Annotated in this window: 50 protein-coding genes and 1 pseudogene (2 of these 51 running past the window's edge); 11 read left to right on the top strand and 40 right to left on the bottom strand. The window is 47.4% G+C overall.

Annotation, left to right across the window (positions count from 1 at the left end):
• From ASL14_RS07005 to ASL14_RS07055, 11 genes and pseudogenes are all read right to left on the bottom strand, one after another.
• Positions 1 to 861 carry the 5' portion of an ATP-grasp domain-containing protein gene (locus ASL14_RS07005; RefSeq protein WP_134911019.1) on the bottom strand. It extends 171 nt beyond the left edge of the window, so only the first 861 of its 1,032 coding nucleotides appear in the window; its start codon is at positions 859 to 861; its stop codon lies beyond the left edge, outside the window.
• Between the two features lie 17 nt (positions 862 to 878).
• The gene (locus ASL14_RS07010) at positions 879 to 1,715 is read right to left on the bottom strand and encodes an HAD family hydrolase (RefSeq protein WP_134911020.1); all 837 of its coding nucleotides are present in this window, start codon (positions 1,713 to 1,715) and stop codon (positions 879 to 881) included.
• The gene (locus tag ASL14_RS07015; RefSeq protein ID WP_134911021.1) at positions 1,699 to 2,862 is read right to left on the bottom strand and encodes a cysteine protease StiP family protein; all 1,164 of its coding nucleotides are present in this window, start codon (positions 2,860 to 2,862) and stop codon (positions 1,699 to 1,701) included. The genes ASL14_RS07010 and ASL14_RS07015 overlap by 17 nt, the downstream gene beginning before the upstream one ends.
• Positions 2,859 to 4,199: a phosphoribosyltransferase family protein gene (locus ASL14_RS07020; RefSeq protein ID WP_134914435.1), complete on the bottom strand. Its 1,341-nt coding sequence runs from the start codon at positions 4,197 to 4,199 to the stop codon at positions 2,859 to 2,861. Before ASL14_RS07020 ends, ASL14_RS07015 begins: the two co-directional genes overlap by 4 nt.
• A 52-nt stretch (positions 4,200 to 4,251) precedes the next feature.
• The gene (locus tag ASL14_RS07025; RefSeq protein WP_134914433.1) at positions 4,252 to 5,439 is read right to left on the bottom strand and encodes an HpcH/HpaI aldolase/citrate lyase family protein; all 1,188 of its coding nucleotides are present in this window, start codon (positions 5,437 to 5,439) and stop codon (positions 4,252 to 4,254) included.
• 165 nt (positions 5,440 to 5,604) lie between these two features.
• Positions 5,605 to 6,339 (bottom strand): TerC family protein, encoded by a 735-nt coding sequence (locus ASL14_RS07030; protein ID WP_134911022.1) that lies wholly within the window; start codon positions 6,337 to 6,339, stop codon positions 5,605 to 5,607.
• Between the two features lie 26 nt (positions 6,340 to 6,365).
• Complete coding sequence (locus ASL14_RS07035) at positions 6,366 to 7,619, bottom strand: TerD family protein (RefSeq protein WP_134911023.1); 1,254 nt, start codon at positions 7,617 to 7,619, stop codon at positions 6,366 to 6,368.
• A 102-nt stretch (positions 7,620 to 7,721) separates the two neighbouring features.
• A complete protein-coding gene (locus tag ASL14_RS07040; RefSeq protein WP_134911024.1) occupies positions 7,722 to 8,303 on the bottom strand; it encodes a TerD family protein in 582 nt (193 codons plus the stop codon).
• A 33-nt stretch (positions 8,304 to 8,336) separates the two neighbouring features.
• Positions 8,337 to 8,912, bottom strand: coding sequence for a TerD family protein (locus ASL14_RS07045; RefSeq protein WP_134911025.1), 576 nt, complete (start codon positions 8,910 to 8,912; stop codon positions 8,337 to 8,339).
• 47 nt (positions 8,913 to 8,959) lie between these two features.
• Positions 8,960 to 9,552 (bottom strand): annotated as a pseudogene (locus tag ASL14_RS07050) (TerD family protein).
• A 28-nt stretch (positions 9,553 to 9,580) separates the two neighbouring features.
• On the bottom strand, positions 9,581 to 10,027 hold the full coding sequence (locus ASL14_RS07055) for a tellurite resistance TerB family protein (protein ID WP_134911026.1): 447 nt from the start codon (positions 10,025 to 10,027) through the stop codon (positions 9,581 to 9,583).
• Between the two features lie 367 nt (positions 10,028 to 10,394).
• Between ASL14_RS07055 and ASL14_RS07060 the strand changes: the two genes are divergently transcribed.
• Positions 10,395 to 11,828, top strand: coding sequence for a hypothetical protein (locus ASL14_RS07060; RefSeq protein ID WP_134911027.1), 1,434 nt, complete (start codon positions 10,395 to 10,397; stop codon positions 11,826 to 11,828).
• 125 nt (positions 11,829 to 11,953) lie between these two features.
• Here the strand turns inward: ASL14_RS07060 and ASL14_RS07065 are convergent, their stop codons facing one another.
• Together ASL14_RS07065 and ASL14_RS07070 are read right to left on the bottom strand one after the other, a co-directional pair.
• Positions 11,954 to 12,697: a hypothetical protein gene (locus tag ASL14_RS07065; RefSeq protein WP_134911028.1), complete on the bottom strand. Its 744-nt coding sequence runs from the start codon at positions 12,695 to 12,697 to the stop codon at positions 11,954 to 11,956.
• 302 nt (positions 12,698 to 12,999) lie between these two features.
• A complete protein-coding gene (locus ASL14_RS07070) occupies positions 13,000 to 14,016 on the bottom strand; it encodes a WXG100 family type VII secretion target (protein WP_134911029.1) in 1,017 nt (338 codons plus the stop codon).
• A 198-nt stretch (positions 14,017 to 14,214) separates the two neighbouring features.
• Here ASL14_RS07070 and ASL14_RS07075 point away from each other — a divergent pair, with 198 nt between their 5' ends.
• On the top strand, positions 14,215 to 14,997 hold the full coding sequence (locus tag ASL14_RS07075; RefSeq protein WP_134911030.1) for a Cof-type HAD-IIB family hydrolase: 783 nt from the start codon (positions 14,215 to 14,217) through the stop codon (positions 14,995 to 14,997).
• 90 nt (positions 14,998 to 15,087) lie between these two features.
• Positions 15,088 to 15,876, top strand: a complete 789-nt coding sequence (locus tag ASL14_RS07080) for a formate/nitrite transporter family protein (RefSeq protein ID WP_013308962.1) — start codon at positions 15,088 to 15,090, stop codon at positions 15,874 to 15,876.
• 105 nt (positions 15,877 to 15,981) lie between these two features.
• Here the strand turns inward: ASL14_RS07080 and ASL14_RS07085 are convergent, their stop codons facing one another.
• The 19 genes from ASL14_RS07085 to ASL14_RS07180 form a co-directional block, all read right to left on the bottom strand.
• Positions 15,982 to 16,227: an HPr family phosphocarrier protein gene (locus ASL14_RS07085; protein WP_014279995.1), complete on the bottom strand. Its 246-nt coding sequence runs from the start codon at positions 16,225 to 16,227 to the stop codon at positions 15,982 to 15,984.
• Positions 16,228 to 16,317: 90 nt separating this feature from the next.
• Positions 16,318 to 17,190, bottom strand: coding sequence for a DL-endopeptidase inhibitor IseA family protein (locus ASL14_RS07090; protein ID WP_134914437.1), 873 nt, complete (start codon positions 17,188 to 17,190; stop codon positions 16,318 to 16,320).
• Positions 17,191 to 17,313: 123 nt separating this feature from the next.
• Positions 17,314 to 17,547 carry a hypothetical protein gene (locus tag ASL14_RS07095; protein ID WP_134911031.1) on the bottom strand — a complete coding sequence of 78 codons (234 nt, stop codon included), beginning with the start codon at positions 17,545 to 17,547 and terminating at the stop codon, positions 17,314 to 17,316.
• 177 nt (positions 17,548 to 17,724) lie between these two features.
• Positions 17,725 to 19,590 carry a rhamnogalacturonan lyase gene (locus ASL14_RS07100; protein WP_189338239.1) on the bottom strand — a complete coding sequence of 622 codons (1,866 nt, stop codon included), beginning with the start codon at positions 19,588 to 19,590 and terminating at the stop codon, positions 17,725 to 17,727.
• 157 nt (positions 19,591 to 19,747) lie between these two features.
• Positions 19,748 to 20,305, bottom strand: coding sequence for an SLOG family protein (locus ASL14_RS07105; RefSeq protein ID WP_134914441.1), 558 nt, complete (start codon positions 20,303 to 20,305; stop codon positions 19,748 to 19,750).
• Positions 20,306 to 20,667: 362 nt separating this feature from the next.
• Positions 20,668 to 21,006, bottom strand: coding sequence for an iron-sulfur cluster biosynthesis family protein (locus tag ASL14_RS07115; protein ID WP_134911032.1), 339 nt, complete (start codon positions 21,004 to 21,006; stop codon positions 20,668 to 20,670).
• 282 nt (positions 21,007 to 21,288) lie between these two features.
• Positions 21,289 to 22,806 (bottom strand): glycoside hydrolase family 30 protein, encoded by a 1,518-nt coding sequence (locus ASL14_RS07120; protein WP_134911033.1) that lies wholly within the window; start codon positions 22,804 to 22,806, stop codon positions 21,289 to 21,291.
• Positions 22,807 to 22,932: 126 nt separating this feature from the next.
• The gene (locus ASL14_RS07125) at positions 22,933 to 25,662 is read right to left on the bottom strand and encodes a beta-glucosidase (RefSeq protein ID WP_134911034.1); all 2,730 of its coding nucleotides are present in this window, start codon (positions 25,660 to 25,662) and stop codon (positions 22,933 to 22,935) included.
• Between the two features lie 516 nt (positions 25,663 to 26,178).
• Positions 26,179 to 27,162 carry a Gfo/Idh/MocA family protein gene (locus tag ASL14_RS07130; protein WP_134911035.1) on the bottom strand — a complete coding sequence of 328 codons (984 nt, stop codon included), beginning with the start codon at positions 27,160 to 27,162 and terminating at the stop codon, positions 26,179 to 26,181.
• Positions 27,163 to 27,339: 177 nt separating this feature from the next.
• Entirely contained in the window at positions 27,340 to 32,310 is a 4,971-nt protein-coding gene (locus tag ASL14_RS07135; protein ID WP_134911036.1) for a DUF4132 domain-containing protein, read from the bottom strand.
• A 15-nt stretch (positions 32,311 to 32,325) separates the two neighbouring features.
• Positions 32,326 to 32,745 carry a hypothetical protein gene (locus ASL14_RS07140; protein WP_134911037.1) on the bottom strand — a complete coding sequence of 140 codons (420 nt, stop codon included), beginning with the start codon at positions 32,743 to 32,745 and terminating at the stop codon, positions 32,326 to 32,328.
• A 348-nt stretch (positions 32,746 to 33,093) separates the two neighbouring features.
• The gene (locus ASL14_RS07145; RefSeq protein WP_134911038.1) at positions 33,094 to 33,951 is read right to left on the bottom strand and encodes a MetQ/NlpA family ABC transporter substrate-binding protein; all 858 of its coding nucleotides are present in this window, start codon (positions 33,949 to 33,951) and stop codon (positions 33,094 to 33,096) included.
• Between the two features lie 380 nt (positions 33,952 to 34,331).
• Complete coding sequence (locus tag ASL14_RS07150; RefSeq protein WP_134911039.1) at positions 34,332 to 35,003, bottom strand: methionine ABC transporter permease; 672 nt, start codon at positions 35,001 to 35,003, stop codon at positions 34,332 to 34,334.
• The gene (locus ASL14_RS07155) at positions 34,996 to 35,721 is read right to left on the bottom strand and encodes a methionine ABC transporter ATP-binding protein (protein ID WP_134911040.1); all 726 of its coding nucleotides are present in this window, start codon (positions 35,719 to 35,721) and stop codon (positions 34,996 to 34,998) included. The genes ASL14_RS07150 and ASL14_RS07155 overlap by 8 nt, the downstream gene beginning before the upstream one ends.
• A gap of 140 nt (positions 35,722 to 35,861) precedes the next feature.
• Entirely contained in the window at positions 35,862 to 36,653 is a 792-nt protein-coding gene (locus ASL14_RS07160; RefSeq protein WP_134911041.1) for an energy-coupling factor transporter transmembrane component T family protein, read from the bottom strand.
• Positions 36,628 to 38,112, bottom strand: coding sequence for an ABC transporter ATP-binding protein (locus ASL14_RS07165; RefSeq protein WP_134911042.1), 1,485 nt, complete (start codon positions 38,110 to 38,112; stop codon positions 36,628 to 36,630). Before ASL14_RS07165 ends, ASL14_RS07160 begins: the two co-directional genes overlap by 26 nt.
• The gene (locus tag ASL14_RS07170) at positions 38,112 to 38,708 is read right to left on the bottom strand and encodes an ECF transporter S component (protein ID WP_134911043.1); all 597 of its coding nucleotides are present in this window, start codon (positions 38,706 to 38,708) and stop codon (positions 38,112 to 38,114) included. Before ASL14_RS07170 ends, ASL14_RS07165 begins: the two co-directional genes overlap by 1 nt.
• A gap of 402 nt (positions 38,709 to 39,110) precedes the next feature.
• Positions 39,111 to 39,914 carry a TatD family hydrolase gene (locus ASL14_RS07175; RefSeq protein ID WP_134911044.1) on the bottom strand — a complete coding sequence of 268 codons (804 nt, stop codon included), beginning with the start codon at positions 39,912 to 39,914 and terminating at the stop codon, positions 39,111 to 39,113.
• A gap of 168 nt (positions 39,915 to 40,082) precedes the next feature.
• A complete protein-coding gene (locus ASL14_RS07180) occupies positions 40,083 to 40,901 on the bottom strand; it encodes a nucleotidyltransferase domain-containing protein (RefSeq protein ID WP_134911045.1) in 819 nt (272 codons plus the stop codon).
• 242 nt (positions 40,902 to 41,143) lie between these two features.
• On the opposite strand from ASL14_RS07180, the gene ASL14_RS07185 reads away from it, so the two are divergent.
• Both ASL14_RS07185 and ASL14_RS07190 read left to right on the top strand, forming a co-directional pair.
• Positions 41,144 to 42,469, top strand: a complete 1,326-nt coding sequence (locus ASL14_RS07185; protein ID WP_134911046.1) for a helix-turn-helix transcriptional regulator — start codon at positions 41,144 to 41,146, stop codon at positions 42,467 to 42,469.
• The gene (locus ASL14_RS07190) at positions 42,444 to 43,244 is read left to right on the top strand and encodes a WYL domain-containing protein (protein ID WP_134911047.1); all 801 of its coding nucleotides are present in this window, start codon (positions 42,444 to 42,446) and stop codon (positions 43,242 to 43,244) included. The genes ASL14_RS07185 and ASL14_RS07190 overlap by 26 nt, the downstream gene beginning before the upstream one ends.
• A gap of 152 nt (positions 43,245 to 43,396) precedes the next feature.
• Here ASL14_RS07190 and ASL14_RS07195 read toward each other — a convergent pair whose 3' ends face one another.
• Complete coding sequence (locus ASL14_RS07195) at positions 43,397 to 44,374, bottom strand: aldo/keto reductase (RefSeq protein ID WP_134911048.1); 978 nt, start codon at positions 44,372 to 44,374, stop codon at positions 43,397 to 43,399.
• 21 nt (positions 44,375 to 44,395) lie between these two features.
• Positions 44,396 to 45,319 carry a cysteine synthase A gene (gene cysK / locus ASL14_RS07200; RefSeq protein WP_044646611.1) on the bottom strand — a complete coding sequence of 308 codons (924 nt, stop codon included), beginning with the start codon at positions 45,317 to 45,319 and terminating at the stop codon, positions 44,396 to 44,398.
• A gap of 186 nt (positions 45,320 to 45,505) precedes the next feature.
• On the opposite strand from cysK, the gene ASL14_RS07205 reads away from it, so the two are divergent.
• From ASL14_RS07205 to ASL14_RS07215, 3 genes are all read left to right on the top strand, one after another.
• Complete coding sequence (locus ASL14_RS07205; RefSeq protein WP_134911049.1) at positions 45,506 to 46,714, top strand: MFS transporter; 1,209 nt, start codon at positions 45,506 to 45,508, stop codon at positions 46,712 to 46,714.
• A gap of 291 nt (positions 46,715 to 47,005) precedes the next feature.
• Positions 47,006 to 47,689 carry a hypothetical protein gene (locus ASL14_RS07210; RefSeq protein WP_134911050.1) on the top strand — a complete coding sequence of 228 codons (684 nt, stop codon included), beginning with the start codon at positions 47,006 to 47,008 and terminating at the stop codon, positions 47,687 to 47,689.
• 20 nt (positions 47,690 to 47,709) lie between these two features.
• Positions 47,710 to 48,108 carry a toxin-antitoxin system TumE family protein gene (locus tag ASL14_RS07215; RefSeq protein ID WP_134911051.1) on the top strand — a complete coding sequence of 133 codons (399 nt, stop codon included), beginning with the start codon at positions 47,710 to 47,712 and terminating at the stop codon, positions 48,106 to 48,108.
• 79 nt (positions 48,109 to 48,187) lie between these two features.
• Here the strand turns inward: ASL14_RS07215 and ASL14_RS07220 are convergent, their stop codons facing one another.
• The 3 genes from ASL14_RS07220 to ASL14_RS07230 form a co-directional block, all read right to left on the bottom strand.
• Positions 48,188 to 49,186, bottom strand: coding sequence for a glycosyltransferase (locus ASL14_RS07220; RefSeq protein ID WP_134911052.1), 999 nt, complete (start codon positions 49,184 to 49,186; stop codon positions 48,188 to 48,190).
• A 52-nt stretch (positions 49,187 to 49,238) separates the two neighbouring features.
• A complete protein-coding gene (locus ASL14_RS07225; RefSeq protein ID WP_189338268.1) occupies positions 49,239 to 50,276 on the bottom strand; it encodes a phosphotransferase family protein in 1,038 nt (345 codons plus the stop codon).
• Positions 50,277 to 50,481: 205 nt separating this feature from the next.
• The gene (locus ASL14_RS07230) at positions 50,482 to 51,174 is read right to left on the bottom strand and encodes a pectate lyase (RefSeq protein WP_134911053.1); all 693 of its coding nucleotides are present in this window, start codon (positions 51,172 to 51,174) and stop codon (positions 50,482 to 50,484) included.
• Positions 51,175 to 51,744: 570 nt separating this feature from the next.
• Here ASL14_RS07230 and ASL14_RS07235 point away from each other — a divergent pair.
• Complete coding sequence (locus ASL14_RS07235; RefSeq protein WP_134914445.1) at positions 51,745 to 52,317, top strand: shikimate kinase; 573 nt, start codon at positions 51,745 to 51,747, stop codon at positions 52,315 to 52,317.
• Between the two features lie 99 nt (positions 52,318 to 52,416).
• Here the strand turns inward: ASL14_RS07235 and aroD are convergent, their stop codons facing one another.
• From aroD to ASL14_RS07250, 3 genes are all read right to left on the bottom strand, one after another.
• Positions 52,417 to 53,181 carry a type I 3-dehydroquinate dehydratase gene (gene aroD, locus ASL14_RS07240; protein WP_134911054.1) on the bottom strand — a complete coding sequence of 255 codons (765 nt, stop codon included), beginning with the start codon at positions 53,179 to 53,181 and terminating at the stop codon, positions 52,417 to 52,419.
• Between the two features lie 105 nt (positions 53,182 to 53,286).
• On the bottom strand, positions 53,287 to 54,546 hold the full coding sequence (locus tag ASL14_RS07245; RefSeq protein ID WP_134911055.1) for an MFS transporter: 1,260 nt from the start codon (positions 54,544 to 54,546) through the stop codon (positions 53,287 to 53,289).
• Between the two features lie 133 nt (positions 54,547 to 54,679).
• Positions 54,680 to 55,591, bottom strand: coding sequence for a LysR family transcriptional regulator (locus ASL14_RS07250; protein ID WP_134911056.1), 912 nt, complete (start codon positions 55,589 to 55,591; stop codon positions 54,680 to 54,682).
• A 176-nt stretch (positions 55,592 to 55,767) separates the two neighbouring features.
• Between ASL14_RS07250 and ASL14_RS07255 the strand changes: the two genes are divergently transcribed.
• Together ASL14_RS07255 and ASL14_RS07260 are read left to right on the top strand one after the other, a co-directional pair.
• A complete protein-coding gene (locus ASL14_RS07255; RefSeq protein WP_134911057.1) occupies positions 55,768 to 56,958 on the top strand; it encodes an MFS transporter in 1,191 nt (396 codons plus the stop codon).
• 29 nt (positions 56,959 to 56,987) lie between these two features.
• Positions 56,988 to 57,671, top strand: partial view of a shikimate dehydrogenase gene (locus tag ASL14_RS07260; RefSeq protein ID WP_134911058.1) — the 5' portion only. Its footprint extends 207 nt past the window's final position; only the first 684 of its 891 coding nucleotides appear in the window; it begins with the start codon at positions 56,988 to 56,990; the stop codon falls past the right edge of the window.

The raw sequence follows: 57,671 nt of genomic DNA on the forward strand, positions 1-57,671 counted from the left end.
GATTTCCAGCAGTTTGGGACGCTCGCCGTTATATTTTACCTGAATGTTATAATTGTACGGAATGTGATACGCCTCAGCGACCTTATGCGCCACATCCAGCAGCTCGGTATGGTGCTCCAGCAACCGTAATCGCCCTCCCGCCTTCCTGCGCGGAACTGCTGTCAGCAGCTTTCCGTTTCGGTCAGCCAGGCAATCAATACTGTATTCATAGCCCTCCAGCAGCTCCATCACCATCAGGTTGGGGAACGACTCTGTGGATGACAATACACGATATGCCTCCTCGAACGAAATATGGTTCAGCGCATGACCGAACAGCTCCTCCAGCGGGTTACGTTCATTGTCGATGATGCGAAAGCCCATTCCGCCCTCTGCATTACATGGCTTGAAGCATACCTTATGCCCGCGTGCCGTTAACGTTTCATAAGCGTGTTTAAACTGCTCTGCATTGCTGGCAATGGCATAATCGGGAATCGTGACAATGTCCTTTTGGCGAATGGATTCGTAAAACAGATCCTTTTCCATCAACTGTACCAGCAGTTCGGTATCCCGGCATACGATGACCTTCGTTCCAATTTCGTCGAACAGATGAAGATTCTTGCTAATATCGAGCATATTCCACCGTGGAATAAATACATCAATTCCATGACGCTGGCAAAAATCCGCACAATAACGTGCATACTCCACGCCACTTGTGCGCGGCTCCACCTCAGCCACATCACTGGCCTGTAGTGCCATATGCTGCGGGTCCGAGTGCGTCGCATAGATCTCGAACGGAATACCGTCCTCATTGTTACGAATAGCATTCATATAATGATACGCCACTGAAAACCAGCGGTTAAAATACACCTTAACCTTCTTCACAGAGCCACGTCCCCTATCTATTCTGAAAATGAAGTTTGAGCTGCGAACACACTCCGGTGTATTTCATGAACATACGCCATGATTTCGTCCGCTGCATAAACCCCCGACACTTCTGTAAAACGGTAATTGACCTCCAGCTTATCCCGCAACTGTTCCCGATACAATTCACCATGACGGGGAGCAATCGCATAATCGGCATAGTCCAGCAGACAACGGTCCAGCAAAGAGTCACCGGACGCAACCACAGCCCCTCCATTCGTGAGATTACGGATATGTTCCACGGCTGCCTGTTTATTCACGGCCGCAGGCACCAGATACACCTTACGACCTTGAATGGATACCTCCCAGCCCATTTCACGCATAATCCGCGCCTTCTCCAGCACCTGTTCCAGCGGCATACGATCCCGTTCAATCACGAAAGCATAAAATAACTCGTCGCAAAAGCGCTCGTTTACCACCCAGTCTTCATGCAGCACCTGTCCGAACACCTGACGTGCTTCTTCCGCATGAGCACCATCACGCTGTACTTGTTTGTGAATACGTCGATTCCACTCTCGATCTACCTCGCCCCCGACGATGATGTTTCCGCCATTACTCGTCACGGCATATGCGGGAGCCAACTCCGTCTGAAACACAGTGATTCGTCTATACTGTTCTATCGTCCGAGTCGTCACGGGCATAAACATCACATCTTCTGGCAGTGTCTTAAGCAATTGCAGGGCTTGTTCAGAAATAAAAGCCGACGTCGCCCCGTCTATCTGTTCCGCAGGCAACAGACCAGGGGACTCCAGCGGTACGCCAAGCGAACGCTTGGAGTAAATCAGTGTCTGATCCAGATCACTTGCGTAGATCATTCTTGTCCCCCTTGAGCGGCTTGATAATTCCGCAGCAGGAATAAGTCAATCCTTCAAATACCTCTACAGGCACTCCACGATCCTTTGCCAACAGCATAATATGCTGAAGATTCGGATTATCTTCGCGGTCAATCAGAATTTTCCACGGCACTCTGCGCAGCAGTACACGAGTCGTCTCCCCCACTCCGGGCTTGACCAGATTGATATCCCGAATGCCAAATGCCTGCTGAATCGCCTCAATATCCCGTAAGCCCTGCCATGTCACCGCAGGCGGATTCAATGTCATTTGGTCAGCATATGCAACGGCCGTTTCGGCCACGTCTTGAAAGTACCCGGATACCGTATCCACAAACGTATTGGACTGATCCACTGACCGCCAGGATTCATAAAATTTAGCTCCATGGAAATCGTCAGGGCCTATGAGATCGTCGCGTAATACCGTCCGACTCATCAAACCTGATACAGTCGAATTCAGACAAGCACTTGGGATCAAATAATCTTCTCGTGTACCAAAGGTTTCTGAACATCTGCCCGGATCGGCCAGCACCGCCAGATCATCATTTAGACGCAACCCGTAATCCGCGTTCATCTCACGACAGGCCTCAATCAATACCTGGCGAATCGCCCCTTTCCCCGTCCAGCCATCGACAAACTGAAGTTCAATCTCCAGTCCATGCTGTTGTAAAATGTATAAAATCGCATTCCGGTCAATGCCTTTGCCACGAATAATAGAAATGCTGTAATGCGGCAAGGATACGCCATACTTCCAGTCAATGTAACGCTTGATCAGGATACCAATGGGCGTTCCCGCTCTGGCGAGAGAAACAATCGCCGTGTTTAGGCCTCTTTTTCTCACAATCATCTCAGCCACAGAAGCTGCCGCTAATGCAACCTTTTCGGCAGATTGGGCAAGCGTTTCGTGAAACAATACAATATATTCTGCTGTGGGCTCGTATTCCACTGGCAGCATTTCTGAATAATGGACTCCTGACTGAATCGCCTCTTCACGATCCTCCGTCCCTTTTTCCAGCGTAACCCGGCTCAAATCCTTCAATAAAAAAGTGACATCCGAGGCAGGATAACTGCCCAGCGGCTCGGGCGGATGAATGTTCTTCTGTTGTATTTGCTCCATGAGTGCTTGCTTCATATCCGCGCTCCTTTACTCTCCTGTCTAGTTAAACCGTTAAAATAAACGACATGCACTTTATCGCAGCCCAGACGGGTCAAAGCCTCCAGCATGGGGTTCATCCGCTGCTCATCCGACTCCCTTTCGATCAAAACAAAGATCTCGTCATACTGACCAGGGGCTACATTATAAATAAAATTGCGTATCGTACTGTCCTCAGGCGATGGATATGTCACACCACAAGCGACTCCATACCCTTCTTCGCGGTGGGGATACACCGGGCTGCGTGTCGTCGATTGAAAATACACATTCGGACCTAACTCTGCTGCAATCCGCATTGGAATGTACATGAATTCTCCCGTGCCCATAACCAGCGTGCGTTGCCCAGAACGAAGTTGGTTCAGTCGTTCAGCTGTACGCGTGATTTCTGCATCCAACGCTGAATTGTCAGCGGATTGTAGACCAAAACGGCCTGTATATTTTAGATAAGGAGCTGTATTGGCGTACCCGTCCGTTGACATGGAGCTGTGTACTACCCGCTCAAAACCGGAAGTATCCTTTTCAAAACGGTGGTCAATTATTCCAGAAGCGTATTTATTAACCTCTGCCATGCTAGTGGCTGCATGTTCTGGGTGCCCAGCCTGTCCAGCATATTCTGCGTGATCCAGTATCGGTACTCCCTGTACCTCAATCTTTCCTTTGAGCAAGCTTAAAGGCGTAATCGTAATGCCTAGCTCTGCCTCCAGATCAGTGAAAGCCTGCTCATCGCTGTCTGTCCGCCAATCCAATAACGAAGCAATCACATACTGTTTACGCGGAAAATGCTCCTGAATATCCCGTATGATATTAAGCGTTGTTTTTCCCGTCGTAATTTCATCATCTACCAGCACAATCGGGCCATCTCCCGCAAAAGCATCTTCATCCAGTGCATAGCAACGATGATCAACAGCGTGCGAATGCTCTTCTTCAAACCGAATAATAGGCCGAAGGCCCGGAATATCCTCGCGCGTCGTATGAATATACGAAGCACCGTCCGCAAACACCTGATACATGGCGTGTCCCAGCGCCGTAGCCGTCTCGGCAAAGCCAACAAACTTGATCGGCTCCGCAAAAGCCAAACGTTCGTCCATCAGCTTACGATAGGCTTCTTGGGCATAGTCCGAATCCAGAAGTCCCTTCACAGCCTCTCCAATCAGCTCATCCATCTGTTGTCCCGCCTGTGGGACAAGCTCCTTGTACAGCAGTATAGCCAGCGCCGCACCACTCAGCAGAGAGGTGTAAGGGCTCACCGGAATATGCTTGCCCAGCACCTTACTGACAAATAAAAACGAACGCTTTTTGTTGACCCGTGCCGCCATCGCAAACAGCTTGTCCACAGGAAGGCGGAATGGATTATGTGTCTCCGTAATTTTAACGCTGAACTGCTCCAGGATTGGCAGCAGATGTGTTTTCGTGGTTGGGTAAGAGACTGACAAAATGTTGTTGTTCATGTAACACCCCGTATACTTTTGATCTATTTATAATACGATGAGCCCAATTCAAATGCGGCTTAATTTCATTCATTTTGTTGGCATAGGTACTTTTGAATACACCCAGACTACCGTCGTTACGCTCAACAATTTCAAGTGCATCCATATACTCTTCATGTGTCACCGCATACATAGCCTGTACCGGTTTAATATGGGAGGGATGGATAATCGTTTTGCCGATAATCCCATTCTCTTTGTCCATCATGACTTCTCGAATCAGTCCGTCTACGGCATCTGAGATGAAGTCCATCCGCAAGTGTCGTCCCGGCTTTCCAAGTGCATCTTCGAAAGGAGACACTCTTAATTGAGGTTTAAAGACACGTTCTCGGTGAGAGAAATATTCCCATACAGGACCGGAAATGACATAATTTGAGCCCACGCGTCCAAACAAGTTAATAATATCTGCGATGCAATCCCGAATGACGGCAATTTCATAAATCGTAATATCCGGGCTGCGTCTCAAGCCATATAGACTGGAGAAATCGGTTGCCCCAATTCGTACATTCAGCACATATTCCTGATGCTCGTCTAAAATTTCTTTAATCGACAGCAGCTCTTTCCAGCGGGTTTCCCGATAAATGATTTTGGAGCTTTCAAGAATCGGTAATCCGTACAGCACAGGCATGTTGCTTTCGTTTCCTGCCCCTGTATGCATATTCCGGTTATATTCAGCAATGAGTGCAAAATACGCCCGTCCATTATCAGAAGAGAACTTGGGTAAGACAAAGCCCGTGAGCAGCGACAAAGATTCTCCCAAACCGTTCAGCAGTCGTTCCAACTGCTCCACGGAGCGGACGCGTACAAACAGCAGCGGTAAACTCTGTTCACTCATCATCCCCGTCCGTACATACGAAAATAGTTGAAGCAACTGCTGTGCCAGCGACTGTTCCGCCTGCCCGACCTGCTGATCCCCAATGGCATCCTCCAAATCCAGCATGACCGTCGTCAATCCTTCATGTTTTCCATTCTTGATCTCTTCCGCTACTTCCGAACGGGTCGCAGGCATGTACAAAGCTGCTCCTATCGCATAAGCCAATATACTTTTGGGAGAACGGTTATGAAACTCCAACGGTGGAGTATAAAAGATCGCTTCTACTTCCTCAGAGGTCAAATCATTAAAATATTTCAGGGCCTTCTCCTCCTCTTGCTCTTTCTTGCCTGACTGAAGCCCTGTGCCTCGGGTATAAAAGAAATCCCCCTTAGGTTCAGGAGGGATTTCGCTATACTTTGTACATTAAGCCTCTTCGTCGGCCTTTTTCTTTCTTTTCGCCGAGCTAATCACCATTGTACCTACAAAGACGGCAATCAAAATGCCGAAGAACAAGACCTGCGACATATGAAAGCCAAAAGCAGCAGCCAACATTTTACCCCCGATAATGGCAATCATAATAAAGGCTGTCTGTTCCAGTTCCGGAAATTTATCAATGAGCTTGAGGAACACTTGAGCAACACCGCGCATCATCAGAACGCCGAGAATACCACCCAGGAACAGAACCCATACTTTCTCGCTCACACCGAAAGCGGCAATGACGCTGTCAATACTGAAGGCAATATCCATCAGTTCGACCATTAATACCGTTTTCCAGAAAGAAGTAGGTTTGTTTTTCACTTCTCCATCACCTTCGGACTTGAATAAGCCCTTATAAGCAATATAGAGAAGATAGGCCGCACCCAGGACCTTAATCAGCGTGAACTTAATCAGGAACGTACCCAAGCCGATGGCGAGGAACCTGAATATATACGCACCCAAAATCCCGTAAAATAGGGCTCTCTTCTGTTGCTCCTTCGGTAAATGCTTAACCATAACCGCGAGAACCAAGGCGTTATCCGCCGACAAAAGACCTTCCAGCAAAATGAGAGTTCCAATAATCCCCCAGCTCACCGGGTCAGAAAGCGTAGCTACAACATCACTCCATGAAAAGAAATGGCCGTAGTTCTCGCTGATATTTTTAAATAAATCATTCAACATGAAAAGAGTGCCTCCGATAATTCAGTTTATTTGCTACCCTGCGACCAGCGCATGCCCCAGTTATGTGCACGATCCAACTCACGATGACCGCCATAGAACTGCACGAGTCTTTCAATGCTGAACGTTTCATCGTTCACGTTTTGGAGCATGGCAATCGCACACATCCCCTTGCGGTTGTCATGTTCATTCAGGTGAACGACAATATCCGGTCCGTCCTTCTGGTACAACGTGACCACCCCGTCCGCCTGCGACCAGTTCGTGACCCCTTCATAAATGAAGCTAAACACCAAAATTCGCTTGATTTCAGAAATTTTAGCTCCGTTGATGCGGAGATTTTCCCCTGTTTTCACAGAACCAGTACGGTCGTCGCCGTCCAAAGCAATGTACGGGAAGCGATTCAGCGAGCCGAAAGCTTCACCTAGCGCCTGAACAACACCTTTATCCCCGTCCTTCATCTCATACAAGCAGCCCAGATCCAGATCGACACCCTTGGAGCCACGACTGAAAAAGCCCTTGCTCTGCTGCACCTGATTCCAGTTCAGATTGATCAGGATTTCACCCAATCCACCCGAGCCTTTTTTCAGGTTGATGGTGTCGCCCTTCTTCTTCAGCTCAATTTTGCGCAAATTCAGATTCACCGGTGTTGCAGATGGCTCTGGCTTCGGAGCAGGAGGTGCTGGTGCTGGCTGAGGAGTTGGAGGTGGTGCAGGCACTGGCGCCGGAGGAGCCGGATTATTTTCCACTTCAATCCCAAAATTAACGCACAACGCATCCAATCCACCGGAAAAACCTGCGCCAATCGCGTTGAATTTCCATTCCCCGTTATGACGATACAGTTCACCAATGACAATGGCCGTTTCCACTGTAAATCCGCTGTCCAAATTAAACCGCAAAACCTCTCCGCTAACCGGATGAGCAAAACGAATGAATCCACCTTGAACCTGTCCAAAATTTTGCCGTTTCTGATCCGCATCATAAATCGTCAGCGTAAACGCAATCTTCTCGATGTTTGCCGGAATTCGCGTCAGATCAAGGGCAAATTGCTTTTTGTCACTGGACTGTTGTCCGTCTGAATATGTGATAAAGGGCGTGGTCGGATTGTTATAAAAAATTAAATCCTCATCGCCTGATACTTTTCCTCCAGGACCCAGCAAAAATGCCGAAGTATCCAGTTCCAGAGACGCTGGGGACTCCCAGCCAATCCCTACGTTGACATGGGTCAGACCCGGATTCGTTTTGGTCAAATCCGCCTTCTGTCCCTTTACTACGATAACAGCCATGATTGTGTCACCTTTCTGTCCGTTTGTCATGTGTCAGCGTACGCCCATTCAATGGCTTAAAAAGAAAGGGTAGCGCCCTATGGACACCACCCCAAGTGGATATTATTGAGCGTCCAAGCCATAGTTTTTAGCAAGCGCACCCAATCCACCAGCAAAGCCACTGCCGATCGCCTGGAATTTCCAGTCCGCATTCTGACGGTAAAATTCACAGAATACCACGGCCGTTTCGGTGGAGAAATCCTCTCCCAAATCGTAGCGCAGCACTTCACGATCCGTCGCTGCGTCTACCACACGTACGAAAGCATTGGACACTTGACCAAAGTTTTGCGCGCGTGCCTCGTAATCATAAATGGTAACCGTGATCCCGATACGGTGGATGTTCGCAGGAATCTTCGAAAAATCAACGATGATTTGCTCGTCATCCCCATCGCCCTCACCTGTGCGGTTATCGCCTGTATGGATCACAGATTCTGCTCCGCCTGTTGGATTGTTGTAAAATACAAAATCATCCGCAGCTTTCGCTTTGCCATCTTCATAAAGCAGGAAAGCCGAAGCATCCAGGTCAAAGTCCGCGCCACCGCTGTATTTGTTCGTATCCCATCCAAGACCTACGACAACACGGGTCAAGCCGGGATTGGTTTTGGTCAGATCAATACGTTGTCCTTTGGAAAGACTAATGGTCATACTGCATACCTGCTTTCTTTGTATAGATTTTAGTTACGCCAAACCGTAATCGCGAGTCAACCCTGCAAGACCATCTTGGTAGCCGCTGCCAATGGCATTGAACTTCCACTCACCGCTATGACGATACAGTTCGCCTACAACAACGCCTGTTTCGATCGAGAAATCTTCTCCCAGATCAAAGCGAATCAATTCTTCATTGTTTGCTTCGTTCACGATACGAGCATAAGCACGGGACACTTGTCCAAAGTTTTGGCTGCGTTCTTGTGCTTCATAGATTGTAATCGTAAAAGCGATCTTTTCAACGTTAGCTGGCACGCTGCCCAAATCAATTTTAATTTGCTCGTCATCTCCGTCACCATCACCCGTACGGTTATCACCGGTATGAACAACAGAGCCGTTCTCATTTTGTGGGTTATTGAAAAAGACGAAGTTCTTATCCGATTCTACTTTACCTTCTGCATTAGCCAAAAATATGGATACGTCCAAGTCAAAATCCTTACCGCCGTCGTATTTGTTCGTGTCCCAACCTAAACCAACCGTGATTTTGGACAAGCCTGGATTTGTTTTCGTCAAATCGATCTTTTGACCTTTGGATAAGTTAATTGCCATGATAAGAACCCCTTTTCCATAATTAAGTTTTGTATTCGTAAAATAAATTACATATAGCGCTGAGCCAGCACATCAATATGTACGGCATGAGTGCCCTCACCGATGGCAGCAAACTTCCATTCGTCGTTATGACGATAGAGTTCTCCACAAACCAATGCAGTCAGCCCTTCATAATTATCAGATAAATTAAACGTCACCAGTTCCTTGGAATTAGCACCATCCAGAATGCGGATATACGCTTTCTCGATCATGCCAAAATCCTGTTTCCGGTTTACGCAATCATATATATTCACAACAACAAGCACTTTGTCGACATTGGCAGGAATACGTGCCAGGTCAATCGCAATTTGTTCATCATCACCGTCACCTTGTCCGGTCAGATTATCACCTGAATGAACGACTGAGCCGCATGGGCTTTTTTATTATGGAAGCATACTACATTGTCCGATTGAGTCAGTTTTCCGTTTGCGTCCAGCAAAATGGCAGAAGCGTCACAATCAATATTCGGTTGCTTCTTGATGCCAAAAAATCCTTTGGACTGCACCGGGTCCCATCCCAATCCGGCAATAACTTTGGTTAGACCTGCGTTTCCTTTGGTCAAATCAATTTTCTGGCCCTTAACCAGATTAATTACAGCCACTGATTAACACACCTCCCTTCCGTAAAATTTACAGACTAAATTCAGACGGATTCAAACCCAAAGCACCGCAAATTTCAGCGACAATTCGCTGCTCATTTGCATCAAAGTCACCGTCAGCAGCACCAATGGCACTACATACGCCAACGACGAGTCGGCCCACTTCAGGCTTGCCTTTCAATTTGCCAATCGCTTTGAGTGCTTCCTGTTTGCCGATTTCAGGCGAAAATTCAAAGTTCGCTACATAGTGATTGAAGCGATTGATGACCTCTCCCATATCAAACACTTTCAGTTCCTCACTGAGATTTATGTATCCGGCCATTTTCGCTTTCTCTTCCGGACCAATGGTACCGTCAGCAAAGGCTACCAGCGCACAACCCGCCACAACAGCTTCCATGAAATCTTTATTTTTAAACTTCTTAACCTGGTCTCCAAGACCCTTTTTAGTTGTATTCAGCCAATTTTTAAATGTACTCATGTTGCCCTCCACAAAATCGTATTTGGGTGAAACGCATCCTAGTTAATTTCTTCCTTTACTATAACCTGAATTACGATCTTTTTCTACAATAATATACAAAAATACGGTAAATACGATCTATTTTTATCGGTATCCTCTCTATCTTTAGCCCTATTTTCTGCTAAAAGGCCCTCTTCCATCATCTATCATTTGGTACCCTAATTGCAAGTCCATAGATACCGCGCAGGTACGTTCATATGGATATGTGGCTAAATACATTTAAGATGGATTGACAGTTTGAGAGGAACAAGCTATCATTCTATCAAATTATAAGTATTTCGCTAGGAATAATATAAAATAGTATAGCCTATTTAGGAGGAAATTTCACATGACCGCACCTTTTGCCAGCCTAAGACTATCCTCTTGGAAAATGATTCCCGTATCCGCCGCCCTATTCATCGCTGCCTTTTCCAATCCTATTGATTCCTATGCCGCACCCGCGGCGGCCCCGATCGTCCGGCAAGTAAACAGCTCCGCTTCAAGCACTGTTACCGATTCGGACAACCAGCTCACCTATCTAAAGGACCGTTTTAACATCCAACTATCCTCAACCCCGACAAAAAGGGAATATATCGTCGCACTTGCCACCGTGCTGAACCTGAACAGCTCAAGTACAGCTTCTGCGGACAAAAACACCGCCTTCAGAGGCTTAAACTCAAATGACCCGTTGTATGCCCAAGCGGCAGCACTGTATGCAGAAGGTATACTGGATAACACTGACGTAAAACCGTCCGTTCCCCTGTCACAAAATGACGCGATCCGTATAGCTGTAAAAGCCGCCGGATTGACTGAGTTGGCTGCTACATACTCTGAGGATAAGGCGCAGGCTGTGCTGACTAAATCGGGGATTCGTACATTGACTGGAACTGCTGAGACCCGTCTGGCGGCCTCGCAGGATCTGGCAGTCGCTGTAGAAACAGGACTGCTGCCGCAAAGCGAGCTGTCCTCCTTCCAGCCGGAAGAACAAGCCGATGCGTCATTCACCGCCGAGGTGCTAAGCCGTGTGCTGGCATTCCACGGCGAATACAAAAATACCGTCGGTCAAGTACAGGATGACGATATTTTTGCTAAAATCCATCAGGCCTACGATACACAGATACTCGTCCAATCCCCGGAGCTGCAAGCCCTGTTCGACGCAGGACTTCAGCAAAATCTGTTCACAGGCTACAATATCAAGGACAGCCGCTATGATGCCCATTTTGATCCGAAGCTGTCCCTTACTTATGGACACAGCGATCTCAAGCACGCGATCCAACTGATTGGGCTGCTTCGCAGCGAGGGTATTCAAGCCAAAGTACAGTTGGAACCAAAAACTTCGGCTTTTGTATACTTGAAAGAATGGGGACAGCCTGTCCAGACCGAAAACTATAGAGTCGTACAAATCAACAACGATAACTATATCGCCTACTCCAAGGAGTATGACCTTGCCCTCGAATTTGCGACGATCGGGCAGAAGAACCGTTTTGACACTATCATCAACCAATACGCCAAAAAGAACAGCAAAGACCCAGCCGGCTTGATCGCTCAGTCCTGGTGGCAACCGCTCTATTACTCCCTGTCCTCCCCCGGCTCAGCCTACACGGAGATTGCGAACAACCGGGTCAGCGCAGGACGCTATTACGCCCAGTCCTTTTCGCTGACGGACAAGGCTTCCTCCATTACCGATGGCTTACGTAAGATCAAGCCAGGTGTAGAGGTGGAAAGCTACCACTTCTGGGTGGATACTCCCTTTTATCGTTATTTGAACGGGGAGGCTCAGTAAATTTAATTCAAAAAACAAAAGGCGCAGCCTTCCAATTCAGCGGAAGTCACTGCGCTTTTTTCTATAATCCGCGGTTCACCACAGCTTTTTTCAAGCTTGTATAAAACGCACTTCAACTACTTTTATTATGCTTTTCTTTCTTCACTCTTCAATTTAAGCAAAGCACTTTCTGACAATTTTATGATTTCGCTTAGCGTCTGTGAATCATTATTCTGAAACAATTCAGCCGTCTCTGCAAACATCTTTTTGTACCCTCCCCAGATTCGTATTGCAATAAGAATACCAAATCCAATTCCAAGAAAAATGAGCACTTCTTGTGCCACACTCAAAACTTCTACATGTACAGCTTTGTATATGGCCGTCAAAAATTGCACCCACAAGGGAACAAAGAGTGCGAGATATACGCCTGAGGCGAGATATTCCTTGGGCTTTCCTCGGGCAATCTCCTTTTCGATCAAGTTAATCAGAAATTCCAGCTTTTTCTCATCGTATAGATTAAATAAATGAAGTTGATTTTCGAAGCATTTGAACTGATATTGATAAAATTCTTTCGTTTGCCAAGCTCCTTTTTTAGGTTGAATACTGTAACGTGTCTTAATGATTACTTTTGCTTTTTTGATGAAAACATAAGCCAATGTATACATAATACACGCACACACAAACCAAAAGGCGAGACTAACTATTCCAATAGTCATTTGTAAGGCTAGTAGACTTAATAGTGCGCCTCCAACTAACAATATTGAGGAAAAGACAAACAAGACAAGACCCCAACGTGTAACTAAATACTGAAATTTCATATGTCTAAATAATAAAGCACTAAATGCAACCTTTTCCCGATAATGCTTAATGAACGCATCCATCATCTTCAAATAATTCCTCCAAGCCATGATCTCTCTGATAGTCTCAATCTCACTTAGTTCAACTTTAAAAATAGCTTTTTTACCAAAATAAATCATTTAAATATTTTCGGAAGAAAGTGAAATATGTAACTCATCTATTAATATATCGGTTTCCAGAAAATTTTGGTAAACAAAAAAATCTACAGACTTCTCCAGCTAGCGAGTTTTACAGTTTCCAACTGCCACTCACCTGTTCCGGAAAAAAAAGACTGTAGATTTTATAGATACTCCTATTCGCATTGAGTATGATCGTTTCCAGCTCATGGCCGCTTCTAGTTATAATCCTCCCAGTAGCGGTACTCCATTTCATTCTCACCCTTGGTGACGATGATCATGTTTTCGATATGTCCAGTTTCTTTGTTGGTTCGGTAGATCATGGTGCGGGTTTCGCCCTCATCGGGAACGGAGAATAGTACCTTGTCACTGATCATACCACCGCCAATGCCGACGACGTGCTCTCCCCAGCCGGAGGCTGCACCTGAACCTGCTCCACCAACGCCAGTTCCGCGCGACAATATAAGACCTATGCCATATCCGGTGACGGTCTGGGCCGTTTTACCCAGAGCGTGCTCTCCGGCGGATTGGGTATGCTTTTGGACCCAGTAATCGTATTTGTCGGTATTTTGCTGGTAGCTGACGACGTTACCTTTTTTATCTATGGAAATATCCGTTTTTGTGCCATCCTTACCCGTCAGCTCGGTGACGGCGACGAGAGAATCAGACGTGATCTTGGACGTTTCTCCTGTATTGTAATCTGTACGGGTCACCGAGTCCTCATATTGCAGCCGCAGGACGTTCATCTGGTCGTGGATTTTCTGCATAACCTGCTTGTCTCCAATCGCCTCGGCATCTTTCAGTAATTTCTCATATTGATGGTATTTATCGGCGTCGGCCCGATCCCAGTCATCTATGTTTTTAGAAGGCTTGGAGGCATCTCCAGCTTGTTTCCCGGCTTCTCCACCGCCCGCCGACGCTGCACTAGCGCTCATAGCCGCCGCTAATGCAGTCCAGAAGCCACGCGGGTTGTCATCCGTACTTCTAAACTTCGAAGCAATGCTTTTCAGCTCAATTTCAATGGATTGAACCTTGTTTAACACGGAAGAAAGCGTATATTTAGCCGTCCGATAGTCGTTATAAAAGCGATTTCTCTCCATACCGTCCCACTGGCTGTGAAGGTTGTTCATTGTGTTATCCAGGCCGTTTAACTGGTTATACAGTGTTCCGTGGGCATTGGCAAATTGGGAGGCCACGCTATCCAACTGCTCCGGTGTGACTTGGATTTTCGTCATGATGATCACATCCCGTCTATGAAAATAGGAGATAGGCATTATATTTTACAGTAATCCTTATTTCATATTGTAAGCTATAGAAGTCAGACATTCATGAGGATTTATACGTATTTGTGTATTCAGAAGCAGTTCCTTTGATATAATGAATCCATATGAGTTAATTTCGACAATACATTATTGAAAGTCAGGTGTAAGAACATGTCAGACAAAAAAATTATCTTTTTCGATATCGACGGTACATTACTGGACGATGACAAAAAAATGCCACTTACGGCTGAAAAGGCCGTCTTTGCTTTGAAAGAGCAGGGCCATGAGGTAGCTATTGCCACAGGACGCGCACCTTTTATGTTCAAGGAAATCCGTGAGCAGCTTGAAATTGATTCTTATGTCAGCTTTAATGGGCAATATGTCGTGCTTCGTGGGGAAGTGGTTGCTACAAATCCGCTGAACAGAGAAGCTTTGCAATCCATGACTGATCTGGCCCTCACACATAATCATGCGATCGTATATATGGATCATGCCAATATGAAGGCTAATATTCCTAACGATGAGCTTGTAGAAAAATCGGTTCAAACGTTTAAGGCCAAACTTTCGGTTGGATACGATCCGCTTTATTTCCAGGGAAGAGATATTTATCAGACGCTGTTGATGTGTACGGTAGAAGAAGAACCCTTCTATGAAGCGGTATTCAAAGCTTTTGACTTTGTACGCTGGCATCCGAGTTCTGTGGACGTTGTTCCTCACGCTGGCTCCAAAGCAAAGGGCATCCGCGAAATTACGTCCAGACTGGGCATTGCCGATGAAAATCAATACGCTTTTGGCGACGGTTTGAACGATGTGGAAATGCTGACGGCTGTACATAATAGTGTCGCAATGGGTAACGGTTGTGATGAAGCCAAAGCGGCAGCTAAAATGGTCACAAAACGCGCAGATGAAGACGGCATTTTGTACGGGCTGCAAAAGCTTGGTTTGTTAAGCTAACAGGATTGCTGACTGACTGGGCAATGTTTCGGGAAAAATAAGGTCTGTTTAAAGACTTACATCCGAGAAAATAGGAGGTTGTCGTTGGATATGGAGACGGAAGGCTTACGCAATGTCGAACAGCTAGCCATGAAGAAGTACAAAATTTACAAGCAAAGCCTGCTCCGGTATTTGGCGCGTTCCATGCTGGCGAGTATGTTCATCGGGTTCGGTGTTATTGTAGCGTTCAAGACGGGCAACTTTTTTTACATGGAGCATTCTCCATTCACTTATCCCATGGCGGCGCTAACGTTCGGGGCGGCTATCATTCTGATCGCTTACGGCGGCGGGGATTTGTTTACAGGCAACACCTTTTATTACACCTATGCTGCGCTCCGTAAAAAGCTGCGCTGGGGACAGGTGCTTCGGCTGTGGGCTGCCAGCTATGGCGGTAATTTGCTGGGTGCGGGGGTATTCGCGCTCCTTATTTACTTAACCGGGCTGTTTGACTCCTCCAGCGTGAACAGCTTTCTACTGAACGTGGTGGAGCATAAAATGGAAGCGCCTGCAATGCAGCTGTTCTTCCGGGCTATTTTATGTAACTGGCTGGTCTGCCTTGCCTTCTTCGTGCCCATGTTTATGAAGGAAAATGGCGCGAAAATGTTTGCCATGATGCTGTTCGTGTTCTGCTTTTTCATTTCGGGATATGAGCATAGCGTGGCTAATATGTGTACTTTCGCCATTGCCCTCGTGCTGGACCATCCGGGTACAGTCTCTGTCGCTGGTGTGATCCATAATCTCGTTCCGGTTACGCTCGGGAATCTGGTTGGCGGTGTGCTGCTGATGGGAGTCATGTACTATTCGGTGAATCTCCCGTTTTTGGACGAGGAGGAGCATTAAAAAAGAAGCCGTGGGATTTAAGTATTCCACGGCTTCTTTGCGTTATTATTAATTAGAACATTTTTAATTTAGAGTATGCAGCGTCTACAGGTGTTTACTTGTCTGTTATCCTTCTTGAGCAGGAAAATGAATAAATTCCTCCAGCTCCTTGAACAGTTTTTTGGGATTGACGGTGTCGGGCACCACCAGAGTCAGCGGTTCATCCAGCTTTAGCACATACATGCCCAAAATGGATTTGGCATCTGCCATGCCGCTTTTGCCATGAATCCAAATGTCATAGGTATAATTCGAAACGATTTGATTGATTTTTTCAATATCCTTAACGTCTTTTACCTTGATGGGTGTCATCATTGCGCAGCACTCCCCTGCCTTGAATTGGGACTTACGAAACAAGTCTTAACTTCACTTTACCCCATATGAAGCATGTTGCAAAATCTTAATTTAAAAAATGACATGCGGTGCGGAGCTGATTTTCCAGTAGCTGCCGACCTTTTCAAAATTTACGGTGATTTTCTCGTTCGCCTGCTTGGTTCCTGCCGGATAAGGCACGGTCAGCAGATAGCTGCGCTTAACCGGGGTCATCGTCACCATTTTCGCTGTAGCCCGGTTGAACTCTAGCAGGTTACCACCATCTGCGTCCAGCTGAGCCAGTTTTCCGTTAATTTCAGCGAAAAATTTTCCAACAAATTGCTCACTGGCCTGCTTGGTGTATGCCTGCGTCAGATAGCTGATCAGCTTGGTCTTAGTGCCGATGTCCTCGGACAGATAGCGGTAGCTTTTGCCGTTCCACTGGAACGATCGGCCCACGGTGCTACCACCGCTGATCGCGTACAGATAACGCGACTGCGCCTCCAGCACGAGCGGAATGGCGCTCTCGTGATTCAACTTGTCCAGCTGCGTTGGTTTCACGCTGGTAGCAGCGGCTGCTGCTGGCCCCGAAGTGGACGGCTGCTGTGGCTTGGACGGCTTCGCAGTCGACGGTGCGGACGGAGCAGCCGCTGGCGCTACCGACGCGGATGGACGCGGTGCTGGTGCAGACGGAGCTGCTGGTGTAGCGGCTTTGGCGGAATCCGCAACTGTGGCCGGGGCCGATGCTGCTGGAACCGACGGCGCTTGTGCCGGGGCTGGCGTCGTAACAGACGCAGATGCTGCTGGTGCTGGCACCTTGGCTGGGGCGGATACTGCCGGACTGGCAATGCCCGGTTGCGTCGCTTCCGCTGGAGCGGTCACGGCGGGAGCGGCGGCGGCGGCCTGTGCTACGCTCATAAGCGTAGCTGCGATGCACAGCGCGGATAGCTTCGTATTTATTTTCATACCTGTTTTCATCATTCGATGCACCTCCATAATCATATACCTGCATAAACTGCACACGTTTCTATTATAAGAATTCCGCACCACAATTGGGTTGCTAAATTGTTTCTATTTGGCTTTATTTGTTCATTCTGCACGAAGTTTGTCCGTATTTGCCGGGTGCGTTTCTTCTGACTGCTTCACTCGCTTTGCCTCCACCTCTTCCAGGGATTGTGACAGTTGCTTAACAGACTGGTCAAGCTGCTCCAATCTGCGGCTAAGGGTGACAAGGATATATTTTAACAGAATCAGACTTAATGCAGCAGGGAATCCGACATTGGTTACGAGCGCAATCATACCTTCCGTCGTTAGAGAAGTCACATATCCCGCCTCCTTTTTCATGCGTGGATTTCACTGATAAGAACTAATGTTCCCATTTTTATGAAAATCATACGTTGTCTTCTTTGTTGGAATGACAAAAAGAGCTCCGATCAACCCGGAACCCTTTCCGTTTTTGTTCATTCGCGTTTCATTTCGACCTGCAAATTGACCTGCAAATCAAGGGGTGTATATATTCGGCTGCGCGGGCTTGGACATCCCTTCTCCCAGATAAAACCCAGTGTGTGGAGGCTGGTTATAGGCCACGTTCTGCCACGCTACACTCAGGCGATACAACGGATCATGCATAAGTGTATAAAAACGATACTCTGACTCATATGGTGTTGTGTAGATACGCAGCGCCGAATTGTCGCTTTTGCGCCAAATCACTTCCTCGCGCCAGTCTCCGAACAGATCGGCCTGCAAGGACGGAGTTCCTTTCGTTCCGTTATTGGAGCTGGTGCCCGTCGCCGTAAGCAAATTGGAAGTGGTTGAGTTGGTATAGTTCCACTTGTCAATTTTGCCAGCACTAGACGAGGTATGGTCCAGCAGCTCACGCAGCAAATCGCCATCCCACCAGATTCCAAAATTAATGGAGGATGGTAGCGTATTCGTGATAAGCTCTCCTTTGGCAGAACGTACGCCGATGCCCGGTGCCCATTGTTCGTTGCCCTTGGTACGAGGGTCAATGTCTGCCGACATACCTCTTCCGGTATCCTTGCCTGTATTTACGCCCCATAAAATGTTTCCATTACGCGGGTCATACATGGCAGCGCCGTAGGTCGCGTTTTTGTCCTCGTTTACCTTAAACACTTCATAGCCTGAACGGTCCGGGTCCAAATCTCCAACATGAAGTGCATCCCCGTGTCCCATGCCCGTGTTAGCCAGCTTCGCTCCGTTATCGTCCACCACCAGCGAACCGTACACAATTTCATCCTTATCGTCTCCATCCACATCCGCCACACTCAAGCTATGGTTGCCCTGTCCAGCGGTTCCGGCATTGGTGGAGCTATTGCTATCAAAGGTCCAGCGTCGATTCAGGTTACCATTACGCCAATCGTACGCGACCAGAACCGTCCGGGTGTAATAACCCCGTGCCATCACAATGCTGGGCCGCACGCCATCCAGATAAGCAACTCCGGCGAGAAAACGATCCACCCGGTTGCCATAATTATCTCCCCAGCTGGATACCGTTCCCCGTGGCGGCACATAGTCAATCGTGCTAAGTGCTTTGCCCGTATCGCCCGAGAACACGGTCAAAAATTCAGGCCCGTCCAAAATATAGCCACTGGCATTGCGGTAATCCGCCGAGGCGTTGCCGATGGTCACCCCTGTGCCATCTTTAGTGCCGTCTGCTGTTTTGCATACGATTTCTGCTTTGCCGTCTCCGTCAAAATCATAGACGAGAAATTGCGTGTAGTGCGCTCCAGCCCGAATGTTCCGGCCCAGGTCGATTCGCCATTTGCGTGTTCCATCCAGCTTGTAGCCGTCCAAAAATACATTTCCCGTGTAGCCGGATTGTGAATTGTCCTTGGCATTGGAAGGGTCCCATTTTAACACAATCTCATACTCGCCATCCCCATCCAGGTCACCTACACTGGCGTCATTGGCATTGTACGTGTAGCTGACATTATCCGGGGTTGTACCGCCTGCAGGCTGCTGGATGGGAACATCCAGATAGTTGTTGCTCCATACCTTTACCGCTGGAGAAGCAGCCTGTTCTGCTCCATTCACTACGGCACGAACCGTGTACGAAGATGAGGTTGCGCCTGCCTTGTCCAGAAAGTTGGTTTTCGACGTAATCGGCGTATCATTGACCTTGCTTGTCCCTCTGTACAGATTGAAGCTGACCGAATCCGATTCCGTGCCCAGCAAGCGCCAGCTCACCAATACACCCTCTGGCACCTTGACCGCGACAGCTCCCCGGTTCAGCTTTTCCATTTGCCTCGTGGAGGCAGCAGAGATCTGGCTATCCATCGGGGTGACTGTTCCACACAAAATGACACCGAGACAGAGCAACGCGGTATACCGAAATCTTTTTTTCATCTAAATCCTTAACTCCTTTCATAATTTGTTTTTTCAATAAATTTATTTTATCTGACTGATAAATTATTGTTGTTTAAATTTTATGATAGCGCTTACATAAAAGTAAAGGGACGAACACGCCCTTTTTGTTCAAAAATCCGAGCTAATGCTTTAAAAATCAGAGGTCCATGAATAGTCGTTCTTCATCGGCTATGCTTTGGATATCCTCAGAGCTAATGCTGATATATTGATAGCCTTCTGCCTGTTGTTTTTTTAATGCCAGTTCTTTCATAAAACGTGGGCTGCCCTCCCCGGCATCCTCGTCATAAACGAGCAATAAACCATCGGTTTTGCGGAAAAGCAGTTCATCCCGTGCCTTGAGTTGCCATATTCCCTGATAAGGCTGGCGGCTGACGACTCCTACATAGTCAACTCCCTTACAGATCTGCTGAAAATACTCCTTTTTGTCCTCTTTCCATTTTTCCTCCATATTTTGATAAGCCACCATAATGGAGCATTTCAAGTGAGGATATTGCTGCTTCAGTGAAATTGCCACTTCACAGGCCCACAGATCCACCCCGTACTGACCAGGAGTAATAATCCACTCCAGTCCTTCTTCAATCAGGGGAATGAGCCTGCCTGTGATCGCCTTTTTGATATATGGAATGCCTTCGTGCTTTTGGTTGAAAATATTCAATTCATGAGCGCGGTAGCCCGAAACGAGCAAGTTTTTCATCATCTCAACGTCCTTCTCGAATGATCATAATGGTTATTGTACCACTTACAAGGAGGCCACTACATAACTTAGTTCTTTGGAGAGCTAAGTGAATACGTCCAAAAAGACGAACTTCGCTCCATGTTTGGTGGATGAGGTTCGTCTTTTGGGATTCGCTACTGGTTTCGGGTTCATGCTTCTTTATGAATAATGCGTTTGGTAAATTTGTTCTCCTGATATTTTTGAAATTGGGCAAGATTATTCTTCTCCATTAAAACTAATCCATATTTGGGTATTATTACCAACTTATTAAAAACGGATTTCATACTCGCAATAGTCGTCTCCGTTTACATTACATACTTCCCCTAGCCACCCATTACTCTTCAAGTAGACGACTTGACACGCACATCTTTAATTCTAATGTTGCTGCTGAATAGGCCCGCATCGCTGCTCAATTTAAACGACGGATAATTAGGGTCTGCCTCAAGCCTCATTCTGCTGTCGAATTGCTGCTCCTGCTGCCGGTCTACAAAAAAAGAATAGGGCTCGGACTGAATGACTATATCGGTAGCATCGGGCGCAGTGACCACCAAGATGACAATTACGCCGTTACATCCACAGCCCTCTGTGTCATAAAACAACTTAAATACTCCCGGTCGTGCTAAAAGTGCGCTTGCTAATCGTTCAACTGACAAGGAGTCCAACTGTAATTGTATATCCATGAGGCTATTCTTCTCCTTTATGCATGAATACTTGGAACCGTGATTCCAAAAGAGCGAAATTTAAACGATGTATATATATACATTATAGTTAAGCTTATCATTGTACTTGTGTGACTGCACTCACTTTTTGAACGATGGAGTGATGGTCGGCCGAACCATTTCAGAACAATACTAAAATTTTATCTTTTCGCGGCTTGAACTTTGAAACACACAAAAACGAGTACCCAGCCGTATAGGCTGAGCGCTCTAAATCTACTGTAAGCATTCAGAAGAATGGCCTTTTTATGAAGCCGAAGAGTTCCATTGAAAGGTAGCTGCCGATTTGGCCGGAAGCTTGCAAGTGAAGACTTTGCTTCCTTGCCGAACCTTGAAAGTCCGCTCGTCCGCTCCCGTATTAGCAGCAATCAGGACAAGGGTACCGTCGGGGTTACGGTAGGCGACCGTTTCAATACTTCCGCTGTACTGCGTGGAATCAATACGTACCGCACCCGGGCGGACAAATTTGCTGGCATGTCCAATCGCATAGTATTCCACATTTTTCGTAATGGCACCGCTCAACGGATCAATGGTAACCACGCCGCGACAGTTGGTACAGCCACCATTTGTCGGGCCGCCGGATGGATCCAGCGCCACGTTCCAGAAGAGGACATTTTGCGACCAGTTGCGAGGTGCGCCGATGATCAGCTTGGACATATCCCAGCTCAAATTATCTCCAAAATCCGGACTCCACTGCCCCCCGCTGCATTCTGTCATGTAAACGGCCTTATTCGGAAAGGCATTATGCACGTCTGTCATCGCTGTGGGCTCTCCTTTGTAGCAGTGAAAGGCCGTGCCATGCGTATAGCTTCGGGCTTGCTCATCTCCCATCACCATGCGGGCATAGTCACTCCCGGTATCCCAGTTATGGTCAAAAGCAATAATCTGGGTAGACAATTTGTTCCGACTTAAGGCAGGACCCAGATATTGCTTAATAAAATTTGCCTGCTCGGCTGCCCCCATACTCATGCTGGGATACTTGGACGTGGTGAACTCCGGCTCATTTTGAATGGAAATCGCCTGAATCGGAATGCCTTCGTTCGCATAAGCCCGAATATAACGTACAAAATAGTCAGCATACGCGGAATAGACGCGCGGATCGTTATAGTCCAAATACCAGCCATTGTAGGTCTGCTCCCCATATTTCATCCAAGGCGGCGCAGTCCACGGGGTTCCCATAATCCGAAGGTCAGAATTTCTTCGTACGATCTGCTTTAGCACATCCGTCACGTCCCGATCCTTGGCAATGGAAAAGTGGTTCAGATCATAGTCCTTGCCTGATGCCACATCGTCATAGGTATAGCTGCTGGGCTGTCCCTGTTCATCCACCGAATAATCGGATGCCCCGATGGTGTGGCGAATATAGCTCAATTGAATACCGCTCGCGGTAAACAAATCGTTGAGTAACTGGTCACGCTGATCCGGAGACATGCCGTGAATCATCAGATAAGCGGACGAGCCGGATACCGCTGCGCCGAACCCCTCCATCGTCTGGTAACGAATATCTGGCTTCACCTCAACCGTCAGTACGTTCGAGTTCGCTGTGTTGCCTTTAGCATTATCGTTACTCCAATGTATCGGAGCTTGCTGGGTCAAGCGATTCGCCGGGTCCGGTGACGTCAGCCACATGCTGACGTCACTTTCTGCTTTCGGCTCAGGGTTATTCCGTATAGCAATACTGACCAGAATAGCACAGACCAAAATCGCAGTTGCAGCTACGAGCAGCCACATGTTGGAACGTCGTTGCTTTTGGGGTTTATTCATCGTCCTCAGCCTTCCTTCTATTTCAGCTTTCACTTGGAATCCCCTTGCATACCTAGCGCAAAAGAGAGCCGGTGCATATGCCCGCGCTCTCTTGAATATAACCATTTTAGAACAAATGTAACAGGGTTACTTCGCTGTCTTTCCTGTAGATGCTGCCGGAATGGTAACACTTCCTGTCAGACGGATATCCTGAGAGGAGCTACCTGCATAAATGGGTACTTCACCCGATGGCATAACCCATGCTTTAGATTTCTCGTCCCAGTAGGAGAAGGCTTTCGGGTCCAGCTCCACGCGGATATTTTTCTCTTGGCCCGGCTTCAACTCGACCTTGGACCAGCCTGCCAATTGCCGCGATGGAGTTTCTACATTCGCCGGAAGCTTACCGCTGTATACCTGTACAACCTCTGCTCCAGCTACTTTTCCGGTATTTTTCAATTTCAGCGAGACCTCGACGGAATTCGTACGATTGGATTTCTTTCCGCTTGCGTGCTGTTTTGTTTTCAGATCGCTATAGCCAAACGTCGTATAGGATAAGCCGTATCCGAAGGAAAATGCGGGTTGAATTCCCGATTTCTCATATCCCCGGTAGCCTACAAAAATGCCATCCGAATAGTCACCTATTCCGTTCACACCCGGGAATTTTTCCGGTGAGGATACCGGCGTGGACTGCTCGTTAACCGGGAAGGTTACGGGCAGCTTGCCGGAAGGATTCACATCCCCGAACAGAACGCGTGCTATGGCATTCCCCTGCTCTTGACCAGCAAACCATGCTTGTACGATGGCGGGAACTTTATTCTGCCAAGTGTCCATTTGTACAGCTCTGCCGCTCATTTGCACAACAATGGTTTTCGGGTTTGCCGCGGCAACCGCACGGATCAGCCGATCCTGATTGTTCGGCAGTTCCATATCGGAACGCTCAACATAACCTTCGCTCTCATAAGTACGTGTGACGATAATCGCAACATCCGACTTTTTCGCCAGCTTCACAGCATTGTCAATCAGCTTGTCTGACGTATCTGCCGGAGGTTCCCAGCCCAAACGAACCATCCCACCGGAATCACGGCCATTTGTCGGATAATCGGCACGATATTCGATCCGCACCTTGTGCTTTTCACCTGCTTTGAGCGAGATGTTTTTCTTCGTGGTACCCAGCTTCGTGCCCTGATTATCCACAAATAGCTTGTCATCGAGATATAGCTTGCTTGATCCCAAACTGGTTAAAGATAATGCATAATCGCCATCCTTAGGTGCTGCAATTGCTCCCGTCCAGCGCGCCGATATCAAGCCGTTAAGTGTCGTTGGCGTATTTGGAACTTTAGGGGACTTCGCATTAAAGCCCTGATAATTATAAAATCCAAGGTTCATGTTGACCTGACCATCATTACGCACAAGAACCGGACTGCCCTCCATTTTGTTGTTCTTCCAGTATTCGCCCCGCAGTCCCTGCTCGTCATCTCCATAAGTGGCATACCCAACGCTGATATCCTCTTTTTTGTCGGATGTGGTCAGCAATGAGGATGGTACAGCCGATGGGCCCGGCATAATGTCTCCTGCAGAAATCGGGTCCGTACCCGGTGCATATTGGACGGTAACCCCTTTGCCGACACGATTGCGGATTCCCTCTAACGGACTTACAGTATACGTTGGGTTCACCAACGAACTGCCTCCGCCTGCTACAGTGCCATTATCTGCATCGGGACCGATAACAGCAATGGATTTGAGCTTATCCTTGGAAATTGGCAAAGTATTATTTTTATTTTGCAGCAGCACCATGCTCTCCTCAGCCAATTGGCGGGCTGTCTTGCCATGGTCACGGGCATCAATCTGCTTATTTTTAACCAGATGATCAAACAACCCTTTACTGAACATTTGCACCAAAATACGCCCAGCCTTATCATCAACTGTTTTCTCACTTACCTTGCCGTTCTTGACAGCAGTCAGCAGTTGATCTCCCCATTTACCAAAAGGTGTACCCGGTGTTTCAAGGTCCAAGCCCGCATTAGCGGACTCTACTGTACTCAGGTTCGCGCCGTAATCGCTCATTATGAAACCTTTGAATTGAAGCTCCTTCTTCAAGAGGTCCGTCAAGAGGGTCTTATTCTCACAAGCAGGCTCGCCGTTGACCTTGTTAAAAGAGCACATCGCCCCTCCCAAATCAGCCTTGGCAATAACCTCCTGAAACGGACGTATGTAAATTTCATGCAGCGCACGGTCACTAACTTTGACGTTCGTCGTGAAGCGCTCTGTCTCCTGATTATTCATAAGATAATGCTTGGCTGTGGCCAACACAGGATGGCTTTGTACACCTTTGACATAAGCGGTCGCCATTTGCGATTGCAGCAGCGGGTCCTCACCCATAGATTCAAAGTTCCGCGATCCCCATGGAATGCGGGCAATATCCATTCCCGGTCCGAGCACGACATTATGAGTCGTATTAAAAGCCTCGTCTCCGATCAGATCACCGTACTGTTTGGCAGCTTTGGTATCCCATGTTGCAGCTAACGCAATTGGAGCTGGCAGTGCAGTAGATTGCTTGTTCTGAACGTCCGGATTGGCGATACGCACCCCGCCAGGACCATCTGCCATCGTCAGCGCCGGAATACCCAAACGCTCAATCGGATCATTGTAAAATCCATAATAATTGTTGACCTTGCCAGTCACCAAATCTATTTTTTCTTCTAGCGTCATTTCCTTCAACAACAGCGTCGTTCGTTCTTCAGCCGAAAGGGACGTATTCATCCAGGGCCGGTCTGTCCGGCTTCCTGCCGCTCCTGCAATATTCATCGGACCGATCACAACAGCCGCAATGACGGTCATCATCATCATACGAAACAACCATGTTGATTTCACTTTCACGTTTGTAATTCCTCCTTGATGTTAGGTCATGAGATGAATGCCAATTCAACTCTCATAGGCTTGCAAAGGCTCTTGATCCTGCGAGCTCCGACAAGAATCAAAATCCACGGGATAAGCAAGCAAGTCAGCAAAAGCCGCACTGGCTCAAGTGACATGTACAACACCCTACCGTACATTTCTGAAAATTTCATTGAAAAATTCTGGAAACCACTCCCTAGGACCATCATTTATTTTCATAGAAAGAGAGCGTTAACAATTCAGTTAACTGACGATATAATTACATTTTTGTCACTTTTATATGACGATTTTTTAACTAATTTAAATCACAAAAAATGATTCATATGACCCACTCATTCAAGTGCTCATATGAAGAACTCTAATCTGCGACCAAAGTTGTTATTGAGCCAATTTATGGGGATTGCATTAATTCCAAACGGTGTACACAAAAAAGTCCAAAGAGCTTCAAAAGCTCTCTGGACTTTAAGTAGTTTATTCTTTATTCAATTCTTAATTCAATTACTCAAAAGGATACCGAAGCCCCCACTGTGCGCGAATCTGATCCATCAGCTTCATAATACCCAGTGATTCATCCAAAGATATCGTGGTACTTTCGAGCAAGCCTTCATTCAGGCAACGCCCCACTTCTTCTGCTTCAAAGGCATACCCTGTGGAAGCTCTGTCATCCTGAAAGGTTTGTGCCTCTTCGCCGTCCACATGTAAAGTAGCCGATGTGCTATTCAGGAAAGATGGGATACGGATATATCCCTTTGTGCCATGGATGTATGCCTCATTCGTCAGTCCGAGACGAACTGCCCCGTTAAGCATAGCCGTGCGCCCGTTTCCGTAATCCAGCAGGATGGAGAACGTCTCGTCAACGCCCGTTTCCCCGATATGAGCGGTACTCCATACATGCTTGGGTTCAGGACCAAACACCATCGAAGCAAAAGAAACCGGATAAATTCCCGTATCTAATAAAGCACCTCCGCCCAAATCGGGGTTCAGTAGCCGTCCCTCGGGATTCCAATCTACGCGAAAACCAAACTCCGCTTTAACCAGCTTCACCTCACCAATTCGTCCCGCATGTATCCACTCCCGTACTTGGCGAATCGTAGGCAAAAAGCGTGTCCACATCGCTTCCATCAGGAACAGCTTATGTTCACGCGCAAAGCCGATCAGTTCCTCCAGTTCCCCGCTATTCACAGTGAAAGGCTTCTCACACAGAACGGCTTTACCCGCCCGAAGAGCCGTCAGAACATTTTCTTTATGAAAAGGATGAGGAGTGCCTATGTATATAGCATCTACCTCGGGATCTTGAGCCAGTTCCTTGTAGCTTCCATAAGCGCGTGCAATTTGATGCTTAGCTGCAAATTCGGTAGCGCTTTCAATAGTGCGTGATCCAACAGCGTACCCTTCCCCGTTCGTAACATGCGCCAAATCCGCGGCGAATTGATCTGCAATCCATCCCGTGCCGACAATTCCCCATTTGATCTTCTTACTCATACTCGTGTCCCTCCCTGCAATATGGTCAACGTTGACTTACAACCTCCTTTATTCTAGCAAACGCCTGCCAGGAACAAAAGAATTATCTGACGCAAATGATGAAGCCCCGCCACACGGATCTGCATGGACGGGGCTTCACGCTACTTCAAAATGAATCTCTATATCACAGCTTCTATCCTACGCCTGAAGCTGCGTAAGAATTTGCGGGTCCTTGATTTTCTGATCCTCAGCCAGCAGTACAATTTTGGATAATATCTCGGCTGTTCTTGGATCTTCATCCAGGAACGGCAGGAAGATGCGCCCACGATGCTGCGAATGCACCGGAATGATATGCAGCGCTCCTTTCGCCTGCTTGTAGACACCGCCGCTTCCCAAATGCACCGCATATTCACCAAGACTGCCGTCTACACGCGCATAATTGCCATCCAAGCGTACATTACTGATTTTCAGCAAACGCAGCGATTCCTGCACAATAACGCTGCGCATTTCAATGGTCGTAAGACTGGCTTCCGGATCAACACCGCCCACATGGGCGACACTGACGACCAAATCTACATCCCGCATGACTTCCGAGAACAGCACTGGAGGAACTTCCTCCAACGGCACACTCTTATACGTTGTCCGATCAAAGAATTGTATCATCTCCAGTGTAGGAGCCTCGGTATCGGCTGGTGAGAACCAATCTGCCATCGCGTACAGGTTAGCAATCAGGTTTTCGGCATAATACACCTTCTGGAGTCCTTCCTCATAGCTGACCGTCCACTGGCGACCTTTCAGCAGGGCTACCGTTTTATTCGGCTGTACCTGATGTCCTGCATATCGACGGGAAACGATGGCACTTGCACGTTCATCTGCATTCGGCAAATACAGCTCACGGAACACTTGTTTAAACGGCTGCCGAATCTGGCGGTCAAATAAATCCTTCTGGAAGTCGCTCCAACGACCACTTTCGTACAAATGGAGCGGATGAGCAATGATCAGCTTGTCCTCTTCACCTACGGGATACTGTTGACCCGAAGGATCGGCCAACCCTGATGTATCTTCATTGAAATATCCCAAGCGATCTCCAGCCTTGAAAACTAGCGTTCGCACCAACGGAGCAAGCACAGGGTTGCCTAATAATCCCGTTAATTCCTTCATCATAAAGGCCGTGCCGGACTCCATAGAGCGCTCCAATTCCTTGCGGGCTCTACGGTACTGATCCACCAGATCGCCTTTAAGCTCCTTCAACGCAGCAACATACTCATCCTTCTTGAAGCGAGCCGGAATAGATTTCAGCGCCTTCCCTTTGCTGACAATCTCAATTTCTGCCGTTCCTTCTTCATCAATGACCAGTTGTATCGTTGTGGCCTCTTCCAAAGCATGTGGCTCAAAATAAGACCGAAGATCCTCCAGCTTACGGGCTTCCATGTCCCACACGAGCCGGGTTACATCATCATAGCCTGCATTACGTGCCAAATTCCCAAGCGCAATTCGTGAAACCAGAGCTTCACTGGCCTTACGCTGTGCCCCGAATTTTTTGCTCTGTTCCAGAAACTTCTGGATGAAGTCATAACGTTCCCGTACATCTGGTTCAGGAGGTTTGACAAGAGGAATCAGACTGTAGGTCAGCAAATGTTCCTTGTTCCGTTTGTCTTCCACCGACTTTTTCATTTCATTCAGTTTCAGCTTACCCAGCGTCGCATCCGCAAATAACTGGGATCGGCGATGATTGGCTCCGGCCGAAATATATTTGGCACAGTCGTACAGCAGATCAAAACGTTCCTCGCCCAACGTCTCATAGGCCTCATGAAACCAGTGAATATCGAAGGCTCCATCATTAAAATCCTGCGGAGCAATCGGCGAATAATGAGCTACAATCGTTTCCTTCTCGGCGGAAAAACCTTCATTAATATGCGCATGGAAGTACCATGCAGCACTGCGAAGACCTTCCCATCCGAGGTAATCTGCTACAATTTCAATCCACTGTGGAGCATACATTGCCGCCTCCAGCAGACGTTTATCCGTAATTTTAGCGTTACTCAGCTTTTCCTTCAGCAAAAAAGAATCCTCGCCATCACGCGGATAACATGCCTTGAGCAAGTGGCTGAACGATTCCTTTTTGGTAATACGATCGCCGTAGCCGTACACATAACCACGCACGAACGTTTCCTTATCGAGTCCATCCAGAATACGGAGGAAATAATCCATGCCTTCAATTCGGCTCAATCCCATCACTTTTGGCGTGGCCTCGGTAGGCAAATCACCTCGAACCAATTCAACCTCCAGCAGTCGGTCAATAACCGTACGCCGTATTTCCAAAAATTCCGGATTGCTGGCAATCCATGTATTGCGGGCATTCGTTAAGGAACTCATATGTCTTCTGCTGTCACTGCCAGCCAACAGTTCCCGATACACTTCTCCTACACCGATCAGCCCTTTTTCATACGCTTTAAAATAATCCTCCAGCTCCAGCGGTGAATAAAAGTGATTTAATACGCCTGCCAGCTCATTATAGTTTACAAAGGTATGGAAAAAACGTTTAAAGGACTCATCATCATATACACGCCCTTTCTCCAACCCGATCCACGGGCTGGACAGCAGGTGCAGCATTCCCATGTCCTCAGCAGGTCTGTCCTTCGACATAGCTTGCATCAATGTATTCAACGAGAAATCAATGGTATCAAAGGTTTTATCACCGGGAGTGTCCAGAAAATAAGCATTAATCAGCGTGCTTACCTGATCGTTATACGTCAACTCTGCTATCCATCGCTGCATCTCGTTAATTCGATCTAAAGGATACATTTGTTCAGCGAAATCTTTACGCCATCCTTCCAGCAGCTTGTGCTTGCTCAGTTCTGAATAGTCCATGTTATGATTGGAGAAATAACGGTAATAGCGGTCAAGTGTTTGATCCATAGACTCCAATCGGTCATATAAAACAAGCTCTAGCAGTTCACTGGCTTCCATGTCGCTCTCCTGCAAATAACGACTCCATTCCTCGTGAAGAGGATATAAAGACAGCATGGAAACTGCTTCCTCATTAGGCTGAGCCAACCGCACGGTACGAAAATTAGCGCCGATTAGCAGCGTTTCTTTGTAACCCGAATAATACTCAGCGGTATATTCTACATCACGATGCTGGTGGACAAGCTCATTCAGTCCGCTCAGGAATTGCTTCATCTTCTCCAGTGAACCCACAAAAACATCACTCAACCGGAAATCCCCCAGATCCGGCTGTTGCTCCAACCAAGCCTCCTTGGCAGCAGGCTCGTACAAGCCAAAGCCGTTTGTCCCCGTATAAGCATCCTCCTGCCCCAGCTTGGACAGCAGTTGTTCTTCCTTAGCCGTCGGCTGCTGGATAATATCTGCTAAAGGCTGGAGGGTTTCATACTGCTCGGCACGCTCGGGGTCTGCATAGATCTTCGTCAATATTTCCAGTCCGCCCAATCGTTGCAGCTCCGCCTTTGCTCGAAGCAACCGTTCCAACGAGCCATTCAGAGACTTATCCGGCTGTACCAGCAGCACACCAATGACACTTTGCCGCAGGGAACCCGTCTTGAGCTTCAAGAGCCCCTCCATCTGCTGCATTTCTTCTTCCGCCAGCGTCAGCTTGTGCGCCTTGGCAACAGCGAACTCGCGAATGCTCATACTTTTGTCGGACAGGCTTGAGAAAATAAATTCACGTTGCACCGTATCATCCGGGTTCTGCACAAAATGATTCAGCAGCTCGCCACGCAGATCAGGGCTAATCTGATCCTTCAAAGCTACGATTTCACCGATCCAGGTCGCGTCCATATCATAACTGACGAGATACAGCATTTTTTGAATTGGCGCATCTGAACGGTGATAAACGTTTACAAAATCCAGTACCTTGGAGGGCTCGGTAGACTCGCCTTTTTTCATCTGTTCAAACAGAGCATGAAGTCGCTCAAAATCCTTACGCCGCTCTTCTTTATTTTTCAGTAATGGAGTACGCACCACTTTAACGATCCGATCGGCGACCGTCCCTCCTTCTACCCATTCGTAAAAATAATTACTTGTATAGTTCGTCAGTACCCAGTATTGAAGCTCCGGGTCCGTCTCATTCAGATATTCTCTGGCAATCCCCAGACGCACATCCTTGTTTTCACTGTTAGAGAGTACATAAAGCGCTACAATCTTCTGATAAGGCGCTCCCTGTTCCATGACTTGCCGAACTTGTCCATACAGATCACGTTCCTCATGTACTGCGGTAGCCCACAAGCTCATATATACCTCATTGGCATTCGCGCTAGTCAGCCATTCCTGACGCAGCTCGCTTTTCGTCAATGCTTCATACGCCTGCTCGATCAGTTGGCGAACCACCCGCTGATTAGCAGACTCCAAGCCCATGCCTGTCCATACCGCAAGCGCCCGTACCACCGAGCTGTAACGAATGAAACCTTGGTCGATAATCACCTTCAACAGATATACAAGAGCCTCCGGGGTTCCTTCATCCATTTGCTCCACGATGCTTTGGCGCAATCCCTCCTGAAGCTTGGCAGCTGCCAAAAGCTCGCCGATCATATGGTAATTCTCCTCTTGATGGCTCAAGAGCATTCCTTTAATCATGGCACGCGTAAGAAGCGCAGTCTGGTTATCGCCATAAACAATACCCTTTAGCGCCTCCAAGACCTGCGGATTACCGTTGTCCAACTCATAGGCTATCCAATCACTAATCGTCTCTTGAATCCGATAGTCATTCCCATGTTCATAATCCTTTTTCGTTAAATAATCTATAAGCGAGAAGCCGATCCAGTCCATTCGGATAAGCTGCACCATTCTTTTATAAATCCGCGAAGTATGGAATGTGATATCCGAGGTACGGAACGGTTTACGCTCATACCCTGTACTGTAAGGATATTCAGTCACATGCTCCGTTATATATGTAAACACATCCCCGGCCGTTGTTCCAATCAACTGACGCAGTACCTCTGCCAGTGGCTTGAACAGCGGCTCTCCGCTTGCTTCTGCCTGTACTTTTAATATGCGCTGGCATTCGTTAAAAGGCTCCTCATCCTCGCGTATGTAATGAATTCGACCCAGTTCCATAACATGTTGGGCCAATTCCTGTTGTTGTCCATCCAGTTGCGCCGCGCGCCCCTTCAGTTCGGTGAAATATTCCTGCTCATTTTTCTCCTGATGCATATTTCATTTCCCCCTCTACCATAGGCTTCCGGCCAGCATTGTGAACCGTATAAATACAATCTCGTCTCCATCCTCAAGCAACAAAGGGGCATCCAGCACAGTAGCTTCCTCGTCACGTACAAAAACCCTGTACAAGCCGTCTTCAAAAGCCTGCATCGCCGTGTTTACCGCATCCTCCACATCAGGAACACCATCATTATAGATGGAGCCGAATCCTACCTTGCCTGTCTCGCCCTGCGCCTGAACCTCCTGCCCTGTGAGGAACGGGATCAATGCGACACTCTCCTGCTTTTCACGCAGTCTGCGGACATTCAGGGCGACGGTAGCAGCAATTAGCTCTCGCAAAGTTTCAGGGACAGGATTCAGCTCCATTTCCTGTTTTGCGAGTTCCGGCTTTCGTTTTCCCAAACTTTTTACAGTTACAGCCAGCTTCATGTCGTTCCCCTTCCTTATTGCTCCCGCTTCTGACCCGTTGTCAGTTGAATTTTCCACCCATACAAAGACACCGTTAACGAAATCGAAAACGAATGTTTGTTCGTATATTTATTTTAATATGTTCCCAAGCAATACTCCATCGCCCTATATGACCAAAAATCACAGCCATATCACGCCCAGTAAACTTAAAAACTAAGACTTTTTACCCTGTTTTCGATAAAGAATATCCATATTAAGGATAGAAAAGAAAAAGACCTGCACAAGGAACTCCATCTGCTCATCACAGACTTCATTACCTTATACAGGCCGCAACTAATCATAAAACAACGTTTCAACACTCGTATTTATTTAAAATGCTGGGACAACGCTGTCCTTGTAATTATCCTCGAAAAATTTACGAACCTCCGGACCAGTCATTCGCTTCGCCAGCTTTTGAATGGCATCCGAATCCGCATTATCCTTGCGCGCTACCAGATTAATGGCAAAGTGGGTATCGTCCTTTTCAGTAATTAACGCGTCCTTCTTCGGTGTCAGGCCCAACGGCTTGGCATAAGCGGGATACATGGCAGCCATGTCCACATCATCCAGCGACCGCGCCAGCATTAACAGATCGACTTCTTTGAACACAAACTTTTTCTTGTTTTCAATAATATCAGCCTGTGTGGCATTATAGCCTACACCTTCTTTAAGCTTGATCAGACCGTTTTGCTCCATCATTACGAGAGAACGTCCGGTATTTGCTGGGTCGTTGGCAATCGCAATCGTCGCACCTTCGGGCAGGTCTTTAATGTTCTTGTATTTTTTAGAGTACGCGCCATAGATGGCGTTGTAAATCGGTTTGACTGCTACCAGATCAGACTTGTTGCTTTCATTGTATTGTTGCATAAAAGGAGCATGCTGAAAGAAGTTTGCATCCACTTCATGGGCTGCCAGTGCGTTATTGGGTTGAATATTGTCCGACAGCACGACGATTTCCAGATTAACTCCGTCCTGTTTGAGCAATGGTTTTACGATATCCAATACATCCGTCATCGGGGGAATCAGCGTCGCCACTTTCAAAGTCACTTCTTTTTGAGAAGTCGCTTCTTTAGGCTGTGTTTCTTGTGCCGCCTGCTTTTGACCGCCGCATCCGGCAACCAGCAGCATGACGACAGCGAATAGTGTAAGTAATTTCAGGTTAGTTTTCAGGTTGTTTTTCCGACTCATTAGGTGAGAAACCTCCAAGTAAATTTGTGATTGGGAAGAGGAGAGTGAGTTACAGAGGGGGAGCCGCTTCGCGTGCAGATTGTTCTTCCGATCGCTGTTACCCCCGGATTTTTTTCATTTAGTAAAACATTATAAGGTAAAAATCCGGGGGTAAAGGCGAACGCTATCGCTTCTTTAGAACAATTCTGCCCGCTACGCTTTTGAGGCACTGTAAAGTCATTCTCATTTCCCATGGTGGGTGGTGCAGATGTAGTGCTTACGAGCATTAGGTGCTGAGTGATTCCCCTCAGCTTACTTTCCTTGCCGCAGGCTGCTGTTACTTTTGAGCAAATAGGGCGTCGATAGAGCATCCGTCTTAACGTAGCAGGCTATAGCATATACTATCGCTTGTCGATCCGGCGGGATATGGTGCTTCCGGTGAACTGGATCGTTTGCACGAAAATAATCATGACGACGATGGTGAACGCCATCAATCCGGTTTCAAAACGCTGATAACCGTAGCGGATGGCGAAATCGCCCACGCCGCCGCCGCCCACAATGCCCATCACCGTAGAGTAAGAGATGAAGCTGATGGTCGACGTGGTCAACCCCAGTACAAGCCCGGAACGGGCTTCCACATACAAAAATTTAAAAATAAGCTGGAGGGTAGACGCCCCCATAGAAGTGGCAGCTTCGATTACACCCTTGGGCACATCCAGCAGTGACTGCTCCACCAGCCTTGAATAGTAGGCAATGGCTACCACTGACATGGGAACCGTAGCTGCCATCGTACCCAGCGCCGTACCCACCACGAGACGTGTAAATGGAATCATAAACACGACCAGCAGCAAGAACGGGAACGAGCGAATGACGTTGACCAAACTGTTCAATATGGTGAACACCAGCCGATTCTCATATTTTTGCCCCTTGCCGCACAAATACAACATCGTTCCTGCCGGAAGTCCCAGCAGCACGGCTGCTGCGATGGAAATGCCCACCATGATAAACGTCTCTCCGATAGCCTTCCATATCTCGGACTGATACTGCGCAATGATGCTCAGCGTTTCATTCATGGGCTTCACCTTCTCCCGCTTTTGAGCTGTCCGATGGACCGCCTACAGGCTGCGTTGAAAGCAGTCGCCCATCCCGCATCTCCGAAACACGGCTACAAATACTCCGCACCACGTCCATATCGTGCGTCACGATCACAATCGTAACGCCCAGCTCACGGTTGATCTCCCGCAACACGCCTAGAATATCCGCCGTTGTCTGCGGATCAAGCGCCGAGGTCGGCTCATCACAAAGCAGCACCGCAGGTCGATTCGCCAGCGCTCTGGCAATCGCCACACGTTGCTTCTGGCCTCCGCTCAACTGTGCTGGATACTGCTCCGCCTTGTCAGCCAGGCCGACGAATTGCAGGCATTCGCGCACACGTAGCGCTCTCTCTTTTTTCGGTACGCCTGCCAGCTCCAGCGGCATTGCCACATTGCCACTAACCGTACGGTTGTGGACGAGATGATAATGCTGAAAAATCATCCCGATGGATCGCCGCGCTTCACGAAGACGTTTTTCCGGCATACGGGTCAGCTCGTCTCCATTTACAACCACATTTCCCTCATCCGGCTGTTCCAATACATTCATCAACCGGAGCAATGTAGACTTGCCGGCGCCGCTGGTGCCTATGAAACCGTGAATCTCCCCTTCCTCCACATGAAGGGACACGGATTGAACCGCTTGAAATGGGCCGCTTGAGGTCGTATAATGCTTGCTTGCCTGATGCAGCGTAATCATGAAACCTGGCCTCCTGATGATCCATTTCTCAGGGAATACGTAATAAAGCCCGCCAGACCAGGCGGGTTTATGCGAGCCGTCATTTCCCATTGCATTAATATACCACAGGGCAGAAACCCGGCAAAGCCTTTTGGCAACAATTAGCGTACATCCCATGTCCCCACATAAGGAAACTGGATACCAAGTCCCCAAGCCAGTGCAATCATCACCACAAAATAACAAATAAACACGATATCTACAGCCGAATGACGGATCTCATAATAATACGTGCGCTTGGTCTCATTGGCAAAACCCTTGGCCTCCATGGCAATAGCAATTCGCTGGGCGCGCCGGATGCTTTGAGCCAGCAGCGGAATCGCATATCTGCGTAGCGTAGCATACATATTCCATTTGGACACATGCTGATGTACACCCCGAATGCGGTGGGCATGTCTCAACGTTTGGAATTCCTCCAGCATCATCGGCATCATCCGCATCGCCGCCAAAAAGCTGTACGCATATTTCGGAGGAAGCCTCCATTGCTGCATCAGCGAATAAAACAGGTTCACCGGGCGGGTCGTCAAACCAAATAACAGTCCTGCCGCCGCCATACTCAGTGCACGAAATCCAAGATGCATTCCCCGATAAAAGCTTTCCTGCGTGATATGGATCAGGCCCCATGTCCACCAGGTCGTCACCCCTTTGCCGAACATCATCATGCCTGTGGAGGTTGAAATAAACACCAGTATAAAGGGAGAACCATACAGCAGCAGTCGCTTCCACGGATGGCCTGACCAGACGAGCAACAGCAGCATAGCGCACGCTACATTGAACATCACGTTCGGATTGTGAATCAGAATGACGACCACGAACAACAAGGAAAACATAACAAGCTTTAATCCCGGATTAACCCGGTGAAGCCATGTTTCATGATGGGGAAAAGACAGGTTCATGCCGCAGTTCCCCCTTCTGTATCCGCCATATATCCGTGCAATATCGACGGACAATTTCCGGGTCATGCGTGACCATCACAATCGCCGTGCCTGCCGCTCTAAGCTGTTCCAGCATGTCCAGCATGACAAAGGTATTACGCGCATCCTGCCCAAAGGTCGGCTCATCCAGCAGCAGCACCGCTGGCTCACGGATAATGGCTGTGGCAATGCTCAGCCGCCTTTTTTGCCCCAACGAAAGCTGATACGGATGACGTTCATCCAGCCGTTCCAGCCCAAACTGTACGAGCATTCGATCCACTCGCTCCCGGCGCTGTTCAGCCGTAAACAAGTCCTCCGGCAGCGAATACTCCAGTTCCTTCCGAACGGTGTGCGCTACGAATTGCAGCTCCGGATTTTGAAACACGAACGCGATACGCTCTGCCAGCTGTTCCGTACCGCCAGCCTCTATTCCGTCCACGCTGTAACTTCCCTGCGTTCGGATTAAGCGCATCATGGAGAGCAGCAGCGAGCTTTTACCAGCCCCATTTTCACCGACCACACCAATCCAGTCCCCCGGCTTCACCTGCGCTTGCTCTACATAAATGACTGAGTTCGAACCCCGAAGGCCGCTGAGATGCTCCAGCTCCAGTATAGGAGTACCCGCTGCCAAGATGAACGTCCCGCAGTCATTCCCCACTCCATGCTCCTGTGTCCCTTGTTCACTCCAACGTGGTAAAGATGCCTCATCCCATACGCCCGGATACCAGACACCATAATCAGACAACTCCTGCCGATGCTTATGAAATACCTCCTCCGCAGTCCCGTCCGCCATGATTTCCCCTTGAGCAGAAAGCACCACAATCCGGTCCACATCATGGACAATTTCATTAATTTTATGCTCCACAATCACTAGCGTCTGATCTTCTGAAATGTGGCGAATCGTATCCCACACCTGTGCGGTTCCTTCTTCATCCAGCAAAGCCGTCGGCTCATCCAGAAAAAGCACCTCCGGCTCCATCGCCAGCACAGACGCAATCGCCAGCCGTTGCTTCATGCCCTGAGACATGCTGCCAATCGGCATATGTATTTCATCCGTTGAAAGACCTACCTGCGTCAGCAGCTCGCGGATACGAGAAGGCATTTGCTCCCGGGGAACCTGATTATTTTCCAATACAAAAGCCAGTTCCTCGTCCGCATACGACATACAAAACTGCGTATCTGGATCTTGAAATACGACACCCGCACGCGCCGGAATGACAGCAGCATCACATTTCATCGGCACTTCTATCGTGCGTGGAATCAGACCGCTCAGCACCTGGAGCAGCGTTGATTTACCACATCCACTCGGTCCAAGCAGCAGCAGCTTTTCCCCCTTGCGGACGGATACAGACATATTGTGGAAGATCAATTCCTGCTCACCGGGAAATTTCAAACGAAGACGAGTGACCGACGCCACTACATCTTCGGCTACCCAACTCATTAGTCCAGCCCCTTATAGTCCTGTTCCGTTGCGGGTCTCAAGGTACGTGTCACCCCGGTGACTTCCAGCGCCTTAGCCAGATAGAACGCGAACACTCCGGCAATCACAATACTGCCAATCATGCGAAATCCGACATACAAAACATAGTTCCAGGTCGAAAGCTGATCAATATACCCGTAACTGAAGTCTAAAATCAGGGAGGCTATAGCCGATCCAGCCGCAGCCAGGGAAGTGACCCACAGATTGGCGTTCCGGTACAGAAAAACCGCAAAAAACAGCTCTGCTCCCAATCCTTGCAGCAAGCCATAGTACAAGGTAGACATCCCCCATTCACTTCCCAAAAAAGCACTGACCGTTGCCGCTGCCACCTCTGCCAAAATCGCAACTCCCGGCTTGCGGATAATAAGGTATGCGAATGTGCCCGCCATAAACCACATGCCGTACACCAATTGCTCGGCGTTCAGCCCAAGCGGTTTCACCAGATCATACGCAGGCCCCCATATTTTATAGACCAACCCGAACACGACGGCGATCACAATCGTGACCAAAATATCCGTCAGCTTCAATCCTTTAGACGCTTTTACAGCAATATTCATTATGATGTGCTCCCCTTTTCCCTTAAAATGGGCCTCGTGGCCATGAAAAAAAGCTTGTCCGGAGCTGAATCTCCAGGCAAGCTTTATGCGCAGTAAAAGGTGGATCACCATACAAAACATCATTCGTCGATATGCCTCATATAACCAGTAGCCCAAGCGCAGCCGTCTAGCTTGATTATAAGATATGAACCGAATCTATCGACAACCGCAAAACAAGCGGCATTCCTGTATAGTGTTCTAGGTTTCTCTACGCTGGCATTACCCAGATCAGATTTCACGGTCGATGGCAAGGGCCACCCTCTCAGCCTGACTTTCTCAAGCTCCCGACAATGCTTTTTAATTCACTATAATGTACACCACATCTATTGCTTTGACAATCCTAATATTGGTTTCAATAACCATTTATTCTTCTACAGATAATCCGAAAAAACGTTTTGCCGTCTCCGTCGTCGCGATTTCGATCTCCATAATGCTTCGACCTGTACATTCTGCAACCGTAGCGGCAATATGTGCGAGATAGATCGGCTCATTGCGCCCTTCCTTCGGCTTTACAGGTAAATTACGCGGGGTGAGAAATGGAGCATCCGTTTCAATCATCAGACGGTCCAGCGGAATATCCCTGATCAGTTCACGCAAATGCTTCCCGCGTCGTTCATCGCAGATCCAGCCTGTAATACCGATGTACAATCCCATATCTACATACGTGTGCAGCTCCTGTGCCGTTCCGGTAAAGCAATGCACCACCGCCTTATCTACCGACCCATGATGCTCCCGCAGCATAGCCGCAAAATCCTCATGCGCATCCCGCTCATGCAAAAATAACGGCATTTTCAGCTCGCCAGCCAGCTTAATCTGTTCCCTAAACCATTGACGCTGCACATCACGCGGAGAGAAATCGCGGTTATAATCCAGCCCGCATTCCCCGATGGCTACGACTTGCGGCTGACCCGCCAGCTTACGGAGCTGTTGAATCGTATCCGGGGTACAGTCTTTGACATCATGGGGATGCACACCAGCCGTCGCATACAGCTTGCCGGGATAACGTGCCGCATACTGAGAAGCCTCCCGGCTGCTGCGGACACTTGTCCCGGTAATAATCAGCGGTGTAATCCCTTCAGCTGCCGCTCTCTCCACCACCTGCTCCCGATCCTCATGAAACGAACGATGCATCAGATTTACACCAATATCAATCAGTGACGTGCCCATTTCAGTTCCTCCTTTATAAAACGATAATCTCGGATCATGTTCCCATACCATTATTTCTCCCGATTCATAGTCAACGAACCAGTCTTTACAGATCGGCTTGCCGTCCGCACCCTGTCCTTCCTTATACACATAACGGCAACAATCGGAAAATTCACGCAGACTGCTCGCCTATGCTTGCCATACTTCCTTCACCGCAGCACGGAACAAATCATCCAGTTGCTGATCACGTCCACCCTCCATATGCTGGAGCAAAGGTGCCTTTTGTTCAAAATAAGCCATTTGCTGCTGGATATAATCATTGACCACAGAAAGCTGTGGCTCAATATCCAGTTCCTCGCCCGCTTTTTTACGTTGCAGCAAATGTCCGATCACCTGATAAAGCTCTGTATCTGCCGGAATTAATTCCTCCAGCAAGTCCTCGAATTCCATCGGAGGCATGCTGTTATAGCGTTCAATCCAGCCACAGGCCAGCAACGGGCGTAGCACGTAAAAATACTTTTTAATCTTCACCTGTTCTCCTTGCAAATAATCCCGATAGTTCCCCCGCGCCATATTTAGATAGTGATACATACAGGACTTAGGCGAAAAAGTTAACGGCGATATAGCGCGAATTTGCTCTGCCACTGAATATGGCTCCAGATAGGGAATCGGGGATTGCAACCATTCCAGCAAAGGCGGATTGGACTTGCGAAACAGACTGAGCGCCTTTTTCAAATCCCAGCCGTTGATATCCAGCAAATCGCTGATCGGACGCTCAATCACATCCCGTTTATCAAAAATGGACAAATACCACTCCACCGGCCTTACATAAATAAAACGTACATCATAGTCACTATCCTGTGTAGGAAATCCCCACGCCCGACTGCCTGATTCACAGGCATATACAATCCGCACCTGCTCCTCCTGCTCCAAAACGCGTAGCTCATGCAATATCGTTTCACGCATTTCCGGTCTGATTGAATCCCGCTCATGTTTTATATCTGTCATGCTATTCCCTCCCTAACCGCCCTTTTATACCTTGATATTTCCTGAATGCTCCTCATTCATTCTACACCCCGTCTTGGCTGACGGATTCTACTTGGTATGTATATCATCCTATATTTTGCTTGCCGCGAACATGGCGAAAGTATTACAAAGATGAATAAATTCCCTTTTTCCTGCATCTCTTCCCTGTTAGAATAAAGGGATACTTATTTTCGGAGAACGGCAACAGAAACGGGGAATCCTCCATGGCGAGAGAGAGCTTTGATAAAGAAATTCAATTTCTGCGCATGCTGACACTGACGAGCGGCGCTTATAATCGGCAGCAATTTGCAGACAGACTGGGCATTTCCGTACATACCTTTGATAAAACGATCTGGCGTCTCAAAGAAATCGTTCAGTCCGTGCAGCAGCAGTTACCAGCGGAGCAAGGACATGACTTCAATGAAATGCTGCGCTTCAACTACTATGAATCCGCTGATCCACTACTGCTATTCCTGTTTCGGGCCAAATCGCTCAAGGAGTCGGAAAGCGTCCGCCTGGCCCTTCTGTTGACAGCGCTACAGTTACAACCACTGACCACCATGGAGCTGCTGGATGCCTGCTGCGACGGGCTGCCTCCCGACAGTACGCTCCCGGATGAGAAAACGATCCGTTCGGACCTGAAATATCTGGTCGAAGTCGGCGTGGTTCGCAAGGAGCCCGGCGGCAGACCTTACCGCTATGCTGTTCGCAATGATCTGGTCACTGGACTGACGGACGAGGAATTACTGGACCTGTATGACTTTGTGGACATTATGGCGAATACGCACCTCCCCTCTGTACAGGGATATCTGCTGCGCGATCTTTTAAAAAAAGCCATGCGTCGTCAAGCCGGAGATCAGGAAATGGTGGAACCTTTTTTATACAAATACCACTATTACTCACGCATTCTGGATGAGGCCCATATTCATCCGCTTCTTCACGCCATTCGGCAACGTCGCTGTGTGACTTTTTTGTACTTTTCGGCGGCCAAACGAAGCATGTATGGGTCACAGAACACAAATCTGCTGTTTGAAAAAGAAACCGAAGGCCGTGAACACACCATTCTTCCCTTGCAAGTCATCTATGATCATCAATACGGGCGTTGGTATGTGCTGGGTCAGGTGGGGGGCAAAGGAATCATGAAGTTCCGCATGGAGGGCATGACACAATTGGCGGAGGGCGAACCCGTGTCGGAGAAGCGTTTTGCCGACCTGCTGGCCGTGTTGGAAGAAAGAACGCGGTATAGCTGGCTTGTGGATACCGGGCGCACCGTGAAGGTGCGGGTACGTTTTTTCAATCCCGAAGGTGCCAAACGCAACTTTATTCGGGAGCGTGTGCTGTTGCAGGGACAATGGGGAACGATCACGGAGGAAGAAAGTGAATCCTTTATCTATGAAATTACAGTGAATGGAATCACCGAGATTAAACCATGGCTACGCAGCTTTGGATCAAGCTGTGAGGTATTGGAACCCAAGCGGCTGCGTCAGGAATTCAAGCAGGAATGGAAGGAGCTTCAAGCCTATTATGAGCCTATTCGAGAAAATATTTAACTATCAGATCGTCTCGCGGCTGGATGAATCGGGCGCTTTTGCTACTACATCGCAGGAAAGAATCTGGCTCCAGTCCATGCTGGCAGATCCAGCGGCGGCAGAAGCTTTTACCCCGTCTACGCTCGATAAGCTTCGGCTGATGCTCGCAGATGACGAGCCGCTGGAAGTCGACGGCAGCTTAAGGGAAAAAGCAGGCATCCCTGCCTCCCCGGTTTATCATCCGCTCCTGCGTATATTTCGTCCCATCCTGCGGTCACGCTCAGGTATCTGTATGAGCTACAGAATGCGCAACGGGCGTGTTCATGAGCGTATGTCCGGCTTTCCGTATAAACTGGAATTTTCCATGGTCAAAAAGGAATGGAGCCTGCTTTGGTACAATCGCAAACACCGTGCGCTGATGTCCACCAAGCTGTCTACCATCGTAACCATCACCGAAGAGGAAATTCCACCTGAAGAGACCGAGAAATTCACCCAACTTATACTCGGTATTCTGGAGTCACGCAAGGAACAGGGCATCATCGAAATTATTCCTGTCTACAACGGGGAAATGTCCCGTATTTTATATGCCTTTTCCTGCTTTGAGAAAGAGGTGGAGTATGTTCAGGATGTGGATACCTATCGTATTACGCTCACTTTTCAGGCAGACGAAGATGAATATGTACTGTCCAAAATCCGTTTCCTCGGCAAACGCGTCAAGGTCGTCCAAGGTTCCCGGCTCATTTCCCGAATGAAGGAAACAACCGCCAGGGCACTTGCAAGATACGAAGAGGATTAGCCGCTGAAAAAATATGAATACGTCCAATAAAAAAAAGCCCGCACTCTGTCCATAAGACAAAGGGCGGGCCTATTCAATTACGGTTTGTATTACCAAGTCATACTCTTTCATGAAAATGTGCCTGCTATAACAAGCTGAGAAGCATTCCAAAGTTACGGCAAAGCTTGTCCTCGTGCGCTCACATACAGCTCATACCATTCCTCACGGGTCATCAGCTCACTCTGGCGCTCTGCGTCCTGACACGCCTTGATCCGTTCAGGATTGGCGCTGCCAATCACGGGCTGAATCCGTGCCGGATGCTTCATGAGCCAGCCAAGCACGATGGACTCACGTGTCGTTTCCTTTTCAACAGCCAGCTTTTGCACCAGCTCTGCTGTTTGACGTATATGCTCCGGCTCCCCGTCCAAAGAACCACCGCTAAAACGTCCCTGTGCCAGCGGACCCCACGCTTGAAGCTGAATATCCTCCGTTTGGCAGTATTCCAGCAAGCCTTCGCCAAAATGGACATTCGTCCCTGCCTGCTGATTCACATGCACCGTCTGATCTACAAAATGCAAATGCGCCAGGCTCATCTCCAATTGATTAGCCACCAGCGGACCGGCTAAACTGCGTTCCAAAAACCGAATTTGGCTTACATTCATATTGGAAACGCCAAAATGCCGTACTTTACCGGATTCCTTGAGCTTGCTGAACGCCTCCGCCACTTCTTCCGGCTCTACCAGTGGATCGGGACGGTGCAGCAGCAGGATGTCCAAATATTCGGTGCCCAAACGCTTCAGAATACCATGCACAGACTCCATAATATGAGCATATGAGAAATCAAATCGCCCTGGGAGCGTACCATCTGGCAGGAAAATGCCGCATTTGGACTGGATAACGATCTGCTCGCGCAAACCAGGCTGTCCCTTCAAAATCCGGCCGAAAATTTCTTCAGCTTTCCCCATACGATAGATGTCTGCATGATCGAACATCGTAATGCCGATGGAACGTGCGGCTTCCACCGCTCTTTCTGCTTCAACAATATGCTCCTGCGTAAATGGCGCCTGGCTCCATTCTCCGCCAAAAGGCATACAGCCCAGAACCAGACGACTATCGGAGATTCCACGTTTCTGTAAAGGCATAATCTTCATATTGTTCCTCCTTCACTCTTTTTATCCGAAAATCCCCATGCTCAAATAACGCTCTCCTGTATCCGGGGCAATACAAAGCACCCGTTTGCCCGCTCCCAAGCGCCGAGCTTCCTGAATTGCCGTCCATATTGTAGCTCCGCTGGAAGGTCCGACAAGAATTCCTTCCTGAGCAGCAATGGCCCGTGTCATCGCAATCGCATCCTCATCCGAAACCTGTATGATTTCGTCATAAATATCCGTATTCAGTACGGCAGGAACGAATCCCGGGCTAGTACCGACCAGCTTATGCGGACCAGGCTTGCCCCCTGACAGCACTGGCGAACCCTTCGGCTCCACCACGACAACCCGCAGATCCGGCAAATGCTGGCGCAGTACCTCACCCGTTCCTGTAATCGTACCGCCTGTTCCCGAAGAAGCGACGAACACGTCCAGCTTGCCTTCTGTCTGCTCCAAAATTTCAAGTGCAGTCGTTGTACGGTGGATATCCGGGTTGGCCTCGTTTTCAAATTGATGCGGGATAAAGCTCCCTTCAATCTCAGCCCCCAGCTCCAGCGCCTTGCGAATCGCTCCTGACATCCGTTCTTCCGCTGGTGTCAGCACAACCTCAGCCCCATACGCTTTTAAAATATTGATTCGTTCCCTCGTCATATTCGACGGCATCACCAAAATCGCACGGTAGCCTCGGGCAGCCGCATTCATCGCCAAACCGATCCCCGTGTTGCCACTGGTCGGCTCAATAATGGTTCCACCCGGCTTTAAGTGTCCAGCCTTTTCCGCCTCGTCAATCAAATTACCCGCCGCCCGATCCTTAACACTGCCGCTGGGATTAAAGTATTCCAGCTTCACATACACTTCCGCATCCTGCGGTCCGGTTAACCGCTGAAGCCGCACACAAGGCGTATCTCCAATTAAATCTGTAATACTATGTACCACTTTAAGCGTCATCATTGTATCCTCCTTGGATGAGTCCATATTATAAAAATAACATATTTAACCCGCTCATACCTGCCGCTTTTGTAAAATACATAAATCTTATCTGCTTAGTATGTAAAATTCTTGCAAATGGGTCGCCAGATGTGGTTTCTAATGATATACTCGCATTACTATTTTTCAGGAGGATACAAGACATTTATGAGTACTCAAGAAAATTTGGCAGCCCATCGCTTTCCACCCTCCTTGCTATGGTTGACACTCGGTGCCTTCGCCATCGGCATGACCGAATTCGTCATCATGGGGCTTCTGCCTAATGTAGCCCAGGATCTTCATGTTACCATCCCGCAAGCCGGACAGCTAATCACCAGTTACGCGCTTGGTGTAGCTATTGGCGCACCTGTGCTCACTGTATTGACTCACAAGGTACCGCAAAAAAAGCTGTTATGCCTGCTGATGATTATATTCATTTTAGGCAATCTTTTTTCCGTCATTGCTCCCAACTACGAGCTTCTGATTGTAGCCCGTATGGCTACCGCGTTATCGCACGGAACCTTTTTGGGAGTGGGTTCCCTGATCGCGGCGCGGCTGGTCCGTCCTGATAAGCGGGCTGGTGCCATCTCCATGGTGCTGACCGGACTGACCGTAGCCAACATTATCGGCGTGCCCTTTGGCACCTTTATCGGACAGCAGCTCGGCTGGCGTGCTTCCTTTGGAGCCATCGTTGTGATCGGCCTGATTTCTCTCTTTGGCATCATCCGGTACATTCCGGTCATGCATCAGGACAAGCCTTCCAGTCTCAAACAAGAAGTCCGAAGCCTGTTTAATCCGAAGGTACTGCTGATGCTGCTCACGGGTGCTGTCGGTTGCGGTAGCCTGTTCACCGTCTTTACGTATATCACGCCTTTACTGACCGACATTAGCGGCTTTGCCGAGCACAGCATCACGTGGATTCTTGTCCTGTTTGGCCTCGGCGTAACCATCGGCAACATCGTCGGCGGCAAGCTCGCAGATTGGAAACTGCTGCCGTCGCTGATCGCAAACTATGCCGTATTGGCAGTTATTTTGGCCATCCTGACGTTTACGCTTCAAAGCCCGGTGCTGGCCGTCATCACTGTCTTTATCTGGGGCATTGCCGCGTTCGGCATTATGCCCGGCATTCAGGTTCGCATCATGAATCTGGCCTATGAGGCTCCTTTGCTCGCTTCTACCTCCAGCCATTCCGCATTGAATCTGGGCAATGCAGGAGGCGCCTTTATCGGCGGGGTCGTCATTAATCAAATGGGACTCGCCGCCATCCCATGGGTCGCATCTCTTATCACTGTCGGTGGCCTGCTTCTCATGCTGGTCAGCTACGTCATCGACCGCAGAACTGCTCAATCTGAAGCCGTAGCGGGGGTACAATCCTAAATTGGATTAACTCGTTAGAGAAACCTTGGCTACAGATATTGAGTTTGGACCCATTTGATATCAGCACTGCAAAACATCGAAGAGATTCTTGTGATAAGTCACACAGGGATCTCTTTTGATTTTTAAACCAATAAAAACTAACCTTATCGCACTTTCGATATTAATTTTTTTCAAATCTTTTAGGTATACAAATAAAGGGGACAGATACAATGGAAATATAGGAAGTTGTAGTTTATTTGCAGTTTAACTTGCAGTTTGATTGCAGTTCATTTAGAATGGAGGCATAAAGAGGTGAATATGGTGGCATTATCAACAGAGGATAAAATAATATTCGAAAACTTCATAACTGAATCTTCACGATCCCCGGAGAAAGCAGAAGTTATCTTGAAGGTTTTTCATAACATCGCTGTGAGATTTAATGCGTTACCTGCAAACTTGGAATCAGAAATTACTGAAATCATTCAGTTCGGACGTGTAGGCGATGAGAACTTAGATATCCTTACAAAAGGTTTAAAGGGCGTAAGCGCTAGTATACTTACTCTGGCGGAGGAAGAAATATCACCTTCATATTCGACAGGGCAGTTAGCTAAAATGTTTGGAGTTAGTATATCAACTATTAACAACTGGATTGCCGCAAAGCGATTTGTAGGATTCGTCAGAGAGGAAAAAAATAAACAGGCCCGAATTAACGCTCGAACCTTGTGGATTTCCCCTACAGGAGAACACATTTCCTTGAAGGAAGTAGCTACATTATACAAAGAAAACCAAACCAAGTTAAACATGGATAAGACCGAATCTCAAATAAATCACATTCGTTATTCTGTAGATATGATCAATTTTTATGAAGAACGATATGGTAATTCGTTCGAACATGTGCTTAAAGAGAAAGGAGAACCAAGTATGTCTAATGATTTTAAATGGTCAAGAGAAGGTAAAGAGTGGCGAGCTTTTCTTCAAGAAATCAGCCCTAATTGATAGGAAATCCTGCTTCAAACTTGGAGTTATTGAAAAGAACCTTCGGGGATGCCATTTCGCTTGTTCGAGATACAGATAGCACTGGCAAGACAAGCACCGCCTACGCCCAGCGAGCGACCCTTGTTTTTGTAGATGACTCCAAGTTATACATAACTGAACATATACGACACGGTGTGATTACACACTATTACTACGATTGGATTAGCAAAGACGATAAACAGGTTCTAGCTAAATTCCACTGTGAACCACATCAAGATGAGGATTATCAAACTACAACAGAGCCCTACCACATTCATCCGCCTGAGTACTCAAAGTTAACGAACCAAACCCGCTTTGCTAACCATTCATTTACTAGCTTATTTGCCATAGTAGAAGGTATATTTTTATTTCATATTATCCCCAACAAACCACATATTTAGAATTCAAAAAGGAGAGGGTAACCCCCTCTTCCTTTTACTTATTCAAACGATGGCTTTTAAATACTGCGACGTTACCTGCTCAGCTTAACCAATTCTCGAAAAAGTCCCGATACCCCTGCTTCATCACCCTGCTCGAAAACTTCTCCATGGCATACGACTGATTTTCCGTGGAAACCCGACGGGGTGAGGCGGTAGCCATATTGACCAGCTCGAACCAGTTTTTCTCATTGCCCGAAAAAGAGTGCGTGGAGCTGATATGTCCGTAGCAAGGATGCTCAGGCTTCACGACGATTTTACCCATAGCCAGCGCTTCGGTCAGCGGCATCGCAAACGTGTCGAATTTGGAGCAGCTCCAGTATACTTTGGCCGTATTCATCAGCGCGAATACCTCATCCTGCGTCAACGCAAATTGAAGCTTCACATTGTCAGGGATACCGTACTTCTTCATGCTTTCCTTATAGCGTTCTCCGCCAAACACCATGTAAACTTCCTTGTCGGGATTATGCCGTGCATACTCCAATACCAGATCAGGACGCCGATTCTCTTCATCCCTTCCGATCCACATCACCCGATTCTCCACGACCTGCGAAGGGTCAAAATGCTTTTCCACCAGCCGCTCATTAAATCCAATCGGGATGACTGTCACATCGGTTACACCAAATTTGGATGCCATCTCCTGCTTGAGAAAATCAGTCTGCACAATAGCCTTGTCCACGATCTGATAAAAAGGCTTCATCATCTCATAGCCTGTAAGCGCCGGATCAGGAAAACTGTGCGGAAAAAGCACGCTGTTTTTAAAAAACATTTTCAAATATGTAAAGCCGGATACCGTATAAATAACATCCTCAATCTGCTGCTCATGAAGCTGGTCGAGTACCACGTCATAATTAACAAGATCACCCTTTTCATGCTCATAACCGGGAAGCCAGTCATGGCTGCTAACATGGCGCTCCGGTGACACAAATACGATATCCACGCCCAACTCCAGCCCGATCTGCTTCAGACGTTCCGCAAAAATACGCGGGCCCTGCGCTTCGGCAAACTGTATTTTTCTCATGACCAAACCGACTTTTTTCATATATGTTCCCACCTTTGTTTACGATCTGTACACACGCTGTAGCTCAAACTCTTTATTCACACCTTCTGACTTGTCCCCATTCCAGCATCGCTGCACATTGGTTCAAACAGGCTAACGCCTCGCCCCGTTGGGCTTCTAATTGCTCTTTTGACCATTTATCATCGTTTATATGCAATTTCGTTCCGATCCTTCGCAAATCACTTTCAATTAACAACAGCATCCACAGCGAAAATACCACAGCAAACATGCTGTATTCTTGCATAAATGTGCCCCGCTCCAGTCCTGCTCCCAGCAGCTCCATCTGCTCCAAATACCTGTCCAGCAAGCAAATTCGCAAGTCGGGCGTCATACGCCGGGGAAACAACGGATGGGACATGTCGATCAGATGATACACATCCCAGAGCGGTGTGTTCAAATGGGTATGCTCCCAATCCAGCACCACGAGCCGATCCCCACTTAGCGCATAGTTACCCGGATGAAGGTCACCATGAGACAGCACTAGCTGCGGTGAAAAAGAGAACTGATCCAGCTGTGCATACATACGCTGAACCTGCTGTTTAGGAAACCCTAACGAGTTGCAAAGCTTCAACACATCAAGCTGGCGCATGTACAGCTCAGCAACCAAGTCTTGAATAAGCGGCTTCGGGCCGCGCAGTGGCATTCCAACAAAACCATCCGGCGGCAAAGCATGCCACCCTGCTACAAGTCCAACCGCTTGCAACATGACTTCTTCATCATGCAGATGATCTAATGGACCAAGGTCCTCAAAAATCATCCACTCCCCACTGCCATCTTCCCCCGAATCAGACCAGGCAAGCAATCGGGGATAAACCGTCGGTAGTGAAGGAAGTACATGCTCATATACCCATCTTTCTCGGCCTTCTTGCTCATCATTGGTTAACGGCTTGAACACATAGCTCTCAGAAGGTGACACGTAAAAACGTTCAACATGCCGACCATTTGTACCTGTATATAAAACTTCCCGACTCCACACCTGCGTATCATTCAAAGTACCATCAACATTCACATATGGATGAAATAGATTCATAACTTCCCAACTTTTTTGTATAAAATGTAATAGCAAGATCATATCACAGTACTCGTTCTGAACGAAGCCCGGCTTGTCTTTTGAGCGTTCCAACGGTATCCTCCCGCGGCGTGAAAAACAAATAAAAGCTAAATAGGGGCTTGTCCCATCAGATCCAGACGATCTGTGGGACAGCCCCTATTTTCAATCTATACAAGGATAGAATCAAAATCTATCGATTTCCATCCCCGCTCCTATCCTGTTCCGATTAATATTTAGTATTGCCGGACTCACTCGTATTGCCGGATTTAAAGCCTTTGAACAATTGTGGCACATTGTGATAACGAGTGTTCGTAATTTTAGCTGTGCTGTTAGGACCGTCCGATCTCAGGATCGAATCCTTTACATTGGAAATATCCGAGTTATCCAAAGTCATATTCACTCTAAAAGTAGAGCCGCCTAGCTGGCGAACCAGTTTTCCGATATCATCGGCTCTAAAGTTTTTAATGTTAATCGTACCTTCGGCATTGATTTGGAACACCTTGTCATATGCATGGAACGCTCCACCGCCTGTAATGTTTACCGTACCTTTTTCTTTAAGCGTCAATGCATCTTCACCTACATCCTCCCACGTTACGTTGGAAATGGTTCCGTTGCCATACACATGCACACCATCCGCAGCAGGCGCAGCAATGATCACATTTTTCAAAGTTGCACCATTTTCAAGCTTGAAAATAGGCTTTTGGGCCTCAGCCTGGCTTCCGTCACCCAAGGTTTTTGGATCAGCGGCTACCGTCTTCCCCTTACCATCGTATACTTCTCCGGCTTTTACAAGAATGGTTTTACTAACGACTTCTGGAGCTGCATGAGCAGAATAATTACCGACGAATAAAGCGACCAACATACCTGATAAAAAGATACCCATTCCTTTTTTCAATACTTTAGCTGTGCTTGTGTTCATTTCAATTCATCCCTCTCGAAGATATTTTTTTATTCCTGTCTCACAATTCTTCTTTGACTAGAGCGCGTAGACCGTATCACCACCTTCGTACAATGAACCCATTGACCGATACACGTCTGTGAAATATATATTATTATTTACATATGTATACTTGGTATTAGGCTCAAAGTTGTCAAGCCACACAAATTCAATTAAACACAAATTGTAAATACAGCGATTACATTTACAATTTGCATAACTTTATTATAATCCAACTTCCAGTAATTTCAATATATTTTTCGGTAAAATATGTCCTTTTTTTCAATTAAGTACACAATATTGCCTTTTTTATGCTTGTACAAGTTTGTTTTTTCGAGAAATTACGCATGAAATTACTTTATGAACTAATCCGTCCGTCTTACATGTTCAATATCATCCATATGGTGATGAACACCATTTTTATCTTGTACCTTTCTCCTAAAGTGATCTATGCTATTGAATGACACGTTTGATAAACGTATAATGTATTTATGTATTTAGCGCTTTGAAGCGTTACATCTCAACATTACTGGTGAGAAAAGAGTGGTTATGGTGCAAAACAAAAGAGAGATTCCATTAAGAGAACAGAATATTGTGCTCATTGGCTTTATGGGTGTAGGCAAAACAACGATCGGTTCCCATCTCGCGCGCAAGCTGTATCGGGACTTTGTGGATATTGATCAGGAGATTGAACAAGAGTACAACATGCCGACAACAGAAATTTTCAAAACATATGGAGAAAAAGGTTTCCGCGAGATTGAAAAAGACCATATTCTCAAACTATGCAGCAATACTCGATTGAAAGTCATTTCGGTTGGCGGCGGTGCTTTTTTACAAGAAGAGGTTAAACAGGCTTGTCTGGCTTCATCTATCGTCTTCTTTTTAGATTTAAATTGGGAATCCTGGAAGGATCGGCTCAAGATGCTCATCGATACCCGTCCCAATCTGCAAAACAAGAATTTGGAGGAAATCGAAGCTCTTTTCCGTTCCAGACAGGACATTTACGCGGTGAACCACTCCAAGATCGATACGGATCAGTTGGATGCGGAAGAAGTCGCAGACTATATTATCCAAACTCTAAATCTGGGTTGGGAGTTGTATGAACCTACCCGTGGATTGAATTAGAGTTACAAAAAAGGAGGGCTCCAGTTGCTTATCACATGGGGGCCTTCCTTTTTTATTCACTGCGGTACCTTGCTTGCTGGCAGTAATGCCATGCGTCTTTTAAGAATGACTATGCAGTACCGTCAATATCTCTCTCAGTTCAGTGACAGGAATCTGCCCCGGCGCGGAAGCTTTCTTAGCGGCACCAAAGGTTAAAGCCGAACCAAACAGCTCTCCGGTCAGACGGCTCACGACACCTTTCCCCGCCATTGACATCGTAATAATAGGCCGATCTGCATATTCCTCAGCCATGGTACGGGTGGCATCCAGCAAGGTCAGCACATCGGCTGTACTTGTCGGCATGACCGCTATTTTAGGCAGATCGCCTCCCAGCTCCTGCGCCTTACGCAACCGAGATACGATTTCCTCCTTCGGCGGTGTCTTCTGGAAATCGTGGTTGGATATAATCACGGATACGTTATGCTTATGCGCAGCTTCCACCAGCGTCTTCACATCGGCTTCGTCATTAAAAAGCTCCACATCAATGATATCTACCTGTCCCGTTTCGGCTGCCGTGCGGTTCAACTCCACATAACTCGCTGTACTGATTTCCTTTTCCCCACCTTCCCGGGCGCTGCGGAACGTAAAGACGAGCGGAATATTCGCCAAGATGGACCGGATTTCAATCAAGGCAGCCTTAACCTTCTCCAAATCCTCTACATGCTCGAAAAAATCGACTCTCCACTCCACGATATCCAGGTCGAGTGTACGCAAATGGGCAGCTTCTTCCTTCAGTTGCTCCAACGTTTCTCCCACCATCGGGACGCAGATTTTAGGCGCTCCTTCACCGATCAGAACATCTTTTACCTTAACGATTTTTGCCATATCTAACTCACTCCTAAATAACAGTTTTAAGTCGAACATTTACAATATTTCATAGTATAACGCATTCTGAATAAGCCTGCTGATGATTAGGCCCGGTTTGTTGGCTTACTCCGGATCAAGCGCGATTTTAGGGGACAATTTGCGACTTGATGGAAAAATGGTACTGTACCGGAAATTAACAAACACGGCCAGCACAATACCCACCACATTCACAATCAGAGCCAGCATAAAAACACTGGATATTTGAGAATGCTTCAAAAGAAAGCCTGTAAACACAGGAATGACCGTGTATGACAGAGAAGTTGCCGTGTAAATAAATCCCGTAATCTGTCCTTTACGTTGACTGAAAAATTCACTCATCACGGTCAATGTCAGCTGAAGCACACCCGAAATGGAAAATCCGATGACACATGAGCTAATAATGGCCGCTGCCTGTGATTTGAAAAGGAGCAATGCTCCAAAAGCCAACAAAGAAATGCATGGATAAATGAGAATAATGTGAACCGGTTTGATCCACTTTCTTAACACAATCACCAATACGAACACGGATACGAGAGAACCGACATTGTAATAGACTAATAATCTCAGGGACTCTGATTCAGTCATACCGATAAACTGCTGTCCAAAAGTAGGCAGCCACAACTGAACAATATACAGCAAGGTAGGCCCGGTAAAGCCGAGAACAATAAGGCAAAGCCCTTCCTGCCAGAAGCGCGGCTTGCTCCGGTCATTTGCTTTTAGCTCTACCGTTTGTTCCACGTTAGATACAGATGTATCGTGAACTGGCTCCTTGGGCGCCTGAACCCGCATGTCTGGAAATTTCATTTTGAACAGGTAAATCGCATTCAGACCAAATATAAGTGCAGGTAAAAAGAACGAGAACCCGTAAAAAATATCATGGTTCATAAAAAAGATAATCATTAACGGTAAAAACGCCGCTCCGATGGATATAAAACCTCTCACCAATACAGTAGCCGAACCGGAAGATTGAGGAAAAGCTTCGATCAGAGCTGGATAGGTGCCTGAATCGAGAAAAGAATTCGCTACACCTGCCAGCACAGCCAGCATCATCGCAATTTCAAAGCTGGGGCTTAGCGGTATACCAACCAAAAAAACGGCCATTAGTAGCCCTGCGGCTATAATAAACGGCTTGCGACCATAACGGTCGGAAAGTACCCCGGATATGTACAGCGTAAACAGCCTGCCAAATCCCATTGCGGATACCAGAAGACTGATTCCCGCCTGATCTGTATGCAAATGCTCGGTTAAAAAGGACATGTGTGACGCTAGCATTATATTAAACATACCGAACAGAAGATAGTTTACATAAAGGCCGGTCGCCACTGGAAAAGAAGAACGTTTCATCGTGAATTCACCTGCTTTTGTGAGTAAGTCTTGTGGTGTCACTAATGTGAATCATTTCACATCATCTGTGTCGATGATGAAGTATAGAACACATTTTTAAATTTATCAAGTTTAAATATTGCGAGACACACATTTAGACACGCTGATGCGTTTTCAAATAAAATTCCTCACCGTAGCTTAGCGCAAAGTTCCGAAAGTCCACTACAGCCGGGGATAAATACCTGTTTTTGATGCTCGCCAGATAGATAAAACGCTCATATTCGGGATTAACAATAGGCAATATTTTGACGTTAAAATAATCCAACGATGAAATTCGGGGCATGACCGCAATTCCATAATTCACAGATACCAGCCCTGCCATCGCCGTGTCCTCTTCAATCTCGCAAATAATCTCCGGAGTAACTCCTACTCTGGCGAATAGATTTTCAATAATGGGACGTATACCGCTTTTCTTGTTAAAAAAGATAAAAGGATAAGCCGCCGTATCCTTGAGATCGATTTGGTCCAGCGAAGCCAGCGGATGATCTGGTGAAACAATAACGACTAGCTCCTGCTGAGCCAGCGGAATGAATTCAACGTCCGGTTCATTTTCCATGTGAGAACAGAACGCCACATCGTAATGCTCCTGCTTCAAGCCCTGGATAATATCGTTCGTGTTCCCTTGGTGAAAAGAAAAGGATATATCTTTACGGGCATCCGAGGCGGAGAAGGCCTGAATAATCGCTGGAATGAAGTGCGAGCCTAACGTGTAAATGAACGCCAGATCCACATTCCCATGGCTTGGACTAACCAATTCCCGCAAGTTGTGCTCTCCCTTCTCCAATTCATCCATCGCATGCTCCACATATTTCAGGAAAAATCGTCCGTATTTGTTCAGCCGAATATTCCTCCCCTGCTTTTCAAACAAACGAACCCCCAGATCCTTTTCTAATTCTGAAATCGCATGGCTTAAACTGGGTTGAGTAATACATAGTCGTAAAGCTGCTTGTGTAAAGTGCTCCATCTCTGCAAGTACACGAAAATATTGTAAGTGCTTCAGGTTCATAATTATGCCGTTCCCTTCTTTAATTTATATTTTAAATTATAGACCTAAACTATGGAAAACGACAGAAATATGCATTGGATTTATAATAACACTCCTTATATAATAAAGACATAGAAACAATGTGAATTTTTTCACTATTAACCATGGATCTAAAACTTAAGTTGGGAGCTACACTCATGAAAAATCCTTATATCAGAATGGCAACAGGGCTTTACATCAACTATTTTCTTCTGGGTATGATCAATGTTATCCTCTCCTCGAATATGAGCTTCCTGACCGTGCAATTGAACACGGATAAAGCAGCCATCGGTTATCTGGTGTCAGCCATCGGGATCGGTAAGCTGCTGGCTCTCGGGGTAGCCGGGAAAATGTCAGACAAATACGGAAGAAAGCCGCTCGTTGTGATTGCATCATTTGCTTATTTAATTTTCCTGATCGGTATTCCCCTTGCACCCAATTATACGTTGGCATTCGTATTTGCCATTATCGCAGGACTTTGTAACTCCATGATGGATTCGGGAACGTATCCCGCATTAATTGAAGGTTTCGGAAAAAAAGCCGGCTCTGCAACCGTCTTGGTCAAAGCATCCATTTCTATCGGTGCCATTGTTATTCCGTTCATGATTGCATTCTTTATCGATCACAATATGTTCTATGGCTACTCCTTCTTTATTCCGGCAGGTATTTATCTGCTAAGCGGTATCTTCTTGTCGATGACAGCCTTCCCCAATCACAAAGCTGAGGAACAAAAAGCTACAATCGAGGCTGCTCAATCAGTAGATACATTCCGCACCGAACCTAAGTTTTGGCAAGAGGGTCTGTCTCTGATCATTATCGGCTTTACTTCCACTGTATTGTTCATGATTGTACAGCTATGGCTACCTACCTTTGGTCAAGAGGCCCTGGGCATGGAGAAAGCCAGTGCCATTAAACTGCTAAGCTACTATAGTATAGGTTCGCTGGTTTCCGTTATTCTGTTAGCCATGGTGCTTGGCAGATTCATTAAACCGATTACCGTCATGATTGTGTATCCGTTTATTGCACTGCTTTCCTTGCTGGCTTTAATTACATGGCACAATCCTGTCGCTACGATAATCAGTTCATTCTTAATCGGATTGTCTACCGCAGGTATATTCCAAATTGCTCTCACCGTTATGACGGAATTTTTCCGCAAAAACAAAGGAACTACGACTTCTCTCGTGAACATTGCAGCCAGTCTTTCGTTCATCCTGATGCCGTTAGCCACCGGGGGCATGTCCAAGAGCCTCGGAATTACTTCCGTGTTCATTCTGGATATTGCGATTGCCGTAGTCAGTATTTTGCTGGCCGTGTTTGTTGCTTATCGATATAAAAAAGTGTTTCATTAAACTACACAGATAACTTGGAGGCTTATATCATGAAAAATGCTGGGCGTATTGACGGAAGAACACAATTAATCGGATTGCTTGCTACACCGATTGGACATTCTTTGTCCCCGGCTATGCATAATCTTGCGTTTGAAAAGCTGGGCCTGAACAACGCGTATATGGCCTTTGAAGTAGGAAATGAACAACTGGAAGAAGTGGTAAGGGGGATGCGTGCTTTGAACATACGCGGTTATAACGTGTCCATGCCAAACAAAACAGCCATTGTGCAGTACCTTGACGAACTGGACGACAGCGCTAAATTTACAGGTGCCGTCAACACCGTCGTGAACACGGATGGTAAGCTGAAAGGCTACAGCACAGACGGATCTGGTTATGTTCGTAACTTGCGTGAACACGGTATTGATCTGAAAGGCAAAAAAATGACACTCGTCGGCTCTGGCGGTGCAGCTACACCCATTGCTATTGAAGCGGCTCAAGCAGGTCTGGCTGAAATTTCAATTTTTGCCCGTAATGATCAGTTCTTTGCCCGTGCAGAAGAAAATGTCCGTATTATTAATGAAGATATGAAACACACCCAAGTCAAAGCGAATATATATCCTCTGGAAGATCAAGAACAACTGCGTGAAGAGATCCGCACAAGTCATATTTTCGCTAACGGTACAGGTGTCGGCATGAAACCACTGGAAGGAAAAAGCGTGCTTGAAGATGTATCC

It is taken from the genome of Paenibacillus sp. IHB B 3084 (assembly GCF_001447315.1).
Taxonomy (GTDB): domain Bacteria; phylum Bacillota; class Bacilli; order Paenibacillales; family Paenibacillaceae; genus Paenibacillus.

Bases quoted from the DNA above. Each gene is read 5' to 3' on its own strand.
- ASL14_RS07015 (WP_134911021.1), bottom strand. From the start codon at position 2,862: ATGAAGCAAGCACTCATGGAGCAAATACAACAGAAGAACATTCATCCG.
- ASL14_RS07160 (WP_134911041.1), bottom strand. From the start codon at position 36,653: ATGAACCTGTCTTTTCCCCATCATGAAACATGGCTTCACCGGGTTAAT.
- ASL14_RS07075 (WP_134911030.1), top strand. From the start codon at position 14,215: ATGTCAGACAAAAAAATTATCTTTTTCGATATCGACGGTACATTACTG.
- ASL14_RS07140 (WP_134911037.1), bottom strand. From the start codon at position 32,745: ATGAAGCTGGCTGTAACTGTAAAAAGTTTGGGAAAACGAAAGCCGGAA.
- ASL14_RS07165 (WP_134911042.1), bottom strand. From the start codon at position 38,112: ATGAGTTGGGTAGCCGAAGATGTAGTGGCGTCGGTCACTCGTCTTCGT.
- ASL14_RS07060 (WP_134911027.1), top strand. From the start codon at position 10,395: ATGACCGCACCTTTTGCCAGCCTAAGACTATCCTCTTGGAAAATGATT.
- cysK (WP_044646611.1), bottom strand. From the start codon at position 45,319: ATGACGCTTAAAGTGGTACATAGTATTACAGATTTAATTGGAGATACG.
- ASL14_RS07115 (WP_134911032.1), bottom strand. From the start codon at position 21,006: ATGGATATACAATTACAGTTGGACTCCTTGTCAGTTGAACGATTAGCA.
- ASL14_RS07135 (WP_134911036.1), bottom strand. From the start codon at position 32,310: ATGCATCAGGAGAAAAATGAGCAGGAATATTTCACCGAACTGAAGGGG.
- ASL14_RS07245 (WP_134911055.1), bottom strand. From the start codon at position 54,546: ATGAAACGTTCTTCTTTTCCAGTGGCGACCGGCCTTTATGTAAACTAT.
- ASL14_RS07010 (WP_134911020.1), bottom strand. From the start codon at position 1,715: ATGATCTACGCAAGTGATCTGGATCAGACACTGATTTACTCCAAGCGT.
- ASL14_RS07145 (WP_134911038.1), bottom strand. From the start codon at position 33,951: ATGAGTCGGAAAAACAACCTGAAAACTAACCTGAAATTACTTACACTA.
- ASL14_RS07020 (WP_134914435.1), bottom strand. From the start codon at position 4,199: ATGGCGGCACGGGTCAACAAAAAGCGTTCGTTTTTATTTGTCAGTAAG.
- ASL14_RS07035 (WP_134911023.1), bottom strand. From the start codon at position 7,619: ATGGCTGTTATCGTAGTAAAGGGACAGAAGGCGGATTTGACCAAAACG.
- ASL14_RS07255 (WP_134911057.1), top strand. From the start codon at position 55,768: ATGAAAAATCCTTATATCAGAATGGCAACAGGGCTTTACATCAACTAT.
- ASL14_RS07100 (WP_189338239.1), bottom strand. From the start codon at position 19,590: ATGAAAAAAAGATTTCGGTATACCGCGTTGCTCTGTCTCGGTGTCATT.
- aroD (WP_134911054.1), bottom strand. From the start codon at position 53,181: ATGGCAAAAATCGTTAAGGTAAAAGATGTTCTGATCGGTGAAGGAGCG.
- ASL14_RS07130 (WP_134911035.1), bottom strand. From the start codon at position 27,162: ATGAGTAAGAAGATCAAATGGGGAATTGTCGGCACGGGATGGATTGCA.
- ASL14_RS07230 (WP_134911053.1), bottom strand. From the start codon at position 51,174: ATGAACACAAGCACAGCTAAAGTATTGAAAAAAGGAATGGGTATCTTT.
- ASL14_RS07190 (WP_134911047.1), top strand. From the start codon at position 42,444: ATGAGCCTATTCGAGAAAATATTTAACTATCAGATCGTCTCGCGGCTG.
- ASL14_RS07250 (WP_134911056.1), bottom strand. From the start codon at position 55,591: ATGAACCTGAAGCACTTACAATATTTTCGTGTACTTGCAGAGATGGAG.
- ASL14_RS07120 (WP_134911033.1), bottom strand. From the start codon at position 22,806: ATGAATAAACCCCAAAAGCAACGACGTTCCAACATGTGGCTGCTCGTA.
- ASL14_RS07090 (WP_134914437.1), bottom strand. From the start codon at position 17,190: ATGAAAATAAATACGAAGCTATCCGCGCTGTGCATCGCAGCTACGCTT.
- ASL14_RS07105 (WP_134914441.1), bottom strand. From the start codon at position 20,305: ATGAAAAACTTGCTCGTTTCGGGCTACCGCGCTCATGAATTGAATATT.
- ASL14_RS07080 (WP_013308962.1), top strand. From the start codon at position 15,088: ATGGAGACGGAAGGCTTACGCAATGTCGAACAGCTAGCCATGAAGAAG.
- ASL14_RS07030 (WP_134911022.1), bottom strand. From the start codon at position 6,339: ATGTTGAATGATTTATTTAAAAATATCAGCGAGAACTACGGCCATTTC.
- ASL14_RS07195 (WP_134911048.1), bottom strand. From the start codon at position 44,374: ATGAAGATTATGCCTTTACAGAAACGTGGAATCTCCGATAGTCGTCTG.
- ASL14_RS07055 (WP_134911026.1), bottom strand. From the start codon at position 10,027: ATGAGTACATTTAAAAATTGGCTGAATACAACTAAAAAGGGTCTTGGA.
- ASL14_RS07070 (WP_134911029.1), bottom strand. From the start codon at position 14,016: ATGACGAAAATCCAAGTCACACCGGAGCAGTTGGATAGCGTGGCCTCC.
- ASL14_RS07225 (WP_189338268.1), bottom strand. From the start codon at position 50,276: ATGATCTTGCTATTACATTTTATACAAAAAAGTTGGGAAGTTATGAAT.
- ASL14_RS07045 (WP_134911025.1), bottom strand. From the start codon at position 8,912: ATGGCAATTAACTTATCCAAAGGTCAAAAGATCGATTTGACGAAAACA.
- ASL14_RS07175 (WP_134911044.1), bottom strand. From the start codon at position 39,914: ATGGGCACGTCACTGATTGATATTGGTGTAAATCTGATGCATCGTTCG.
- ASL14_RS07040 (WP_134911024.1), bottom strand. From the start codon at position 8,303: ATGACCATTAGTCTTTCCAAAGGACAACGTATTGATCTGACCAAAACC.
- ASL14_RS07150 (WP_134911039.1), bottom strand. From the start codon at position 35,003: ATGAATGAAACGCTGAGCATCATTGCGCAGTATCAGTCCGAGATATGG.
- ASL14_RS07185 (WP_134911046.1), top strand. From the start codon at position 41,144: ATGGCGAGAGAGAGCTTTGATAAAGAAATTCAATTTCTGCGCATGCTG.
- ASL14_RS07155 (WP_134911040.1), bottom strand. From the start codon at position 35,721: ATGATTACGCTGCATCAGGCAAGCAAGCATTATACGACCTCAAGCGGC.
- ASL14_RS07085 (WP_014279995.1), bottom strand. From the start codon at position 16,227: ATGATGACACCCATCAAGGTAAAAGACGTTAAGGATATTGAAAAAATC.
- ASL14_RS07220 (WP_134911052.1), bottom strand. From the start codon at position 49,186: ATGAAAAAAGTCGGTTTGGTCATGAGAAAAATACAGTTTGCCGAAGCG.
- ASL14_RS07180 (WP_134911045.1), bottom strand. From the start codon at position 40,901: ATGACAGATATAAAACATGAGCGGGATTCAATCAGACCGGAAATGCGT.
- ASL14_RS07170 (WP_134911043.1), bottom strand. From the start codon at position 38,708: ATGAATATTGCTGTAAAAGCGTCTAAAGGATTGAAGCTGACGGATATT.
- ASL14_RS07205 (WP_134911049.1), top strand. From the start codon at position 45,506: ATGAGTACTCAAGAAAATTTGGCAGCCCATCGCTTTCCACCCTCCTTG.